A 56,570-nucleotide genomic window follows, 5' to 3' on the forward strand; every position below is an offset into this window, starting at 1 on the left:
GATCGAGGCGTTCATGGGGCTGAAGCAGAACATCATGGTGCAGGAATACATCAAGGAAGCGGGTGGCGCGGACATCCGCTGCTTCGTGGTCGGCGACAAAGTCATCGCGTCGATGAAGCGCCAGGCCAAGCCGGGGGAATTCCGTTCCAATTTGCACCGCGGTGGGGTGGCCAGCCTGATCAAGATCACCCCGGAAGAACGCATGACCGCCATTCGCGCGGCCAAGGTGATGGGCTTGAGCGTGGCGGGTGTGGATATCCTGCGCTCCAACCATGGGCCATTGGTGATGGAGGTGAACTCGTCGCCGGGGCTGGAAGGTATCGAAGTGACCACCGGCAAGAACGTGGCCGGCATGATCATCGAGCACCTGGAGAAGAACGGTGGGCCTAATCAGACCCGGACCAAGGGTAAGGGCTGAGATTTTGGGGCCGCTTTGCGGCCCTGGCAATCACACGGCATTACGCGGCAGCAACAACCCCAAAGGCAACCGTACCCGCGCCTCGATCCCGCCACCAGAGCGATTGCGCAGTTCCACATTCCCGCCATGCTGCGCCGCGATCCGCTTGACGATCGCCAGCCCCAGCCCGGTGCCCTTGCCGCCGCGCGCCCGGTCGCCACGAATGAACGGGTTGAAGATGGTCTCCAGCTCCGACTCGTCGATCCCTGTCCCGCGGTCCAGCACGCTCAGCACCACATACGGCGCACTCTCGTCGCCCGACACATAGGCGGCCACCTCGACCCCCTTGCCGGCGTGGTGCAGGGCGTTGCCGATCAGGTTGCCCAGCATGCGCTTGAGCGAAACCCGGCGCAGCGGGAACGGTGGAATCGGCTCCAGGCACAGCCGCACCCGTTCTTCCGGCTGGTTGTACGGCGCCACCACCTCGCGCACCAGGTCGGCCAGGTCCACCTCCTCCACCGGCTCGTCTCGGCCATCGCGGATAAAGGCCAGGAACTGGTCGAGGATCGCGTCCATGTCCTCGATATCACGGACCATGTCGTCACTCAGTTCACTGTCGCTGTTCAGCAACGACAGCGACAGGCGCAGGCGCGTCAGCGGTGTACGCAGGTCATGGGAAACCCCGGCCAGCATCAGCTCACGCTCACGCCCGGCCTGCTCGACATCCTCGGCCATCTGGTTGAAGGCCTTGTACACCTCGGTCATCTCGCTGGGCGTGTCGCTGATCGGCAGGCGCACGCTGCGCCCCTGGCCCAGCTGGCGGGCGGCGAACACCAGGCGCTTGAGCGGCTGGTTCAGCTGGCGCACGAAGATCCAGGCCGAGGCGGTGGACAACAGGCCGATGGCCAGGAACCAACCCAGCACGTTCCAGATTTTCTGACCACGCAGCGGGTGCGGGTACAGCGGTACCTTCAACCAGCCCGGGCCCAGGCTTGGCGCATTGACCCACAACGCCGGCGGCGCATGAATGCGCAGCCGTACCTCGGTGTCTTCGCCCAGCTCGGCCTGCATCTGCCGTTGGTAGATTTCGCTGTAGGGCCAGTGCTGCTCACCCTCGGGCACCCCCGAGCCGGTGACCCGGATAAGGCCAGCCGCTTCGGCGATCTTGTCGCGGTTTTCTTCGTCGGCCGCCCAATAGGCGCGCAGGGTCAGCGCCACACCGTGGCTGTACTGACGGTCGACCAGCACGTCCTCGTTCATCAACAGGTAGACCAGGGTCAAGGCCTTGGAGAACAGGACGACGATCAACACCAGCCACAGGGTGCGGGCGAAGAAACTTTGCGGAAACCAGAGCGGTGTCTTCATCGACTGCGCGGCATCATTTACCGGCGTTTCCGTCCGGCACGAACACGTAGCCCACGCCCCAGACAGTCTGGATATAACGCGGCTTGGACGGGTCCGGCTCGATCATGCGGCGCAGACGCGAGATCTGCACGTCGATGGAGCGTTCCAGCGCATCCCACTCGCGGCCACGGGCCAGGTTCATCAGCTTGTCGCGGGTCAGCGGCTCGCGTGCATGCATCACCAGTGCCTTGAGCACAGCGAACTCGCCGGTGGTGAGCATGTGCACTTCGTCGCCACGCTTGAGTTCACGGGTGGCCAGCGACAGCTCGTAGTCGCCGAAGGTGACCGACTCGTCTTCGCTACCAGGCGCACCCGGCACGCTCGGTGCCTGACGGCGCAGCACGGCCTTGACCCGGGCCATCAGCTCGTCCGGGTTGAACGGCTTGCCCAGGTAGTCGTCGGCGCCCAGTTCCAGGCCCTTGATACGGCTGAGCTCGTCGCCCTTGGCGGTGAGCATGATGATCGGGATCTGGTTGTTCTGCTGGCGCAGGCGCTTGCACGCCGACAGGCCATCTTCGCCGGGCAGCATCAGGTCGAGCACCACCAGGTTGAACACTTCACGCTGCAGCAGGCGGTCCATCTGCTCGGTGTTGGGCACCGCGCGGGCACGGTAGCCCTTGCTGGTGAAGAAACGTTCCAGCAGGCTGCTCAGCCCCGGGTCGTCGTCGACGATGAGAATCTTGTCACCTTCAGCGGTGTTTGGCGTGCCGGTCATGAATAACTCCTCTGATATCGCCGCGCATTATGGCGTAGCCATTGCTGCACGTTGCGTGAGCATTGTTAGCAGATTTTTCCCCCGGCGCCAGTTCCGGCTGGCCGGGCGCCATCACCGCAAGCCGTTTGCGATGGGTATAATGCGCGGCTTTCATCCAGCGCCGCCGGGCGACAGGCCCACAGGCGACCCCCGTATTCACAAATGTCAGGTGGTTTACATGGACAGCATCAACAGCCGTATCGCCGAGGAACTGGGCGTACGCCCCCAGCAGGTCGAGGCGGCCGTGGGCCTGTTGGACGAAGGCTCGACCGTGCCCTTCATCGCCCGCTACCGCAAGGAAGTGACCGGTAGCCTGGACGACACCCAGCTGCGCCATCTGGAAGAGCGCCTGCGCTACCTGCGCGAACTCGACGAGCGCCGCGCCAGCATCCTGGCCAGCATCGAGGAGCAGGGCAAGCTGACCCCGGAACTGGCCCGCGAGATCAAGCTGGCCGACACCAAGACCCGCCTCGAAGACCTGTACCTGCCGTACAAGCAGAAGCGCCGCACCAAGGGCCAGATCGCCCTGGAAGCCGGCCTCGGCGAACTGGCCGACGGCCTGTTCAACAACCCCGACCTGGCCCCGGAAAGCGAAGCTGCACGCTTCGTCAACGCCGACAAAGGCGTGGCCGACGTCAAGGCCGCGCTGGAAGGCGCCAAGTACATCCTCATGGAGCGCTTCGCCGAAGACGCCGCCCTGCTCGACAAGCTGCGCAGCTTCCTCAAGCAGGAAGCCGTGCTCAGCGCCCGCGTGGTGCCCGGCAAGGAAGAAGAAGGCGCCAAGTTCCGCGATTATTTCGCCCATGACGAACTGCTGCGCAATGCGCCCTCTCACCGTGCCCTGGCGATCTTCCGCGGGCGCAACGAGGGCGTGCTGAGCGCCTCGCTGAAAGTCGGCGAAGAACTGCCCGGCACCCTGCACCCGTGCGAGCTGATGATCGGCAACCACGTCGGTATCGAGAACCGCAACCGCCCGGCCGACAAGTGGCTCGGCGAAGTGGTGCGCTGGACCTGGAAGGTCAAGCTGTACACTCACCTGGAAACCGACCTGTTCGGCGAGCTGCGCGACAACGCCGAAGGCGAGGCGATCAACGTGTTCGCCCACAACCTGCACGACCTGCTGCTGGCCGCCCCGGCCGGCCCGCGCGCCACCCTGGGCTTCGACCCGGGCCTGCGCACCGGCTGCAAGATCGCCGTGGTAGATGCCACCGGCAAGCTGCTGGACCACACCACGGTCTACCCGCACGCGCCGAAGAACGACTGGGACCGCACCATTTCCATCATGGCCGCGCTGTGCGCCAAGCACTCGGTGGAGCTGATCGCCATCGGCAACGGCACCGCCAGCCGCGAAAGCGACAAGCTGGTGGCAGAGCTGGTTAAAAAGTACCCAGCTCTGAAGATCACCAAGGTCATGGTCTCCGAGGCCGGCGCTTCGGTGTATTCCGCATCGGAACTGGCTGCCCGCGAATTCCCGGACCTGGACGTGTCGATCCGTGGCGCCGTGTCGATTGCCCGCCGCCTGCAGGACCCGCTGGCCGAGCTGGTGAAGATCGACCCGAAATCCATCGGTGTCGGCCAATACCAGCACGACGTGTCCCAGCTGAAACTGGCACGCGGCCTGGACGCCGTGGTCGAGGACTGCGTGAACGCCGTGGGCGTGGATGTCAACACCGCCTCGGTGGCGCTGCTGACGCGCATCTCCGGCCTTAACGCCACCCTGGCGCAGAACATCGTCGCCCACCGCGATGCCAACGGCCCGTTCGCCACCCGTGCAGCGCTGAAAAAGGTCAGCCGCCTGGGCGAGAAAACCTTCGAACAGGCCGCCGGCTTCCTGCGCGTGATGAACGGCGACAACCCGCTGGACGCCTCCGCAGTGCACCCCGAGGCATACCCGCTGGTGCAGCGCATTGCCGCCGACACCGACCGCGACATTCGCTCGCTGATCGGCGACAGCAGTTTCCTCAAGCGCCTGGACCCGAAGAAATTCACCGACGAAACCTTCGGCCTGCCGACCGTCACCGACATCCTGCAGGAACTGGACAAGCCTGGCCGCGACCCACGCCCCGAGTTCAAGACCGCCACCTTCCAGGACGGCGTCGAAGACCTCAAGGACCTGGAGCCGGGCATGATCCTCGAAGGCGTGGTGACCAACGTCACCAACTTCGGCGCCTTCGTCGACATCGGCGTGCACCAGGACGGCCTGGTGCACATCTCGGCGCTGTCGGAGAAGTTCGTCAAGGACCCGCGTGAAGCGGTCAAGGCCGGCGACGTGGTCAAGGTCAAGGTCATGGAAGTGGACATCCCGCGCAAGCGCGTGGGCCTGTCCATGCGCATGAGTGACACCCCGGGCGAGAAGGTCGACGGCAACCGCGGTAGTAACCGTGGCAATGGCGGCAACCGCCAACAGCAGGCGCCGCGCCAGCGCGAAACCACCACTGCGGCCCCGGCCAACAACGCCATGGCCGCCCTGTTCGCCAACGCCAAGCAGCTGAAGAAGAAGTGATGGACGTTCCACGCGAATACGTCGAAAGCGCCTTCAGCCAGCTCCTCGGCTGCCGCCTGCAACGCCTGGAAACAGGTGTTGCCGAGGTAGCCCTGGCGCTCGAGCCACACTTGCGCAACCGTGGCCAGAAGCTGCATGGCGGGGCGATCTTCAGCCTGGTGGACATCGCCATGGGCCTGGCCTGCTCGGCCAGCCATGGCTTTGACCAGCAAAGCGTCACCATCGAGTGCAAGATCAACTACATGCGCGCCGTCAGTGACGGCGAGGTGCTGTGCACCGCCCGTGTGCTGCATGCCGGGCGGCGCACCCTGGTAGTCGACGCCGACGTAGTCCAGGGCGACAAGCTGGTGGCGAAAGCGCAAGGAACCTTCGCGGTTCTCTAGCTCACCAAGCAGTATCTGCGGTATTTTCAGCAGTGCGCTGGCACTGCTGGATCCGCGTTAACCAGGCGACAACGCCAGTTCCTTTCTTCCTACCCTTGTAGACCGTTATCTCTACCCCCATATTGGGGCGACTGACGCGTGAAGGAATACATCTTGAGCGACCTCCTCAACCGCCGCCTGAGCCTGCTCGGCGCCAATCTCCCCCTGCTCAAGCAGTGCCTGCACGGTATTGAGCGCGAATGCCTGCGCGTGACCGACGAAGGTCGCCTGGCCCAGACCCCGCATCCGCAAGCCTTGGGATCGGCGCTGACCAACGAGCAGATCACCACCGATTATTCCGAGTCGCTGCTGGAGTTCATCACCCCGGCCCTGCCCGACCCGGCCAAGGTGCTGGAAAGCCTCGAAGAGACCCACCGTTTCGTCTACAGCAAGCTGGGCGACGAATACCTGTGGAGCCCGTCGATGCCCTGCACGCTGCCGGCCGAGGAGGACATCCCGATCGCCGAGTACGGCAGCTCGAACATCGGCAAGCTCAAGCACGTCTACCGCAAGGGCCTGGCCCTGCGCTACGGCCGCACCATGCAGTGCATCGCCGGTATCCATTACAACTTCTCGCTGCCCGAAGCACTGTGGCCACTGCTGCGCGCTGCCGAAGGCGGCAGCGAGAGCGACCGCGACTACCAGTCGTCGGCCTATATCGCGCTGATCCGCAATTTCCGCCGTTACAGCTGGTTGCTGATGTACCTGTTCGGCGCCTCGCCAGCCCTGGACAAAGGCTTCCTGCGTGGCCGCCCGCACCAGCTCGAAGAGCTGGACGCCGAAACCCTGTACCTGCCCTACGCCACCAGCCTGCGCATGAGCGACCTGGGCTACCAGAGCAATGCCCAGGCTGGCCTGACGCCGTGCTACAACAACCTGGCCAGCTACACCGACAGCCTGCGCAAGGCGGTGGGTACGCCCTATCCGCCCTACGTTGAAGTCGGCACGCACGTGGACGGCGAGTGGGTACAGCTGAACACCAACATCCTGCAGATCGAAAACGAGTACTACTCGAACATCCGCCCCAAGCGCGTCACCTACACCGGCGAGCGGCCGATCCAGGCCCTGACCTCGCGCGGCGTGCAGTATGTGGAAGTGCGATGCCTGGACATCAACCCGTTCCTGCCGGTAGGCATCGACCTGACCGAGGCCCGCTTCCTCGACGCGTTCCTGCTGTTCTGCGCGCTGGAAGACAGCCCGCAACTGGACAACGGCGAATGCGGCCAGTGCACCAACAACTTCCTGACCGTGGTCAAGGAAGGCCGTCGCCCGGGCCTGGAACTGCGCCGCAATGGCCAGCCGATCGGCCTTAAGGACTGGGCCAGCGAGCTGATCGAGCGCATCCGGCCACTGGCCGAGCTGCTGGACCAGGCGCAAGGCGGTGCAGAACACGGCAAGGCCCTGGATGCCCAGCAGGCCAAGGTCGACGACGCCTCGCTGACCCCATCGGCCCAGGTGCTGGCACGCATGACCGAGCATGACGAAAGCTTCGTCAAGTTCGCCCTGCGCCAGAGCCGTATTCACGCTGAAACCTTCCGCGAGCAGCCACTGCCCGCCGAACGTCAGCAAGCCTTCGAAACCCTGGCCCGCGAATCACTGGCCGAACAGTCCCGCCTGGAGCAGCAGGAAGTCGGCGACTTCGACCTGTTCGTCGGCGCCTACCAGGCCAGCATCCTGGCGATCAGCAACTGATGACCCGCACTGCCACCCCGCGCAAACCGCGCGCCAGCAGCCAGGCCAGGATCGAGGCGATCCTGGCGGCTGCACGCGAGTTGCTGGCCGAACTGGGGGTGGCGGGCCTGTCGATCTACAGCGTGGCCGAGCGCGCGCAGATTCCACCGTCTTCGGTGTACCACTTCTTCGCCAGCGTGCCGGCGCTGCTGGAGGCGTTGACGGCCGATGTGCACCGGGCCTTCCGTGAAGCGCTGAGCGCGCCGATCGACAGCAATGCGTTCAACACCTGGCACGAACTGTCACGGCTGATCGAGCAGCGCATGCTGGATATCTACAACGAGGATGCCGCAGCGCGGCAGCTGATCCTGGCCCAGCATGGCCTGAGCGAAGTGGTGCAGGCCGATCGGCAGCACGACATGGAGCTGGGCGACTTGATGCACAAGTTGTTTGACCAGCACTTTCATCTGCCGGTAGTGCCGGTGGATGTGGATGTGTTTGCCCTGGCCATGGAATTGAGCGACCGGGTGTATGCGCGGTCGGTGCAGCTGCATGAGGCGATCACTCCGCGCATGGCCGAGGAAGGCAAGCGGGTGTTCGAGGCGTACCTGGGGTTGTATCTACCGCCGTTTCTGGCCAAGCGTTCCGGCTGAGATCATTGGGGCCGCTGTGCGGCCCTTCGCGGGCGTGCCCGCGAAGGGCTGCAAAACAGCCCCATGGCCCACACCCATCACAGCTTGGCAATGGACACTTCAGTCGATTTCACGAAAGCAATCACTTCACTCCCCACCTGCAGCTCCAGCTCACGTACGGAGCGGGTAGTGATGACCGAAGTGACGATGCCCGAGGCAGTCTGCACGTCGATTTCCGACAGTACCGGGCCTTCGAGGATTTCCTTCACGGTGCCTTTGAACTGGTTGCGAACGTTGATGGCTTTGATGGTCATGATTTGATTCCTTCTCTATGGCTTCAGTTTGGTGAGTGAGTCATTCAGTGCGCCCAACGCAACTGCGTGGGCAAAGGGGCTACAGGATCCGGCTCGGGCGCAGCGCCCGGGGCCGACAGAACACGGTTGAGCACTTCGCTTTCCAGCGCGGCCAGGCGGTGCGAACCGCGCGCCCGGGGCCGTGCCAGGTCGACAGTGAGGTCGAGCCCGACCTCGCCGTCCTCGATCAGAATCACCCGGTCAGCCACGGCGACTGCCTCGCTGACATCGTGGGTAACCAGCAACACGGTGAAGCCGTGCTGACGCCACAGGCGTTCGATCAGTTGCTGCATCTCGATACGGGTCAATGCATCCAGCGCCCCGAGCGGCTCGTCCAGCAGCAAAAGGCGCGGCTGGTGGATCAGCGCCCGGGCCAAGGCGACGCGCTGCTTCTGGCCACCCGAGAGTGCCGCCGGCCATTCATTGGCGCGGTCGGCCAGGCCAACCGATTCCAACGCTTCCAGCGCACGCGGGCGCCAGTCGCCAGACAGGCCCAGGCCAACGTTGTCGATCACTTTCTTCCACGGCAGCAGGCGCGCGTCCTGGAACATCAGGCGGGTCTCTTCGCGGGCCTGTTCCAGCGGTGCAGCTCCGGCCAGCAACTGGCCTGCAGTGGGCTGGTCGAGACCAGCCAGCAGGCGCAGCAAGGTGCTCTTGCCGCAGCCACTGCGGCCGACGATGGCGACAAACTGGCCGGCCGGAATGTGCAGCTCGATGCCCTTGAGCACTTCGCGCTGGCCAAAGGTCTTGCGCAGGCCGCTGGACGCCAGCGGGATGCCACGCAGCAGGCGTGGCGGCTGTTCCTTGAGCACGGTCATGCGCCCTCCTTCCTGGCCACTTGATAGGCCGGGTGCCAGCGCAGCCACACACGCTCCAGGCCGCGGGCGGCGAGGTCGGCAAGCTTGCCGAGCACGGCATACAGGACGATGGCCAGCACCACCACGTCGGTCTGCAGGAATTCACGAGCGTTCATTGCCAGGTAACCAATGCCGGCGTTGGCCGAGATGGTTTCGGCAACGATCAGGGTCAGCCACATGAAACCCAGGGCAAAACGCACGCCGACCAGGATCGAAGGCAGTGCCCCGGGCAGGATCACCTGACGGAACAGCCCGAAGCCGGACAGGCCGTAGCTGCGCGCCATTTCCACCAGCGCCGGGTCGACATTGCGGATGCCGTGGTAGGTGTTCAGGTAGATCGGGAACAGCGTGCCCAGCGCGACCAGGAAGATCTTTGCCGACTCGTCGATACCGAACCACAGGATCACCAGCGGGATCAGCGCCAGGTGTGGCACGTTACGGATCATCTGCACCGAGCTGTCGAGCAGGCGTTCACCCCAGTTCGACAGGCCGGTGATGAAGCCCAGCACCAGGCCGATGCTGCCGCCGATGACAAAGCCCAGCCCGGCACGCCAGCCACTGATGGCCAGGTGGGTCCAGATCTCGCCACTGCGCACCAGCTCCACGCCGGCGCTGACCACGGCGCTGGGCGCCGGCAGGATGCGCGTCGACAGCCAACCGGCGCTGACCGCCAGCTGCCAGGCGGCCAGCAGCAGTACCGGCAGCGCCCATGGCGCCAGGCGCTGGCCAAGGTTGTTGGAAGTTGCACGACTCATGGCCTGGCCCTCAGCTCTGCGCGACGGACTTGGGCAGGATGTCGTTGGCCACCATTTCGCCAAACGGGCTCACATACCCGCCGGTCTTGGCTTGCTCCGGGCGTTGCACATCCAGGTGCGGGAACAGCAGCTCGGCCACCCGGTACGACTCTTCAAGGTGCGGGTAACCGGAGAAGATGAAGGTATCGATGCCCAGCTCGGCGTATTCCTTGACCCGTGCTGCCACGGTCGGGCCATCGCCGACCAGTGCGGTGCCGGCACCGCCACGTACCAGGCCGACACCGGCCCACAGGTTGGGGCTGACTTCCAGCTTGTCACGGTTGCCGTTGTGCAGGGCGGCCATGCGTTGCTGGCCGACCGAGTCGAAGCGCGCGAGCGAGGCCTGGGCGCGAGCGATGGTGTCGTCGTCCAGATGCGAGATCAGCTTGTCGGCAGCGGCCCAGGCCTCTTCGTTGGTTTCCCGCACGATCACGTGCAGGCGGATGCCGAAGCGCACTTCGCGGCCCTGGGCAGCGGCTTTCTCACGCACCTGGGCGATTTTTTCGGCGACCGCGCTCGGCGGCTCGCCCCAGGTCAGGTACAGCTCGACCTGCTCGGCGGCAAGGTCCTGTGCGGCTTCGGAGGAACCGCCGAAATACAGTGGCGGGCGTGGTTGCTGGATCGGCGGGTAGAGCAGTTTGGCACCCTTCACCTGGATGTGCTTGCCGTCGTAGTCGACCACCTCGCCTTCCAGCACCTTGCGCCAGATACGGGTGAACTCCACAGAGGCTTCATAACGTTCCTGATGGTTCAGGTGCAGGCCGTCACCGGCCAACTCGTCCGGGTCGCCACCGGTCACCAGGTTGAACAGCGCACGGCCGTTGGACAGGCGATCAAGGGTTGCCGCCTGGCGTGCCGCCACGGTCGGCGAAATGATCCCGGGGCGCAGGGCGACCAGGAACTTCAGGCGCTGGGTCACCGGGATCAGCGATGCCGCGACCAGCCAGGAGTCCTCGCAGGAACGCCCGGTAGGGATCAGCACACCACCAAAGCCGAGCCGGTCGGCTGCCTGGGCGATCTGCTGCAGGTAGCCGTGGTCGACGGCGCGGGCGCCCTCGGAAGTGCCCAGGTACTTGCCGTCACCATGGGTAGGGAGGAACCAGAAAATGTTAAGGCTCATTGGAGTTGTCTCCTCAAGGGGGGCTCAGCCAGGGCGGCGCCCTGGCGTAGGCAAATCAATCAAGGCGCACTGGCGACCTTGGCCGGGGGTGTCCAGATCACGTCCTTGATGCCCAGCGGCTTGGGAATCAGCTTCAGCGCCTGGAACGTGTCGGCAATCTTCTGCTGCGCGGCCACCACGTCGGCGGTGAGCGGCGCGGCACCGTAGCCCTGGCGCTTGACCGAGGTCAGGGTGATGTCGGTGGGCAGGCCGAGCAGCGGCGCGACCTGGTCGGTTACTTCCTGCGGGTTGGCCCGGGACCATTCACCCACGGCGCGCACTTCTTCGATCAGGGTGTTGATCACCGCCGGGTGCTGGGTCGCGTAGTTGCGGGTGGCCAGGTAGAACTGATGGTTGTCGACCAGGCCCTTGCCGTCGCGCAGGGTATGAGCCTGCAGCTGTTTCTCGGCGGCAGCCTGGTACGGGTCCCAGATCACCCAGGCATCCACGCTGCCACGCTCGAAGGCCGCGCGGGCATCGGCCGGGGGCAGGTACACCGGCTGGATGTCGCTGTATTTCAGGCCTGCGTCTTCCAGGGCGCGAACCAGCAGGTAGTGAACGTTGGAGCCTTTGTTGAGGGCGACTTTCTTGCCCTTGAGGTCTTTGACCGACTGGATCGGCGAGCCCTTTGGCACCAGGATCGCCTCGCTGTGCGGCGCTGGCGGTTCGTAGGCGACGTACAGCAGGTCGGCACCGGCGGCCTGGGCGAACACCGGTGGGGTTTCGCCAGTGACACCAAAATCGATGGAGCCGACGTTCAGCCCTTCAAGCAGCTGCGGGCCGCCGGGGAACTCAGTCCATTGCACCTGCACGCCCTGCTCGGCCAGGCGCTTTTCCAGCGTGCCTTTGGCCTTGAGCAGCACCAGGGTGCCGTATTTCTGGTAACCGATACGCAGGCTCTCGGCCTGGGCTTGGGTGATGGCGCCGAAGGACACAGCCGCCGCAAACAGGGCGACCAGACCGCGACGCAAGAAGACTGTGCGCATGGCGCTCTCCTGTGCGAGTGGGTTCGGGTTGCACCTGCTTGCCTCGTTGTCGGGCGAGTAAGGTGGTGAAGCGGGTTGAGCCGGTCAGATGCTCCAGCGAGCGCTGATCAGACGTTCGTTCAATACGCCGGGGGCCACGGGGCGCGGCCGGCGGGCCAAGGCAACGTGGAAGGTTTCCAGCGCGTCGTGCAGGCGTTCTTCCAGCGCTGCTACCAGCTGCGCGGGCCTGGTGCCTTCTGCGTAGGCGACCTGGCTGTCGTCGGCGAAGATCCCTTGCAGGGTCTCCTGCGCCTTGAGTGCCGACAGCACGGGCTTCAGTGCGTAATCCACCGCCAGCATGTGGGCGATGCTGCCGCCGGTGGCGATCGGCAACACGATCTTGTGTGCCAGGGCGCGTTCGGGCAGCAGGTCGAGCAAGGTTTTCAGGGCCCCGGCGAACGAGGCCTTGTACACCGGCGTGGCGACGATCAGGCCATCGGCCTGGGCCACCAGCTGCTGGAAGTGCTGCACCTGCGGGCTGTCGAAACGGGCATGCAGCAGGTCTTCGGCGGGAAAGTCACGTACCTGGAACGTCACCACCTCGACGCCACGGTCCTGCAGCCACTGGCGCGAACGCTCCAGCAGCACGCCGGAGCGTGAACGGGTACTGGGGCTACCACCGATTGAGACGACCAGCATTGCAGCGCTTCCTTGTGTTTTGTTGGAGGTGACATTAACAGCCGACACATATATCTAGAAATCATATTTTTTCATTTGTTTATTCCAATTTAATCAATCTCCCGTGCCGGCCCTTTCGCGGGTGAACCCGCTCCCACAGGGACCGCGCAAGGCCTGAGACTGCGCTATCGCTGTGGGAGCGGGTTTACCCGCGAAGAGGGCCATGCGGGTTTCAGCAGGCATAAAAAAGGGCCGTCGAAACGGCCCGAATATCCCTGCTTGGCTAAGAGCAATGCAACGAGGAATCCTTTAACGATTAGGCTGCGGGGTCAGCCGCAGATAGGGTTTGACCGCCCGGTAACCTTTGGGGAAGCGCTGCCTGATCTCTTCCTCGTCCTTCAGCGAGGGCACGATCACCACGTCGTCACCGTCCTGCCAGTTACCTGGCGTGGCGACCTTGTGGTTGTCGGTCAACTGCAGCGAGTCGATCACCCGCAGGATTTCGTTGAAGTTGCGCCCGGTACTGGCCGGGTAGGTGATGGTCAGGCGCACCTTCTTGTTCGGGTCGATGACAAACAGCGAGCGCACGGTCAGGGTGTCGCTGGCGTTCGGGTGGATCAGGTCGTACAGGTCGGACACCTTGCGGTCGGCGTCGGCAATGATCGGGAAGTTGACCACGGTGTTCTGGGTTTCGTTGATGTCATCGATCCAGCGGTGGTGCGAATCGACCGGGTCCACCGACAGGGCGATGGCCTTGACCCCGCGTTTGGCGAAATCGTCCTTGAGCTTGGCGGTCAGCCCCAGCTCGGTGGTGCACACCGGGGTGAAGTCGGCCGGATGGGAGAACAACACCCCCCAGCTGTTGCCCAGCCACTCGTGGAAGCGGATTTTGCCTTCGCTGGAATCCTGTTCGAAATCGGGGGCGATATCGCCGAGTTTAAGGCTCATGGGCTGCGGCTCCTGTGCTGGGTTCTGTACTGCGTGGGTTCAATGTGCCTGCATTCGATTAAAAATAAAAAGAATAAATACTGATTTATTTATAACCATTGGTCATACTAAATCGCAGGTACAAAAAAGCCTCGCACTAGGCGAGGCTCTTTTGGTAACGCTGGAACTTACATGAAGGCGTAAGTGTAGTTCACGATGAAGCGTGCCTGATCCTGGTCAGAGCTGCTCTCGCCGCTACCACGGTAGACGCCTTGACGCAGGCTGAAGCCCAGGCCTTTGAAGGTGCCTTGCTGAATGGTGTAGTCGACGCGTGCGTCACGTTCCCACTCGTTGTAGGTGCCGTTGCCCGACTTGTTGCGGATATCGTCACCACGCAGGTAGGCCAGCGATGCCTTCAGGCCTGGAACGCCCAGAGCCGCGAAGTCGTAGGAGTACTGACCGAAGGTGGTGTTCTCGCCAGCACGGGCGAACTGGTTGATCATGCTGTCGGTGAACAGGTAGAAGCTGGAACCACCAGCACCTTCCGAAGTACCGCTGTCGTTGACCAGGCTGCCCTGGTTCAGCCATACGAAGCCACCGTCGTCGCCAACCTGCTGGTGACCGAGCATCAGCGCGTGGCCACCCAGGGTATAGGTGAACATGGCGGACCAGGTTTTGTTGTCGATTTCGCCGGTGTTCTTGGCGTAACCACCGTTGTTGTTGAAGTTGTAGGTGCTGTCGTTGCCGTTTTTGCCGTCGCTGCTGCTATCGAAGTAGCGCAGGTCGGTCTTGAACGACTGGTCGTCAGCAATCTTGAAGACGTGGGTAGCACCCAGGAAGTGCTGCTTGTAGAAGTCTTCCAGGTTCGAGTAGTAGTACTGCAGGGTCAGGTCTGGAGTGAGCTTGTAGTCCAGGCCGCCGTAGCGGAACTTGTTGCTTTCAGCGGTAGCGCCCGCTACGGACAGGCCGGTACGGTTGCTCGAGGCACGGCCCATGGCGTGGGTCAGCTGACCGGCGTTGATGGTCAGGTTGTCGATTTCCTTCGAGGTGATGGTGCCACCCTCGAAGGTCTGCGGCAGCAGACGACCATCGTTGGAGACCAGGATCGGCAGGTTCGGCGCGAGCGCGCTACCGAAGTGCGCTTCGGTCTTCGAGAAGCGAGCCTTGGCGTTGGCACCGAAACGAGCCCACTGGGCTGCGGAGCCTTTGCCGTCATCCGGGAAGAAACCACCCTTGTGGTAACCCTCGCCACCATCCAGGTGAATACCCCACAGCGCTTGGGCATCAACACCAAAGCCAACGGTACCTTCAGTGAAGCCGGAGAGGTAGTCGAGCTTGAAGCCCTGGCCGGATTCACGCTGATCTGGACGTTCTGCGCCAGGTTTTGCGTGGTCTTCACGGTTGTCGTTGTTGAAGTACATGGTGCGCGAGCTGAGCGACAGTTTGCTGTCTTCAACGAAACCGGCAGCGCCTGCTTGTTGGGCGAGAACCCCCAGTGCCACGGCCAGGGCCAGGCTGGACTTGTACATATTTTGCTCCTCTACGTTCTAATTCTTGTGTATCTCTGGCGGTGGGATCTGCTGCCCCGCTCACCGTGGATTGGCGATTTAGTCCCAAAGCGTGACCGTTAAGTCAATCGTTTCTAAACGTTTCGCGACTTTGGTCTAAGACGCCACCTGCGCTACAGGATAATGACAATCCTATAAATCCAAAATGACCGTTTTATGAATTGGTAAGATTTTTACGGAATATGTTAGGAACTGTTACTGCCATTCGTTAGCAGCAGCTCGCCTCTAATAACCATTGGTTATTTGCAAACGTTTGCTCATAACCTAATTCCGTATCGTTCTATAGGGACGAAAAAGCCTAGCAGCCGTCTGTGATTTCGCCATTGCGCAAGATCACCTACGTTGCAACCTTTGTGCGGTCGATGTGGGAGCGCATAAAGGCGGCACCGTTAAAGCAATTGGCTCCTAAGCTAATGCAAAAAAGTTATTTATTTTACTTTTCTTAGATCATTTAGCCTTCTCGCCATCCATCACATCGATTGCCTGACGAGAGGTTCACCATGATCCCGCACGCTCCGCTGCGCCTGTTCGCCGCCCTGACCCTCGCCAGCGCCAGCTGGTTGGCCCAGGCTGCCGACCTGACCGTGGCTTACCAGACCACTGTCGACCCGGCCAAGGTGGCACAGGTCGATGGCGACTACGAAAAAGCCAGCAAGGCCAGCATCGACTGGCGCAAATTCGACAACGGCGCCGACGTGATCACTGCCGTAGCCAGCGGCGATGTGCAGATCGGCTACCTGGGCTCCAGCCCGCTGGCCGCCGCCGCTACCCGCAAGCTGCCAGTCGAGACCTTCCTGATCGCCACGCAGATTGGCGCCGGTGAAGCCCTGGTTGCCCGCGACAGTATCAAGACGCCGCAAGACCTGGTCGGCAAGAAAGTCGCCGTGCCGTTCGTCTCCACCGGCCACTACAGCCTGCTGGCCGCGCTGAAAAGCTGGAACATCGACCCGGCCAAGGTGCAGATCCTCAACCTGGCGCCGCCGGCGATCATTGCCGCCTGGAAGCGCGGCGACATCGACGCCACCTATGTCTGGGACCCGGCCCTGGGCGTGGCCAAGGAAAACGGCAAGGTGCTGATCACCTCCGGCGAGCTGGCCAAGAAAGGCGCACCGACCTTCGACGCCTGGATCGTGCGCAAGGACTTCGCCGCCAAGCACCCCGACGTGGTCAAGGCCTTTGCCAAGGTCACCCTCGATGCCTACGCCGACTACCGCAAGAACCCGCAAGCCTGGCTGGCCAACCCCGACAACGTGAGCAAGCTGGCCAAACTGTCGGGCGCCAAGCCTGCCGACATCCCGGTGCTGCTGCAGGGCAACGTCTACCCGCTGGCCGCCGACCAGGCCAACGCACTGGGCGCACCGACCACCCAGGCGCTGACCGACACGGCCACCTTCCTCAAGCAGCAAGGCAAGGTCGACGCGGTGCTGCCGGACTACTCGCCGTACGTCAGCGCCCAGTACCTCCCCAACTAAGCCTGTAGAAACCGACCGGAGCCTGCCATGGCCTTGCTCGAACTGGAGCGCATCAGCGCACAGTACCCCGGTGCCGAAACCCCGGTACTGGCCGATATCAACCTGAGCCTGGGGCCGCGCCAACTGCTGGTGGCCCTGGGGCCTTCCGGCAGCGGCAAGACCTCGCTGCTCAACCTGATCGCTGGCTTCGTCGCCCCCAGCGGCGGGCGCATCACTTTGGACGGCGTACCCGTGCAGGGCCCCGGCGCCGAGCGCGGCGTGGTGTTTCAGGACGATGCGCTGCTGCCTTGGCAGAACGTGCTGGGCAACGTCGCCTTTGGCCTGGAACTGGCCGGTGTGCCACGCGCCGAGCGTGAAGCCAAGGCCCGCGAAATGCTGGCCCTGGTCGACCTCGACGGGTTTGGCGAGCGGCGTATATGGCAATTGTCCGGTGGCCAGAAACAGCGTGTGGGCCTGGCCCGGGCGCTGGCAGCCGACCCACGGGTGCTGCTGATGGACGAGCCGTTTGGCGCACTCGATGCCTTCACCCGCGAGCAGATGCAGGAGTTGTTGCTGCAGGTGTGGCAGCGCACCGCCAAGCCGGTGTTCCTGATTACCCACGACATCGAAGAAGCCGTGTTCCTCGCCAGCGAGCTGGTGCTGCTGGCGCCCAACCCGGGGCGCGTGGTGGAGCGCCTGCAACTGGACTTCGGCCAACGCTATGCAGCCGGCGAATCGGCGCGGGCGATCAAATCCGACCCCGCCTTCATCGAAACCCGCGAGCATGTACTGGCGCGGGTGTTCTCTCAACGTCAAAGCCTGCAGGAGCGCGCATGAGCAGCCTGGACCTGCCGGTCACCGGCAAACGCAACGCCCATCACCGACCAGCCGCCAAGCTGCGCCGCCCCCTGCCCACTCGCTGGATCAGCACCCTGACCCTGGCCAGCCTGCTGTTGGCCTGGTGGCTGGTGACCGCGGCCGGCTGGATCGAACCACTGTTCCTGCCCTCGCCCGCCGATATCCTGAGCAAGGCCGGGACCCTGCTGACCCAGGGCTACATGGATGCCAGCCTGTGGCAGCACCTGGGTGCCAGCCTGGGACGCATCGGCGTAGCCCTGCTGGCCGCCACCCTCACCGCCATCCCGGTGGGCATCGCCATCGGCTACAACCGCGTGGCCCGCGGCATTCTCGACCCGCTGATCGAGTTTTACCGGCCGATCCCACCGCTGGCCTACTTGCCGCTGATCGTCATCTGGTGCGGCATCGGCGAGCTGTCGAAGGTGCTGCTGATCTACCTGGCGATCTTCGCCCCCATCGCCATTGCCACTGCCACCGGCGTGCGCACGGTCGACCCGGCCAAGCTGCGTGCCGCGCAGTCGCTGGGCGCGACCAAGGCCCAGCTGATCCGCCACGTGATCCTGCCCAGCGCCCTGCCCGACATCCTCACCGGCATCCGCATTGGCCTGGGGGTCGGCTGGTCGACCCTGGTGGCCGCCGAGCTGATCGCCGCCACCAGCGGCCTGGGCTTCATGGTGCAGTCGGCGGCGCAGTTCCTGGTTACCGATGTGGTGGTGCTGGGCATTCTGCTGATCGCCCTGATCGCCTTCGCCCTGGAAATGAGCCTGCGTGCCCTGCAACGCAAACTGGTGCCTTGGCACGGGCAGAGCCACTGAATCCTGTTGACCACGCCAGCAGCCTGGCGCCTGATTGAAGAGACCGACATGAGCCTGACCATCACCCCCCTCAGCCCGGCGCTCGGCGCCCAGATCAGCGGCGTGGACATCAGCCGCGATATCACCGCCGAAGAACGTGACGCCATCGAGCAGGCGCTGCTGCAGCACCAGGTGCTGTTCTTCCGCGACCAGCCGATCAACCCGCAGCAGCAGGCGCGTTTTGCCGCCCGCTTCGGCGACCTGCACATCCACCCGATCTACCCCAATGTGCCGGAAACCCCGCAGGTGCTGATCCTCGACACAGCGGTTACCGACGTGCGCGACAACGCCGTATGGCACACCGACGTGACCTTCCTGCCGACCCCGGCCCTGGGCGCGGTGCTCAGCGCCAAGCAGTTGCCGGCCTATGGTGGCGACACCCTGTGGGCCAGCGGCATCGCTGCCTTCGAAGCCTTGTCGGCGCCGCTGCGCGAGATGCTCGACGGGCTGACCGCCACCCATGACTTCACCAAGTCGTTCCCGCTGGAGCGCTTTGGCACCACGCCGGAAGACCTGGCGCGCTGGGAAGCCACCCGGCGCAACAACCCGCCACTGTCGCACCCGGTGGTGCGTACGCATCCGGTGAGCGGGCGCAAGGCGTTGTTCGTCAATGAGGGGTTTACCACGCGCATCAATGAGCTGAGCGAGCTGGAAAGCGAGGCGCTGCTGAAACTGCTGTTCGCCCATGCGACGCGGCCGGAATTCAGTATTCGCTGGCGGTGGCAGGAGAATGACGTGGCCTTCTGGGACAACCGCGTGACCCAGCATTTTGCCGTGGATGACTACCGGCCGAACCGGCGGGTGATGCATCGGGCGACCATCCTCGGGGATGCGCCCTTCTGATAGAGATGCATCAGCAGTGCCGGCCTCTTCGCGGGTAAACCCGCTCCCACAGGTACCGCACCGGTATTGAAGCCAGTGTTATACCTGTGGGAGCGGGTTTACCCGCGAAGAGGCCGGTACAGGTTACTATCTGACCAGATGCAGGAACTGCATGTGCCTTTCGTACTGGTCGAGGATGTCGTTGATGATCTGCTCCTTGCTGTAGCCCACCAGGTCATAGTTCTGGCTGCCTTCGCTCAGGTGCACCTCCGCCCGGTAGTAACGGCGGTTCTTCAACTCCTGCGTACCCAGCCCACCCAGGGCGAACGATGGTGTGAAGTAACCACGCATCTGTACCTGGTAAATGAACGGCTGTTCCTCGCCATGGCCAATCTTCAGGCTGACGTTGTCGTGGCTCGGGTCGTCCTGGGTAATCAGCACCAACCCCTTCTGCTCGAACACCTCACGCACATCGGCAATCGCCGGGCGTACCACGTCGTCCATGAAGCGGTACACCTCATCACGCGACGGGAAGTGCACCGCCTGGCTCAGGCGCTGGCGCCAGCCACCACGGCCGCGGCGTGACTGGGCGAACGGGGCCAGCGAATGCATCTGCGCGATCTGCCGTTGCGACTCCAGGTAGAACGCCTTGTGCAGCCCCCACATCATGCACAGCAAGATCAGCGAGAATGGCAACGAGGTCAGCACCACCGCCGACTTCAGCGAATCGATGCTGCCGGCGAACAACAACGCACTGGTGATCAACGCCGTCATCGCGCCCCAGAAGATGCGCAGCCAGTTCGGCCCGTCCTCGTCGGTGTCACCACCCTTGGCCGACAAGGTCGACAGCACCACGGTGCCCGAGTCGGCCGAGGTGACGAAGAACACGAAACTGATGAACACCGTCACGGCGATCACCGTCTTGCTCCAGGGGTAGGTCTCCAGCAGCAGGTACAGGCTCATCGACGGGTTATCCAGCGCCGACTGGCCCAGCGCGGTCATGCCGTGGTTGATGACCTGGTCCAGGGCGCTGTTGCCGAAGATCGACATCCACGCCAAGGTGAAGCCCAGCGGAATCAACAGCACGCCAAAGACGAACTCGCGGATGGTGCGGCCACGGGAAATGCGGGCGATGAACAGGCCCACGAACGGCGCCCAGGCAATCCACCAGGCCCAGTAGAACACCGTCCAGCCGCCCAGCCAGTCGCGGTTCTCGCCGTAGGCATAGACGTCGAAGCTCTTGCGCGGCAAGGCCCCCAGGTAGTCGCCGAGATTCTGGATCAGCGTGTTGAACAGGTGCTGGGTAGGCCCGGCGAACAACACGAACAGCAACAGCGCGCAGGCCAGGAACAGGTTGATGTCGCTCATCACCCGCACGCCCTTCTCCACCCCGGCGACGGCCACGGCCACCGCCGCGCCCATCATCAGGGTGATGAGCAGTACCTGCACCCACTGGCTGTGGTCGATGCCGAACAGGTAGTCGAGGCCGGCGTTCAGGTGCAGCACGCCAAAGCCCATGTCGGCACCCAGGCCGAACACCGTGGCGATGATGCCGAAGCCGTCCACCGCATAACCGATCGGCCCGTTGATGCGCTTGCCGATCAGCGGGTACAACGCCGAACGCAAGGCCAGCGGCAGGTTGTGCCGGTAGGCGAAGTAGGCCAGCGCCATGCCGACGAAGGCGAACACGCCCCAGCCATGCAGGCCCCAGTGCAGGAACAGGATCTGCATCGCCTGGCGCCCGGCCTCGGCCGTGCCCGCTTCGCCCTGGGGCGGCTGCAGCATGTGGGTCAAGGGTTCGGAAACGCAGAAGAAGAACAAGGTGATGCTGATGCCGGCGGCGAACAGCATGCCGGCCCACGACAGGTAGCTGAACTCGGGCTCGTCGTGGTCGGCACCGAGCTTGATCTTGCCGTAGCCGGACAAGGCGGTGACCACCACGAAGACCAGGTACAGCGTCATCGCCAGCATGTAGTACCAGCCGACCGTGTTGGCCGCCCAGTTCTGCGCCGCCAGCAACCAGTCGCCTGCAGCTTGCGGATAGGAAATGACCACCAGGCCGAAGATGAGGATGAAACTTGCCGCGAAATAGAACACCGGGGGGTTCATGCGGATCTTGCCGTTGGCAAGTGAAGAGGTCGATGCACTCATTGGGGGTGCACCTCGTCGAATGACGTAAGGTTCGGAATGAACGGGTTCAGCAAAGGAATCCTCCTGTTGAACACCGGCAGCGGACCAGCGTTTTTCATTGAACAAGCGTTCAAGTTAAACATGGATCGGATTTCAATGCGAATTGGGGCGCTGATTGGTGCCCTCCTGTTCTGGCCCTTTCGCGGGTAAACCCGCTCCCACAGATACTGCACAAGATTCAAAATCTGTGGGGTTCCTGTGGGAGCGGGCAAGCCCGCGAAGAGGCCAGTACAGGCTAAAGAGATGCTAGATCAGTTCTTGTCCTGGCAATCCAGCTGCAGGTTGGCCTGGGTAATGTTGCTCTCGGCCGGCACACTGCGGGTCAGCCACACATTGCCGCCAATGGTCGAGCCTTTGCCGATGGTAATCCGCCCCAGCACCGTAGCCCCGGCATAGATCACCACATCGTCCTCGACGATCGGGTGGCGTGGCAGGCCCTTGTGCAGCGTGCCCGACTCATCGCTGGGGAAGCGCTTGGCGCCCAGGGTCACCGCCTGGTAGATGCGTACACGTTCGCCGATGATCGCGGTTTCGCCGATCACCACGCCGGTGCCGTGGTCGATGAAGAAGCTCGGGCCGATCTGCGCTCCGGGGTGAATGTCGATCCCCGTGGCCGAATGCGCCAGCTCCGAGCTGATCCGCGCCAGCAACGGCAGGCCGGCCTGGTACAGGTGGTGCGCCAGGCGGTGGTGGATGATCGCCAGTATGCCCGGGTAGCACAGCAGCACTTCATCGACGCTGCGCGCCGCCGGGTCGCCGTGGTAGGCGGCCAGCACGTCGGTGTCGAGCAGCACGCGCAGGCCCGGCAGGGCGGCGGCGAAGCCCTGCACCAGGCTCAGCGCATGGGCATCGACGCCGGCCAGGTCGCCCTTGCTTTGCCGCGCGGCGTAGCGCAGCTCCAGGCGGGCCTGGGCCAGCAAGGCAGTCAGCGCGGCATCCAAGGTATGGCCAACGTAGAAGTCTTCGCTTTCTTCGCGCAGGTCGACCGGGCCAAGGCGCATGGGAAACAGCGCGCCGCACAGTTGTTCCAGAATCTGCCGCATCGCCTCGCGCGAAGGCAGCTCACGCCCGCCCTGCTCGCCAATGCTGCGGCCATTGCGGGTACGCCATTGTTCACGGGCACCGCGCAGGCCGGTGACGATGCTCTGCAACTGCCAGTGCCCGGATGAAGGTTGTTCGCTCACGGTTTTCTCCTGCCTGAAGAGGCCAACTGTTTTTATCGGCAGGTCAGGCCTCTTCGCGGGTAAACCCGCTCCCACAGGTACACCACAAGGCTCAAGATATGTGTAGTCCCTGTGGGGGCGGGTTCACCCGCGCAAGGGCCGGGCCTGCTTACATGTAATCCACTCTACGGCAAATCCGTCTCTTGGAAAAAACAACGCTTTATTCCATCCTGCGCTAAGTCAGGCATAAGCCGCGATGACGGAGCAGGCAACCTCGCCTACCCTCAAAGCAGCCAGCAACTGGCAAAAACCAAAAAGGAAATAACAAAATAATTTTTTAGTATTTCCTGGCCTAAGCAGCCAACTCTATATTCGCCACCCACTACTTCCACAACAAGCGCGGGGCTCTGTCATGTCGAAATTCGCCAAACCGCTACTCAACGCCAGCCTGGCACTCCTGCTGGGTGCCGGCCTGCTCAGCCAGGCCTTCGCCGGCGAGCAATTGAAGACCATCCAGGAAAAAGGCGTGATCAACGTCGGCCTCGAAGGCACCTACCCACCGTTCAGCTTCCAGGACGAAAACGGCAAGCTGACCGGCTTCGAAGTGGAGCTTTCCGAACTGCTGGCCAAAGAGCTGGGGGTAAAGGCCAAGGTACAGCCGACCAAGTGGGACGGCATCCTCGCCGCACTGGAATCCAAGCGCCTGGACGTGGTGATCAACCAGGTGACCATTTCCGAAGAGCGCAAGAAGAAGTACGACTTCTCCGAGCCTTACACCATCTCCGGCATCCAGGCGCTGATCCTGAAGAAGAAGGCCGAGCAGCTGAACATCCACAAGGCCGCCGACCTGGCCGGCAAAAAGGTCGGCGTAGGCCTGGGCACCAACTACGAGCAATGGGTCAAGCAGGACGTGCCGCAAGCCGATGTGCGCACCTATGAAGACGACCCGAGCAAGTTCGCCGACCTGCGCAACGGCCGCATCGACGCCATCCTGATCGACCGCCTTGCTGCGCTGGAATACGCACAGAAAGCCAAGGACACCGAACTGGCCGGCGATGCCTTCTCGCGCCTGGAAAGCGGCGTAGCCCTGCGCAAGGGCGAGCCGGAACTGCTGGCAGCGATCAACAAGGCGCTGGACAAGCTCAAGGCTGACGGCACGCTGGCCAAGCTGTCCGAGAAATACTTCGGTGCCGATGTCACCAAATGATCGCTGAAAGCCTGCAACTCGTTGTCGACTCCACGCCCTTCCTGCTGAAGGGCGCGGGTTATACAGTGCTGCTCAGTGTTGGCGGCATGTTCTTCGGCCTGCTGCTGGGCTTTGCCCTGGCGCTGATGCGTTTGTCGAAGATTCTGCCGCTGAACTGGCTGGCGCGGGTCTACGTGTCGTTCTTCCGCGGCACGCCGCTGCTGGTGCAGCTGTTCGTCATCTACTTCGGCATGCCGCAGATCGGTATCGAGCTCGACCCGATCCCGGCCTCGCTGATCGGCCTGTCGCTGAACATGGCCGCCTATATCTGCGAGATCCTGCGCGCGGCGATTTCCTCGATCGACCGCGGCCAGTGGGAAGCCGCCGCCAGTATCGGCATGACCCGCGTCCAGGCCATGCGCCGGGCGATCCTGCCCCAGGCCTTGCGCACCGCCCTGCCGCCGTTGGGCAACAGCTTCATCTCGCTGGTCAAGGACACCGCCCTGGCGGCGACCATCCAGGTGCCCGAGCTGTTCCGCCAGGCCCAGCTGATTACCGCGCGCACCTTCGAAGTGTTCACCATGTACGTGGCGGTGGCGGTCATCTACTGGGTGCTGTGCAGCATCCTCGCGCACTTCCAGAACCGCATGGAAGCGCGCGTCAACCAGCATGACCAGGAGCATTGAGCATGATTGAAGTCAAAGGCCTGACCAAGCGGTTCAAGGGCCAGACCGTGCTCGACGGTATCGACCTGACCGTGCAGCCCGGCGAAGTGGTGGCCATCATCGGCCCCAGTGGCTCGGGCAAGACTACCTTCCTGCGTTGCCTCAACCTGCTGGAAACACCCGATGCCGGGCAGATCCAGATTGGCGACATCAGCATCGACGCCAACCGCCCGCTGGGTGGCCAGCAAAGTGCGATCCGCCGTTTGCGCCAACAGGCCGGGTTCGTGTTCCAGAACTTCAACCTGTTCCCTCACCGCACCGCTCTGGAAAACGTGATCGAGGGACCAGTGATCGTCAAGAAGACGCCCCGCGAGCAGGCCATCGAACTGGGCCGGCGCCTGCTGGCCAAGGTCGGCCTGGCAGGCAAGGAAGACGCCTACCCGCGGCGCCTGTCCGGTGGCCAGCAGCAACGGGTGGCTATCGCCCGCGCCCTGGCCATGGAGCCGGAGGTGATCCTGTTCGACGAGCCGACCTCGGCGCTGGACCCCGAACTGGTGGGTGAAGTGCTGGCGACCATCCGCGGCCTGGCCGAGGAGAAGCGCACCATGATCATCGTCACCCACGAGATGAGCTTTGCCCGGGATGTGGCGAACCGGGTGATCTTCTTCGACAAGGGCGTGATCGTGGAACAGGGCGAGGCCAAGGCGCTGTTTGCAGCGCCAAAGGAAGAGCGTACCCGGCAGTTCCTGCGCAAGTTCCTGGGGACTGCTGCCTCCGAGTAAACCTGTTGCGGCCTCCTCGCGGGCACGCCCGCTCCCACAGGTGGGGCACCGATTTCAAGATCTGTGCTGTACCTGTGGGAGCGGGCGTGCCCGCGAAGAGGCCGGCACATCCAGAGCAAATACCTCCTTCTATACATATTCCAAAGAGTTAGTTCATAAACTTTTTATAAAGCATTAGGGTATATATACCGGACCACCGGACCAGCACACATCTGCCGCGATCAGCTGTAGCGGCATTACTTTTTTGTGAGGTCAGGAATGGTCAGGATCACAATCACCCCAGTGCGTAACGCCAGGGCATTGAGTGCAGCCAAGGAGCGGTACTGATGTCCAGCCAAGCCAATACCCAGTTCCACAGCGATCTCGACAGCTCGCCCCTGCTGCTGCCGGCCAAGGTACTGCGCAACGACGCCGAAGCCCTGCAAGCGGCCCGCGAACTGGCTGAGGTCGCCCGCGAGCAGGCAGCCCGCCGCGACCAGCAACGCAAGCTGCCATGGGCCGAAATCGAACTGTTCACCCGCAGCGGCCTGGGCAGCATCAGCGTACCGAAGGCCCACGGTGGCCCCGATGTGTCGTTCGAGACCGTGACCGAAGTGTTCCGCCTGATCAGCGCCGCCGACCCGGCCCTGGGGCAAATCCCGCAGAACCAGTTCGGCATGCTGCAACTGCTGCGCCTGACCGCCACCGAGGCACAGCAGGCGGTAATCTTCCGCAGCGTGCTCGACGGCTGGCGCATCGGCAATGCCGGCCCCGAGCGCGGCACCAAGGACACCCTGACTCTCAAGGCCAGGATCACCCGCGTCGGTGACAGCTATCGCATCAGCGGTGAGAAGTTCTATTCCACCGGTGCCCTGTTCGCCCACTGGGTGGCGGTCAAGGCACTGGACGACGAAGGCCGCCAGCGCCTGGCGTTCGTACGCCGGGGCAGCCCGGGGCTGCGCATCGTCGATGACTGGTCGGGGTTCGGCCAGCGCACCACTGCCAGCGGCACCGTACTGCTCGACCAGGTACCGGTGGATGCCGACCTGGTGATCGACAACTGGCGCCAGCGCGACACTCCCAACATCCAGGGCGCGGCCTCGCAGCTGATCCAGGCGGCGATCGATGCCGGCATTGCCGAAGCGGCGATCGAAGATGCCATCAGTTTCGTGCGCGAAAAGGCCCGGCCATGGATCGAGGCCAAGGTCGACCGCGCCAGCGACGACCCCTATGTAATCGCCGACATTGGCCGCCTGAAGCTCGAGCTGCACGCCGCCGAAGCGCTGCTGCGCAAGGCCGCGCGGGTCCTCGACGAGGTCAATGCCGCGCCGATCGATGCAGCAAGCGCGGCGCGGGCCTCGATCGCGGTGGCCGAGGCCAAGGTGCTGACTACCGAGATTGCCCTGCAAGCCAGCGAGAAGTTGTTCGAGCTGGCCGGCAGCCGCGCCACCCTCGCCGAGTTCAACCTCGACCGCCACTGGCGCAATGCCCGGGTGCACACCCTGCATGACCCGGTGCGCTGGAAGTACCACGCGGTCGGCGCTTACCACCTTAACGGCACCTTGCCAGCGCGGCATTCCTGGATCTGACTTGCTGCCTTTGGGGCTGCTGCGCAGCCCTTCGCGGGCTCGCCCGCTCCCACAGGATAACCACCGCCTGAACAGGCATCACTTTACCTGTGGGAGCGGGCGAGCCCGCGAAGGGCCGCGCAGCGGCCCCCGGAGAACACCATGACTACAAGCATCATTACCGACGACACCCAAGCCCTGAACGTTGCCGAAGAAGTCGCCCAACAACTGCGCCGCGACAGCGCCCTGCGCGACCGCGAACGCCGCCTGCCACACACCGAGCTCGAGCTGTTCACCCGCTCCGGCCTGTGGGCCATCAGCGTGCCCAAGGCCTTCGGTGGCGCCGGCGTGTCCAACGTCACCCTGGCCAAGGTCATCGCCCGCATCGCCCAGGCCGACGGCTCCCTCGGGCAGATCCCGCAAAACCATTTCTACGCCCTGGAAGTACTCCGGGTAAACGGCACGCCCGAACAGCAACAGCGCCTGTACGCCGAAGTACTGGCGGGCAAGCGCTTCGGCAACGCCCTGGCCGAACTGGGCACCAAGACCGCCAACGAGCGCACCACCCGCCTGACCCGCGACGGCGATGGCTTTCGCATCAATGGCCGCAAGTTCTACGCCACCGGCGCCATCTACGCCCAGCGCATTCCCACATCGGTGGTCGATGAGCATGGCGTACAGCACCTGGCCTTCGTCCCGGCCGACAGCAAGGGCCTGCAGGTGATCGACGACTGGAGCGGCTTCGGCCAGCGCACCACCGGCAGCGGCTCGGTGGTGTTCGACAACGTATACGTCAGCGCCGCCGACGTGGTGCCCTTCCAGAGCGCCTTCGAACGCCCCACCCCGGTCGGCCCGCTGGCGCAGATCCTTCATGCTGCCATCGACACCGGCATCGCCCGCGCCGCCTTTGATGATGCCCTGCACTTCGTGCGCACCCGCAGCCGCCCCTGGGTCGACTCCGGCCTGGACAAAGCCAGCGATGACCCGCTGACGTTGAAGAGTTTCGGCCACCTGGCGATCCGCCTGCATGCCGCCGAAGCCTTGCTGGAGCGTGCCGGTGAATACCTGGACCGTGCCCGCGACGACAGCACTGCCGACAACGTGGCAGCCGCATCCATCGCGGTGGCCGAGGCCCGCGCCATCAGCACCGAAATTTCCCTCGCAGCCGGCACCACCCTGTTCGAACTGGGCGGTAGCCAGGCCACCCTGGCCGAACACAACCTCGACCGCCACTGGCGCAACGCCCGCGTGCACACCCTGCACGACCCGGTGCGCTGGAAGTACCACGCCATCGGCAACTACTACCTCAACGATGCCAACCCACCACGCCGGGGGACTATCTGATGGCCAGGCAGATCCTGCTCAATGCCTTCAACATGAACTGCGTCGGGCACATCAACCACGGCCTGTGGACCCACCCACGGGACACCTCGACCCAGTACAAGACCCTGGACTACTGGACCAGCCTGGCACGCCTGCTGGAGCGTGGCCTGTTCGACGGGCTGTTCATCGCCGACATCGTCGGCACCTACGACATCTACGGCCAGTCGCTGGACGTCACCCTCAAGGAGTCGATCCAGCTGCCGGTCAACGACCCGCTGCTGCTGGTCTCGGCCATGGCCGCCGTCACCCGCCACCTGGGTTTCGGTCTCACCGCCAACCTCACCTATGAGGCGCCGTACCTGTTCGCCCGGCGCCTTTCCACCCTGGACCACCTGAGCAATGGCCGGGTGGGCTGGAACATCGTCACCGGCTACCTCGACAGCGCCGCCCGGGCCATGGGCCTGGCGCAGCAACCGGAGCATGACCGCCGCTACGACCAGGCCGACGAGTACCTGCAGGTGCTGTACAAGCTGCTGGAAGGCAGCTGGGCCGACGATGCCGTGGTCGCCGACCGCCAGCAGCGCGTCTATGCCAGGCCCGACAAGGTGCGCAAGATCCACCATCAGGGCGAGTTCTACAAGGTCGACGGCTACCACCTGTGCGAACCCTCGCCGCAGCGTACCCCGGTACTGTTCCAGGCCGGCAGCTCGCAGCGTGGTCTGGCCTTCGCCGGCAACCATGCCGAATGCGTGTTCATCAGTGGCCAGGACAAGGCCGCCACCCGTGCCCAGGTCGACAAGGTGCGCGCCGCCGCCCAGGCCGCTGGCCGTGACCCGCAGGCGGTCAAGGTGTTCATGGGCATCACGGTGATCGTCGCCGCCACCGAGCAGCAGGCCCAGGCCAGGCACGCCGAGTACCTGCGCCACGCCAGCGCCGAGGCCGGGGTCGCGCACTTCGCCGCGTCCACCGGCATCGACTTCGCCGCCTACGCGCTGGACGAGCCGATTGCCTTCAGCCAGGGCAACGCCATCCAGTCCGCCACGCGCCAGTTGCAGGACAACGCCTGGACCCGCCGGCGCCTGCTGCAGCAGCACGCCCTGGGTGGCCGCTACGTGACCCTGGTCGGCGCGCCCGAACAGGTGGCCGAGCAGCTGATCGCCTGGATCGATGAAACCGGTCTGGACGGTTTCAACCTGACCCGCACCGTTACCCCGGAAAGCTTCGAGGACTTCATCGACCTGGTCATCCCGCAGTTGCAACAGCGTGGCCGCTACAAGACCGCCTACGCCGAAGGCACCCTGCGCGAAAAACTGTTCCAGGCCGACCACCCGCACCTGCCTGCCGACCACCCTGGCTCGGCTTACCGCTATACCTCTACCCCGACTGGAGCCCTGCACCATGCTTGATAAACTGTTCCGGCCCGTCGCGGCCATTGCCCTCACCCTCGGCCTGTCCGCCAGCGCCCTGGCTGCCGAACCGCTGAAGATCGGCACCACCGCCGCATTTGCCATCCCGCTGGAAGCCGCAGTGGAAGAAGCGCACAAGCAAGGCCTGGAAGTGAAGCTGGTCGAGTTCAGCGACTGGATCGCGCCCAATGTCAGCCTCAACAGCGGCGACATCGACGTGAACTACTTCCAGCACATCCCGTTCCTGGAAAACGCCAAGGCGGCGGCGGGCTTCAACCTGGTGCCCTACGCCCCGGGCATCATCAACAACGTCGGCCTGTACTCGAAAAAGTACAAAAGCTTCGCCGACCTGCCCGAAGGCGCCAGCGTGGCCATCGCCAACGACCCGATCAACAGCGGCCGTGGCCTGCAGTTGCTGGCCAAGGCCGGGCTGATCACCCTCAAGCCGGGGGTCGGCTACAAGGCCACCGAGGACGACATCGTCGCCAACCCGAAAAAGCTGAAAATTCTTCAGGTGGAGGCCGTGCAGCTGGTACGTGCCTATGACGACGCCGACCTGGTGCAGGGCTACCCGGCCTACATCCGCCTGGCCAACAGCTTCGACGCAGGCTCGGCCCTGCTGTTCGACGGCCTGGAGAACAAGGAGTACGTGATCCAGTTCGTCATTCGCCCGCAAAGCAAGGACGATCCGCGCCTGGCCAGGTTCGTCGACATCTACCAGCACTCGCCAGCGGTGCGCGCAGCCCTGGACAAAGCCCACGGCAAGCTTTACCAGGCCGGTTGGGAGGGCTGACATGAGCCAGGCCAGCGCGCTCCGGGCGCCCACCTTACAACCACTGCCGTTAACGGCCAGGGAGCAGGCCCTGCGCCCGGAGGTCAATGAAGCCCACGTGCGCTTCATCGGCCTGGGCAAGACCTACCCGGGCCAGGCGCAACCGGCCTTGCAAGGCATCGACCTGAACATCCGCCGTGGCGAGATCTTCGGCATCATCGGCCGCAGCGGCGCCGGCAAGTCATCATTGCTGCGCACCATCAACCGCCTGGAACAACCCAGCCAGGGCCGGGTGCTGATCGACCAGGTGGACATCGCACCCTTTGACGAGGACCACCTGGTGGCCCTGCGCCGGCGCATCGGCATGATCTTCCAGCACTTCAACCTGATGTCGGCCAAGACCGTATGGCAGAACGTCGAGCTGCCCCTGAAGGTGGCCGGCGTGGCCAAGGCCGAACGCCAGCGCAAGGTACGCCAACTGCTGGAACTGGTCGGCCTGCAGGAAAAGCACCACGTTTACCCGGCGCAGCTGTCCGGCGGGCAGAAGCAGCGCGTGGGCATTGCCCGGGCGCTGGTGCATGACCCCGAGATTCTGCTGTGCGACGAGGCCACCTCGGCGCTGGACCCGGAAACCACCGCTTCCATTCTCGAACTGCTGCGCGACATCAACCAGCGCCTGGGCCTGACCATTGTGCTGATCACCCACGAGATGGCGGTAATCCGCGATATCTGCCACCGGGTGGTGGTGCTGGAACGCGGAGAAGTGGTCGAGCAGGGCGAGGTCTGGCGGGTGTTTGGCTCACCACGCCACGAGGTCACCCGCACCTTGCTCGCGCCGTTGCAAGCCAGGTTGCCAGCCGCGCTGCAAGCCAGCCTGCGGGCCAGCCCGGCGAGCCGCGACAGTGCCGTGGTGCTGAGGCTGACCCTGCTCGGCGAGCCCGAACTGTCTGCCCTGTTCAACGACCTTGGTGGCCGCGTGCGCCTGCTGCAGGGCGGTGTGGAAACCATTGGTGAGCATGCCCTCGGGCAGCTGATCCTGTCGGTGCAGCACTCGCCGCACGACCCCCATCAATTGCTGGAACGCGCCCGCCGCTGGGCCGAGGACGTGGAGGTACTGGGCCATGTGGTTTGATCGCCTGCTGGAAGGTTTGCTCGATACCCTGCTGATGGTCGGCGTGTCGTCGCTGATCGCCCTGCTGGTGGGGGTACCGATGGCGGTGCTGCTGGTCACCAGCGACAAGGGTGGGATCTTCGAGGCACCGCTGCTGAACCGGGTGCTGGGCGCCTTCGTCAACCTGTTCCGCTCGATCCCGTTCCTGATCCTGATGGTCGCGCTGATCCCCTTTACCCGCCTGGTGGTGGGCACCACCTACGGCGTGTGGGCGGCGGTGGTACCGCTGACCATTGCCGCCACGCCGTTCTTCGCGCGGATTGCCGAGGTCAGCCTGCGTGAAGTCGACCACGGCCTGGTGGAAGCTGCGCAAGCCATGGGCTGCCGGCGCTGGCACATCGTCTGGCATGTGCTGCTGCCCGAGGCGCTGCCAGGGATCGTGGGGGGCTTCACCATTACCCTGGTGACCCTGATCAATTCCTCGGCCATGGCCGGAGCGATCGGTGCCGGGGGCCTGGGGGATATCGCCTACCGCTATGGCTACCAGCGCTTCGACAGCCAGATCATGCTGACCGTGATTGCCATGCTGGTGGCGTTGGTGGCGTTGATCCAGCTCGGTGGCGACCGGTTGGCGAAAGGCCTGAACAAGCGTTGAATTCTTCGCGGGCACGCCCGCTCCCACAGGTACTGCACAAGGTTTGAATACAACGATATCCCTGTGGGAGCGGGCATCCCGCGAAGGGGCCTTCAACCCCAGCGAAGATCCCCGGCAGGCACCGGTCGCCCGAACCAGTAGCCCTGCCCCAGCTGACACAGCTCCTGCAGCAGGAAGCTGGCCTGCTCTGCCTGCTCGATGCCCTCGGCATGCACCTGCATGCCCATGCTGCGGGCCAGGGCGATGATCACCCGGACGATCGCGATGTCGTCCTCATCCAGCGGCAACCCGGCAACGAAGCCCTGGTCGATCTTCAGCTTCTGCACCGGCAAGCGCTTTAGACGCAACAACGATGAATACCCGGTGCCGAAGTCGTCGATGGCCAGGGTCACCCCCAGTTCACGCAGGCGATGCAACTGCTCCAGCGCCACGTCCGGGTCTTCCATCACCGCGCTCTCTGTCACCTCCAGCTCCAGCAAGGCCGGGGCCAGGCCGGTGTCGTGCAGCGCTTCAGCCACCTGCTGGTACAACTCGTGCTGGCCAAACAGGCGGCTGGAAATGTTCACCGCCACAAAGGCCAGCTGCCGGCCTTCGCCCTGCCATTGCACCATCTGCCGACACGCCTGGCGCAATACCCAGGTGTCGATCTCGGCAATAAGCCCGGTGCGCTCGGCAATCGGGATGAATTCACCTGGCGGTACCAGGCCGCGCTGGGGGTGCTGCCAACGCACCAAGGCCTCGACGCCGACCTGGCGGCCGGTCGCCAGGTCGTGCACCGGCTGGTAGAACACTCGCAGCTCGTCCTGCTCCAGGGCCCGGCGCAGCTCGCCGGCAGTTTCGACCCGGTGCTGGGCGTGGGCAGTCAGCTCTTCGGTGTACAACGCATAGCAGGCTCGCCCGCTGCTCTTGGCCTTGTACAAAGCCGAGTCGGCGTTGCGCAGCAACTGCTCGGCACTCAAGGCATCGCTTGGGAACAGGCTGATGCCTGCGCTGACACTGATGAACAGGCGGTTGCCGTCGAACAGAAATGGCTCGCGCATGCGCTCGATGATGCCCTGCGCCAGCTTGCCCGCCTGGCCGACCTCCTGGCAGTTCTCCGCCAGCACGCCATATTCGTCGCCCCCCAGACGCGCCAGAGTCACGCCGCTGCCCAGCACTTCACCCAGGCGCTCGCCGACCAGCTTCAGCAACTGGTCGCCGATGGTGTGGCCAAGGCCGTCGTTGATACTCTGAAAGTGGTCCAGGTCCAGTAACAGCAGGGCACAACCGCGCTTGTTGGCCTGGGCTGCGGCCAGGGCCTGCTCGACCCGGTCCGTGAACAGCAGGCGGTTGGGCAGACCGGTCAGCGGGTCGTGGTGGGCCAGGTAGGCCAGTTCCTGTTCCGAATGCTTGATCGCGCTGATGTCGCTGAACACTGCCACGTAATGGCTGAGCTCACCTTCGTCGTCGTGAATGGCACAAATGGTCTGCCACTGTGGGTAGATTTCGCCGCTCTTGCGCCGGTTCCAGATTTCACCGCTCCACTCGCCGCTTTCCGCCAGGGTGGCGAAGATCTGCTGATAGAACGCCAGGCCATGGCGGCCCGATTTGAACTTGCTCGGGCGCTGGCCGATGACCTCGTCCTGCTGATAGCCGGTAATACGCATGAAGGCACGGTTGACGTGCACGATCAGGCCCTGGCGGTCGGTCACCAGCACGCCCTCGAGGGTGCTGTCGAACACGGCGGCAGCCATACGCAGCCGTTCGCGGTCTTCGCAACGCAAACGCGCGCCACGGCCGATGAAATTGAGCAGGCGCACCCGCGACACATAGATCAGCAAGGCACTGAACAGCACCCAGACCACCACGTTGATCTGCCGGCCCACATTCAGAGCCAGAGGGTCGTCAGTCATGCCGCGCAGCACCACCTCGGCCAGCGTCAGCCAGAGGATCGAGAGCACCACATACAGCGCAGCCATGCGCAAGGCGTCGCGAACGGAAACAGACATGTCGGGTGCAATTGCCCATAGAAAGTGATGGGGCATTATAAAGGCTGAAACATGTCGTGACCTCCTATCTGAACGGGTGACTGTATTTATTTCCCGCCCAAGGGATAATCAGCCCCTCCTCCTGCATTCCGAGGGTATTTACACCTATGTGGTACAACGGCCTGCTCGACTTGTCGGCCTGGCAACTGGTCGGCATCACCCTGTTGATGACCCACGTGACCATCGTCAGCGTCACGGTCTACCTGCACCGCTACTCCGCGCACCGGGCCCTGGAACTCAATGGCGCGCTCAAGCACTTCTTCCGTTTCTGGCTGTGGCTGACCACGGCACAGAACACCCGCGAATGGACCGCCGTGCACCGCAAGCACCATGCCAAATGCGAAACCCCCGATGATCCGCACAGCCCGCTGTACAAGGGCCTGGGCACGGTGCTGCGCAAAGGCGCCGAGCTTTACCGGGAAGAGGCACGCAACCCCGAAACCCTGCGCATCTACGGCAAGAACTGCCCGGACGACTGGATCGAGCGCAACCTCTACTCGCGCTACAAGCTGGGCGGCATCGCACTGATGGCGGTGATCGACCTGCTGCTGTTCGGCACCATCGGCATCACTATCTGGGCGGTGCAGATGATGTGGATTCCGTTCTGGGCCGCCGGCGTGGTCAACGGCCTGGGCCACGCCCTCGGCTACCGCAACTTCGAGTGCCGCGACGCCGCCACCAACCTGGTGCCGTGGGGCATCGTCATCGGTGGTGAAGAGCTGCACAACAACCACCACACCTACCCCAACTCGGCCAAACTGTCGGTCAAGCGCTGGGAGTTCGACATGGGTTGGGCGTGGATCCGCCTGTTCTGCCTGCTGCGCCTGGCCAAGGTGCAGCGCGTGGCCCCCATCGCCCACCGGGTGGCCGGCAAGGCAAGCCTGGACATGGACACTGCCATGGCGATCCTCAACAACCGCTTCCAGATCATGGCCCAGTACCGCAAGCTGGTGATCGGGCCGCTGGTCAAGCAGGAGCTGGCCCGCGTCGATGCCTCGCTGCGCCACCACTTCCGCCGCGCCAAGCGCCTGTTGTCACGCGAGACCAGCCTGCTGGAAGACCGTCATCATGTGCGCATCGAGTCGATGCTCGCCCACAGCCAGGCGCTGAAGACCATCTACGAAAAACGCCTGGCCCTGCAGCAGATCTGGGCGCGCACCAGCGCCAACGGCCACGACATGCTGGCCGCCATGAAGGACTGGGTACACGAGGCCGAAACCAGCGGCATCCAAGCCCTGCGCGACTTCGCGGCACAACTGAAGACCTACTCCCTGCGCCCGACCGCCGCCTGACCGCCGTTGATCGGCACGCCCCCTTGGCGGGGCGTGCCGCCCGGAACTTCGCCCCTTCGTTTACACTCAAACTCGGCACATCGCCCGCGTGGCGGGCCAGATGCTGGCCGCACGCTTACACGCCGAGACCCGCTCCGTGCACATGGCCAAGAACATTCCAACGACACTGCCTGGCACCCCCCCTCCGGAGGCCGCCCAGACCTTGCTTGCGCTGCTCCACGCCCAGGGCGAGGTTGCCCGCCTGAGCGAGCGCGAGCAGCTGTTCAGCTCCCTGCTCGACAGCGTCAACGCTGTGCTGTGGGCCTTCGACTGGGAAACCCGCCAGGTGCTGTACGTCAGCCCCGCCTACGAGCGCATCTTCGGTCGCCCGGCCAGCCTGGTACTGGCTGACTACAACGAGTGGCGCGACAGCATTTACCCAGACGACCTGGAGTTCGCCGAGCGCAGCCTGGCCCAGGTACTGCTGAAGGGTTCGGTGGAAGACCGCGAGTACCGCATCCTCAATGCCGACGGCCAGCTGCGCTGGCTGAGCGACAAGTGCTACATCAACCAGCAACGCGATGGTGACCGGGTGATCATCGTCGGTATCGCCGAAGACATCACCGAGAAGAAGCAGCTCGAAGGCGAACTGCAGCGCCTGGCCACCACCGACGTGCTGACCCAGAGCAGCAACCGCCGTCACTTCTTCGAGTGCGCCCAGCAAGCCTTCGACAGCGCCCGCGAAGACGGTACGCCACTGGCCTTCCTGCTGCTGGACATCGACGACTTCAAGCGCATCAACGACAGCTACGGTCACCAGGAAGGCGACCAGGTGTTGCAGCAAATCGCCGATAGCGGCAAGGCCGTGCTACGGCGTGGTGACCTGTTCGGGCGCATTGGTGGCGAGGAGTTCGCGGCTGTGTTCCCGGGCTGCACTGCCCAGGTGGCGGAACAGATTGCCGAGCGCTTGCAACGGCAGATCCAGCGGCTGAGCTTCAGCCATGGGGAGCAGACTTACGGAGTGACGGTGAGCCAAGGGGTGACCGGCCTGACTGACGAGGATGTGGCGCTGGACACCCTGTATGCCCGGGCCGATGCGGCGATGTACCAGGCCAAGCGACAGGGCAAGAACCAGATCGTCCGCGGCTGACTGCCTTACACAGTACTTGCTGGCCTGTACGGTCCCTGTGGGAGCGGCCTTGTGGCGCGAAAGGGCTGCAAAGCAGCCCCTGGATCTCAGCTGGAAACCTCGGCCTCGGCTAGCGGCGGCTCTTCCTGCGGCTTCACCTCCGGGTTCTCCACCTTACGCAACCGGCTCAGCTCCGGCAGGCCAAGCTTGAGCAGGCGCGCGGTCTTGCTGCTGGCCACCTTCTCCAGCCCCTGCCCAGCCGGCAGCCGCGACAGCTGCCCGGCCAGGTTCATGGCCAGGATCTCCCGCGAGTAAACCCCGCCGCCCAACTGGTAGATCGCCGCGATCAACTCGCGCAATCCCAGCGGTAGCCGCCAACGCGTACGCAACGCCGAGCCAAACGCAGCGCCAAACTCGTTGAGCGACAGCTGAACCTGGTCCTCATCCAGTTCGCCCCCGGCCAGTCGCCATTCCTGCAAGCAGCGCAGCACCGCCAGGTCGCCCAGGCAATGCAGCAGTCCTGCGCAGTAGCAACGCCCCTCATCCAGTTCAAGCATGCGCGCCAAGGTCCGCCCATATTCGGCAGCGTGCAGCGAAAGGTCCCAGTAACGGGCCGCATGCTCGGCCAGCAGCGGGTCGCTGAGGCGTGCGCTGCGCTTGAGGGTCATGCCCAGGATCAGGTTCATGCTCTGGGTGCTGCCAAGCTTGTTCAGGGCCTGCAACAACGTCTGCACCGGTACTTCGCGGTGCAGCGCTGCGCTGTTGGCCGCAGCGATCAGGACGGCGGTGATCTGCGGGTCCTCCTGCACTTCCTCTTCGAGCACCCTCAGGTTCAGGCCGTGGGGGTTGAGCGCGCGCTTGATCGCCACCTGCACATCGGCCAGCAGCGGCCCACCATCGGCGCTGGCTCGGCGCTGTTCCAGATAGGCCGGCAGGCTGGCACCTGGTTGCAAGGCCGGTGCCGGGCAAGCGATCTCTTCGCCAACCGCCAGCAGCAGCTCTTCCAGACGCTTGCGCAGGTTATCCAGGTCAAGCGGCTTGCTCAGGTAGGCCGTGGGGTGCAGGGGCAGCGCCTCGCGCACACTGGCGCTGTCACTGCGGTTGCTCATGAGGATGAACGGCAAACCCGAGCCTTTGGCGCGCACCTTGCGCAGCAGGTCGAGGCCATCGACGCCGGGCAGCTCGCGGGCGGCGATGATCAGGTCGGGTTTGCTGGACAAGGCACTGAGCGCCTGCGAACCGTCGGCGCAGACCTGCAGGCGGGCATCACAGCGCACGCTGAGCAGCATTTCGCTGAGCATGTCACGTACCCAGGGGTCGCCTTCGACAATCAGCACGCTTGGTGGGGTGGGGTTTGCAGCGCTCATCGCCAACTCCTGAAATTCCCTGACACGCAGTCCGTCGCAGCTTCCTAAGCGAGTCCTGCCACAACGATAGCGCCAGGTGGGATGTCTGGGCACAAAAAAAACCCGCCGAAGCGGGTTTTTTCTGAAGCACATCACATCAGGCGATTTCAGCGAAGCACTCTTCGATGATAGCCAGGCCTTTGTCCAGCAGTGCGTCTTCAGCGGTCAGCGGAACCAGAATACGCAGGACGTTGCCGTAGGTGCCGCAGGACAGCAGGATCAGGCCCTTCTCGCGAGCCTTGGCGACAACCTGGCCAACAGCAGCAGCGTTCGGGGTGTGAGTGCCTTTCTCGAAGACTTCGACAGCGACCATCGAGCCCAGACCACGGACGTCACCGATGATCGGGTACTTCTTCTGGATTTCGCGCAGGCCAGTGGTCAGGCGCTCACCCACAGCTTTGCTGCGGTCCAGCAGTTTCTCTTCTTCGAACACTTCGATCACGGCCAGGGCCGCGGCGCAAGCGATCGGCGAACCGGCGTAGGTGCCGCCCAGGCCGCCCGGAGCGATGGCGTCCATGTACTCGGCCTTGCCGCACACACCGGCCAGCGGGAAGCCGCCAGCGATGGATTTGGCGAAGGTGGTCAGGTCAGGCGCAACGCCCATCTGTTCCATGGCGAAGAAGGTGCCAGTACGGCCAGCGCCGGTCTGTACTTCGTCGGCGATCAGCAGGATGCCGTGCTGGTCGCAGAGGGCGCGCAGGCGCTGCATCAGCTCTTTCGGCGCTGGCAGGAAGCCGCCTTCGCCTTGTACCGGCTCGAGGATGATCGCGGCGATGTCGCGCGGCTCGGCGTCGTTCTTGAAGATGCGCTCGACCGAGGCGATGGCGTCGTCAACGCTGATGCCGTGCAGTTCGCTCGGGAACAGGGCGCGGAAGATGCCACCTGGCATCAGGCCCATGCCAGCGGAGTACGGCACGACCTTGCCGGTCAGGCCCAGGGTCATCATGGTACGGCCGTGGTAGCCGCCGGTGAAGGCGATGACGCCAGCGCGGCCAGTGGCGGCACGGGCGATCTTGACGGCGTTTTCAACGGCTTCGGAGCCGGTGGTGACCAGCAGGGTCTTCTTGTCGAAGTTGCCAGGGACCAGCTTGTTGATCTTTTCGCACAGCTCTACATAGGGTTCGTAGGCCAGCACCTGGAAGCAGGTGTGGCTGACCTTGGTCAGCTGCTCTTGCACGGCCGCAACCACTTTCGGGTGCAGGTGGCCGGTGTTCAGTACTGCGATGCCGCCGGCGAAGTCGATCAGTTCGCGGCCTTCAACGTCGATCACGGTCGAGTTCTTCGCGGTATCGACGAAGATCGGGTGGATCTGGCCAACGCCACGTGGGACGGCGGCGACACGACGTTGCATCAAGGATTCGTTGGTCTTGCTCATAATGCCCTCATTGCGCCGGTCTGGAGTGGCGCTTTTATTCGGGGGTGGCTGGGAGTGCTCGCGAACAGTATTCGTTGATCGACTGCCGTGAACGCCCTGGCCACCAGGTACTGCGATGTAAAAAAGGCCAGCGAGACGTCGCTCTCGCGCCCCGCTGGCAGAGGTAAAGCCGTTACCGTGCGATCAGACGCTGATGCACAGGTATTTGATTTCGAGGTAGTCCTCGATACCGTACTTGGAACCTTCGCGGCCCAGGCCCGAAGCCTTGATGCCACCGAACGGTGCTACTTCGTTGGAAATCAGGCCGGTGTTGATACCCACCATGCCGTATTCCAGGGCTTCGGCAACACGGAACACACGGCTCATGTCGCGGGCGTAGAAGTACGAGGCCAGGCCGAACTCGGTGTCGTTGGACATGGCGATGACTTCGGCCTCGTCCTTGAAGCGGAACAGCGGCGCCAGCGGGCCGAAGGTCTCTTCCTTGGCGACGGCAGCGGTCTTCGGTACGTCGACCAGAATGGTCGGCTCGAAGAAGTTGCCTTCGATGATCTTGCCACCGGACAGGACCTTGGCGCCTTTGCCAACGGCGTCTTCGATGTGCTCCTGGACCTTGGCGACAGCCTTGCCGTCGATCAGCGGGCCAGTGGTGGTGCCTTCTTCCAGGCCGTTACCGATCTTCAGCTTGGCAACCGCGGCAGCCAGCTTCTGGGCGAACGCGTCGTAGACGCCGTCCTGCACGTAGATACGGTTGGCGCAGACGCAGGTCTGACCGTTGTTGCGGTACTTGGAGATGATCGCGCCCTCGACCGCCTTGTCCAGATCGGCGTCGTCGAACACGATGAACGGGGCGTTGCCACCCAGCTCCAGGGAAACCTTCTTGATGTCCTTGGCGCATTCTTCCATCAGCTGGCGACCGATTTCGGTCGAGCCGGTGAAGGACAGCTTGCGAACCAGGGAGTTGCCGGTCAGTTCACCGCCAACTTCGCCAGCGCTGCCGGTAACCACGCTCAGCACGCCAGCCGGGATGCCGGCACGGTGGGCCAGTTCGACCAGGGCCAGGGCGGAGTATGGGGTCTGCGAGGCAGGCTTGAGCACCATGGTGCAGCCAGCGGCCAGGGCCGGGCCGGCTTTACGGGTGATCATGGCGGCCGGGAAGTTCCACGGGGTGATGGCCGCGGTAACGCCGATTGGCTGCTTGATGACGATCAGGCGCTTGTCTGGCTGGTGGCCCGGGATGGTGTCACCGTAGACGCGCTTGGCTTCTTCGGCGAACCACTCGATGAACGAAGCGGCGTAGGCGATTTCGCCCTTGGCTTCGGCCAGCGGCTTGCCTTGTTCGGTGGTCATCAGGCGAGCCAGGTCGTCCTGGTTCTCGATCATCAGTTCGAACCAGCGACGCAGCTTGGCCGAACGCTCCTTGGCGGTCAGGGCACGCCAGGCCGGCAGGGCCTTGTCGGCGGCTTCGATGGCGCGGCGGGTTTCCGCGGTGCCCATCTTCGGCACGGTACCGATGACTTCACCAGTGGCCGGGTTGGTGACCTTGATGGTCTGGCCGTTGTCCGCATCCAGCCACTCACCATTGATGTAGGCTTGCTGGCGGAACAACTGAGCGTCTTTGAGCTGCATGTCGGCTTCCCGAATTGTTGATTGTTGAAAAGCGCCCAAGGCAGGGCATCGAGCGTTTGAAATCTCAAACGAATGCTAAGCGGCTGCTGGGGTGTTGGACAATAGGCTGTTCGAAAAAAAGAACGAATGGTTGAACACCCTGGCGGAAATTTCATCATTTGCATAATGGCAACGGGCCTCTTCGCGGGCACGCCCGCTCCCACAAGTACCCCACCGGTTTCGAACTCGGTGCAGTACCTGTGGGAGCGGGCGTGCCTGCGAAGAGGCCAGTACAGGTTAGACGAACGCGCTGAAGGAAATGTGATGGGAGGACCGACGGCCCTCCCGGAAGGGGCGGATCAGAAGGCCTTGGCCAGGTCGATCACCAAGGCGCGGTAACCCACACTGCCCGGCTGTCGGCTGTGCACCTTCAGCTCCACCAGCACCTCCTGGGTCCCGCGCCGCACCTCGTTGAGCACGGTGGTGGTCAGTTTCTCCGGGGTCAGGAAGTTCACCGACGCCGAGTAGATGAACTGGGTGTCGGTCTCCGGCCGGTAGGCCACCACCGAGGTCACCGGGCTGTACCACTCGTCGCCGCGCTCCTTGCCGTATTCCCATACCTGCTCGACCGTGCCCTTGGCCTCGTCGATACGGTACTCCACCGCCCTGCTGTAGTTGCCGGTCAGCCTGGTTGGCGCAAAGTCGCGACCCCAGCCGTTGTCGAACACGGTCAGCGTGCCTTTGCCGGTCAGCCAGGCGGTATGCTGGGTCCACGACCAGTCGAAGCTTTCGCTCGCCACCGGCGTCAGTACTTTCTTGCGCAGACGCTCAGGCCAACCTTGGGGCGAGGCGAGAATCCACTTCACCTGCTTGTCGCGGCCTATCTTCACCACGCCCTGATGCCGTGCTGAAACGATGATGCTGTCGTCATCAGCGTCGTAGTCGATGGCATTGACGTGTGCCCAGTTACGCCCGGTGCCCACCCCCGGAGTGTCACCAAAGGGCAAGTCGCCCTCGGCCAGTTCGTTGGCCAGCCGTTCGTCCTGTTTCTGCACCCCGGGCGGCAACTGGATGGCTGCCTTGCCCAAGGTTTCCAGCAGGTCGCCACGGTACGGGTCGAGGATCTGGTTGAGGTCCCAGAAGTCCAGCACATCACCGGCCTCGTTGACCTCGATGATGTGGTCGCGGATCGAGCGCACGCGCTTGCCGTCGGGCCGGCGATAGTCGCTGGTGCCCACCCGCAGCAGGTAGGTGCCATTGGCGGTCTCGCGGATTTCATGGGAGAAATCGGCAAACTTGTCGGGCAGCGTGCGTTGCCAGATGCGCCGGCCCAGCAGGTCGTACTTGGAATAGGTCTGGCCCTGCCCCCAGATCAGCTTGCCGTCGCGGGTCTGCTGGAAGCCCATGGTGCCACCCAGGCCATCACGGCGGTTGGAGTCGTGGATCTGCTCGATGTCCAGGTACCAGCGCACGTCGCCATTGCTGTCGGCGATCCAGTTGTTGCCCACCTGGTCCCATTCCGCCGCACCGCCCTGGGCATTCCACTTGAAGGCACGACCGCCCGGGATGTCCCCCTGCAGGTGGTTGAACAGGTACAGGCGCTTTTCAAAACCTGGCGCTACCTTGACTGGCTGCACCTCAGGCAAGGCGGCGGTCTGCCTGGCCACCACCGGCAGGCGCACCGCTGGTGCGTAGATCTGGTACTGCTCGCGGATACGCTCGCCGTCGAACTTGTAGGTCACTTCCACCTGGTTGACGTGATCCGGGTACAGGCCGAATACCGGGATACCGCCGTAGGTCCACAACGAGCGGTCGGACACCTCGTAGGCAATATCCACACCGCGCTCGCCCCGCCCCAGCACGCGTACGTGCGCGGCACTCAGGCTGCGCCCACCGTCGCGAATGATCGCGGTCAGCGGCGCCAGGCGATACGGGTTGACTACCACGTCGCCGAGCAGCGCCTCGTCACGCTCGGGGACCTTGGCGGTCAGGCAGGCGCCTTCAGGCAATGCAGGGGTTTCGGTCTTGGCATTCATGGCAAAGCTCCTTGTGCTCAGAAGTCGTAACGGGCGGTGGCGCCGAAAGTGCGCGGGGTGCCAAGCACGCCGGCATAGCCACCGTTGGCGGAGTTCCACAGGCTGGTGAAGTAGGTCTTGTCACCGGCGTTCTTCACCCACAGCGACAGGTCGACCACGCCGTCGCCCTGGTCCAGGCGCACACCGGCGGAAAGGTTGACCAGCGCGTAGCTGGGGATCTGGCCGAAATCGGAATCGTCGATGGTGCCCACCGCCTTCGAGCGGAAGGCGTAGCTGGCGGTGACATAGGGTTCGATGTGCTCGCTGGCCTGCCACTTGTACTGGGTGTTCAGGTTGGCGATGTACTTGGAGGCACCGACCACCTGGTGGCCGGACAGGTCGCAGGTGGCAGTGGCATTGGCCAGGCTCACTTCAGGCGGGCACGGGGCGTCCTTGTAGTCTGTGTAACGCACGTCGTTCCACGAGCCGTTGAAGTTGACCGTGAGGCCGCGCACCGGCAGCGCCGTGGCTTCGAACTCCAGGCCACGCGAGCGCACGCTGCCGGCGTTGGCCAGGTACTGCACGCGGTTGATCTGGTCGTAGACGTTGGCCTGGTAGCCATGCACTTCGGCCCAGAACAGGTTGGTATTGAGTTGCAGGCGGTCGTCGAACAGCGAGCTTTTCAAGCCGACTTCGGCGTTGTTGACCCGCTCGGTGCCGACCAGCAGCGAGTCGGTGCCCAGCCGTGGCGCAGCGCCAACGGTAAGGTTGATACCGCCAGACTTCTCGCCGTGGGTCAGGGTGGCGTAGCCCAGCAACTGCTCGTTGAAGCGGTAGCTCAGGCCCAGCAGGCCGGAGGGGCTGAAGCTGTACTGGTTGAGATCACCTGAGTCGTAGGCCCCTACCCGGCCCTGGCGCGCTGCTGCGGCGGCCCCGGTTACTGCTGCGCCACCGGTTGGTGCATCGCGGGTCACCCAGGCGCTCTTTTCTTCGTAGGTGCCGCGAATGCCGGCGGTGAAGTCCAGACGGTCGGTGAGGTGCCAGGTACCCTGGGCAAACAGGGCATAGCTGTCGGTATCGATATGGCCGTTGCCGATGGTGTCGACGTTGGCCAGGGCACCGGCCGGGGTGAGGTTCCAGATGTCCGCCTGCGGCCCGTAGAACGTGAAGGATTTGTTGTCCAGGTCCTGCTTGAAGTAGTACGCGCCCAGCACGTAGTCGAAGGCACCACCGGTGGGTGAGGCCAAACGGATCTCCTGGGAATACTGCTTGTCGCGCACCGATACCCCGGCGCTGTAGAACACCGGCACGTTGAGGCCGTCATCGTTGCGCGGGGTGAAGTCCCACCAGCGGTAGGCGGTGATCGAGGTCAGGGTGAAGTCGTTGGGCAAGGTCCAGTTGGCCTCCACCGAGGTACCGCCCTGGAACACCGTCACTTGCTGGTCGGCGTCGAAGTTGACCTTGCGGTGCTTGCCCGACACCAGCGTCGCGCCAGCCTGGGCGGCCAGGCTTTCGTAGCGGTTGACGCCATTGATGGTCGGCCCGGTGCTGTACAGGCTGAGGATGCCATTGTCGGAATCTTCTTCGTTGTATTCGCCGATCCAGCGCAGGTTGAAGGTTTCGCTCGGCTTGAACAGCAGCTGGGTACGAAAGCCCTGGCGCTTGCCGCCGTTGAGGTCGTCGCCGTTGTGGACGTTCTTCACATAGCCGTCGTCCTCGGTGCGATAAGCGCTGATGCGCCCGGCCAGCGTGTCGCTGATCGGCCCCGAGAAGCTGCCTTGGGTTTGCAGGTAGCCGTCTTCACCAATCGACTGCTGGATGCTGCCCTCGCGGTGGAAGGTGGGCTTGCGCGTGGTGATGTTGAGCACGCCGGCGGTGGTGTTCTTGCCGAACAGCGTGCCTTGCGGGCCGCGCAGCACTTCCAGTTGCTCCACATCCAGCAGGTCGAACACCGCCATGCCGGGGCGGCCGAGGTAGACGTTGTCCAGGTAGATGCCGACGCTGCCTTCCAGGCCATCGCTGGCCGGGTTGTTGCCCAGACCACGGATCGAGATGCTCGACTGGCGGGCATGAACGTAAGCGACGTTGGTGCTGGGCACCAGTTGCTGCAGGTCCTGCACGCGGTAGATGCGCTGGCTTTCCAGGGTTTCGCTGTCGAGCACGCTGATCGGCGTGGGCACGCTTTGCGCGGTTTCTTCGCGGCGGCGGGCGTTGACCGTGACAGTGCCGAGCTTGGCTTCCTGCTCCACCGCCGGGGTGGCACTGACCGGCTCTTCGGCGAAGCTGGCAGAGGACGCCGCCAGCAGTACGCCGGCAGCCAAGGGTTGCAAGGTGAAACGCGACGCGCGCGCAGGCCAACGGGAAACTCCGGACATGCAAATGCTCCTTGAGGCATGGGCCCTGGCGAGCATTTCCGTTGGCGGAACCGAATCGCGGTCAGTCGGGCTTATATTCTTTTAGGCGATATAAATATTTGTAATTCATATTTTGTGGAATAAGTGACTCCCTTTATAAGGGGGCTAACCCTTGTCAGCAATTGCATTCGACCGAAAGTTTCAATGTAAAAAATGCATATCGATCTCCGTCAGCTGCGCCACTACATTGCCCTTGTCGAGCACCGCAGCTTCGTTGCTGCGGCGGCGGCGGTGAACCTGTCGCAATCAGCGTTCAGCCGCAGCATCCAGACCCTCGAGCACAACATCGGCTGCCGCCTGGTGGACCGCGCCAGCAAGGAGCTGGCGCCAACCCGCCAGGGCTTGCTGGTGCTGGAGCATTCGCGGCGGCTGGTGCATGGCGCGCACAACCTGGTCAACGAGATTCACCAGTTCAATGGCGCCACCACCGGCGTGGTGCGCTTCGGTTCCGGGCCGGCGCCGGCCGGGGGGCTGGTACCGCGGGCGGTGGCACGCTTCGTCGCCGAATACCCCGCGGCGCGTACCTGCTTCCAGGTGGATAACTGGCAGGCGCTGAACCGCAAGCTGGTTGCCGAGGAGATCGAGTTCTTCGTCGCAGACACCCGTCAGTTCGAGTCCGACCCGGACTACCAGGTGCACAAGCTGGCGCCGCAGCGCTGGCATTTCTGCTGCCGCGTCGGGCACCCGTTGACCGAGCGCGAAAGCGTGCGGGCGCGTGACTTGTTCGACTACCCCCTGGCCACTACCTTCCGCCCGCCGAACATCCGCAAGATTCTCAGCGACCTCAGCGGGCGGCAGGATTTTCTGCCGACGGTGGAGTGCGAGCATGGCTATGCATTGCTGAATGTGGTGATGCATTCGGACACCATCGGCATTGCCTGCAATGCCAATTTGCGGCCGTATCAGCGTGACGGGGGATTGGTGGCATTGCAGCTGGCCGACCTGACGGTGGAGCAGGAGGAAGCGTTCTACACCCGCTATGGGGTGGTGAGCCGGGTGGGGTATGGGCTATCGCCGTTGGCTCAGGGGCTGGTCAGGCAGTTGATTGCCTGCGATACCGAGGTGTGACCGACGGGGCACCCCTGTGGGAGCGGGTTTACCCGCGAATACGATGGCGAATTCATTGACGCATTCGCGGGTAAACCCGCTCCCACAGGGTCTTCTACATCCCTCAACCTTTGCGGGTTGTCCGGCTCAACTGGCCATCCACCCCGACCGGCACTTCACCAGCCAGGGTCACCCGCCGCACCACACGTGGCTGGGTGCCGTAATCATCCACCGCATAATGCTGCGTCGCGCGGTTATCCCAGATTGCCACGTCCCCCGCCTGCCAGCGCCAGCGAACCGTGTTCTCCAACCGCGTCACATGCCCTTGCAGCACCGCGAACAGGTGTTGTGAATCCGCCAGCGAATAACCTTTGATGCGCTTCACGAAGTGCCCCAGCTGCAGCACCCGCTCGCCACTGATCGGGTGCACGCGCACCACCGGGTGCTCGGTCTCGTACACCGTGGAGGTGAACACTTTGCGATAGCGCTCCAGCTTGGCCGCGTCCACGTCGGGCTTCGCGCTGGCGTAATCGTATTCGTTGCTGTGCACCGCCCACAGTTTGTCGGCCAGCTCGCGCAGCGGCTCGGGCAGCTCCTGGTACGCCGTGGCGGTGTTGGCCCACACAGTGTCGCCACCGGATGCCGGCGCCACCACGCTGCGCAGGATCGAGGCCTTGGGGTAGGCATCGACGAAGGTCACGTCGGTGTGCCAGGAGTTGGCCCGCTGGCCTTCGGCGCCATCGAGCTGCAACAGGTAACTGGTGCCGTCGACCACCGGCACGGTGGGGTGGGCGACCGGCTCGCCGAGCAGCTTGGCGAAGGCTTCCTGGCTTTGGTCATCCAGATGGGTCTGGCCACGGAAGAAGATCACCTTGTGCTTCACCAGCGCGGCCTGGATGGCATCGAGGGTGGCGGCATCAAGGTCGGCGGACAATTGCACCCCGCGAATTTCGGCGCCGATACGGCCGGCAACAGGGTGAATGTCGAGTTCGAGGTTTTGTGGCGCGGAGGCCAGGGCAGCGTTGCTCATGGTCGTGTCCTTGCGGTCATTGTCGGGGCTTTGGGATTCAGCGGGCGGCCTGCACGGCCTGATTCTGTTGCAGGGCGGCATCGAGGAAGCGGGGTTCGATCCAGTCGGCCACCTGGAAGCCACGGCGGATCAGGCGCTCCTTGGCGGCCAGGTCCACGCCCTGTTGCAACTGGCCGACGAATTCGGCGTCCAGCCGTGGATCGAAGTAATGGGCCAGGTCTTCCGTGGCCAGGTCGTCGCTGAGGATGCTGCGCGGCCAGTTGGCATTACTGGCCACCAGCTCGACGTAGGCCTCGCGGTTGTGTTCGTCGCGCAGCCAGGCGCTGGCCTGTTGCTGGGCATTGACCAGGCGCTGTACCAGCTCGGGGTATTTGCGGATGAAATCGCCAGTACCCAACAGCACCGCCTGGGTACTGCCGGCACCTGCCAGGTCACGTGAGTTGACCGGCAGCTCTACCAGCCCGCGCTCGCGTAGCGACAGCAGGTTGGACAGACCCCAGGTGGCGTCGATCTGCTTGGCGGCCAGTGCGGCATTGGCGGCGTTGAAGTCCAGGTTGATCACCTTCAGCTCGCGCTCGCTAAGCCCCTGGCTGGCCAGGGCGCTGGCGAACGACAGCTGGTTGGCGGTGCCACGGAACACCGCCACGCGCTTGCCCTTGAGGTCGTGCAGGGTCTTGATGCCGGAACCGGGCACCACGCCCAGGTAGCTCTTCACCCCACGTACGCCCGCCGACAGCACGCGGGTGTCCAGGCCGTTGGCCTTGCCGACGATGGCGGCCAGGTCGCCGAGGTAGGCGAAATCGGCCTGGCCGTTGGCCAACGCTTCGTTCACCACCGGCCCGGCGCCCTTGAAGAAGTGCCAGTCGATGCGAATGCCGTCCTTGGCGAACTCCTTCTCCAGCAGTTGCTGGTCACGCAGCACGTCGACCACGCCACCGGCGCTGGGCTTGCTGCCCGCGCTGAGGTCGGGCACGGCGATGCGGATGCTTGCGGGCTTGGCCGGTTCAGCCGCGTGGGCGCTGAGGGTGAAGGCCAGCCCGAGGGCGGTGATCAGGTGGCGCAGCGGGGTTTTCATGGCAAGGCTCCTTGGCAGGCTGCCACCGGCGATGGCCGGCGCTTTGGCCAGAAGCTAGGCAGGTCTGGTTAGAACCTACAAAGATCAAAACTTCATTCTTCAGTAACTGGAAAGCATAAATCAGGCGGCATGCGGGCCTGCGGCTGGCTTGCGGAAAATGCATGGAAAATATGAGGAAAACGCAACGGCGAGAGGCTTCCGTATGCATGAAGCGCATGCTCTTATCTCTTGAAAGTCATTTTTTGGAATTTTTAATTCCCTAAATGAATAATCTAACAACGCTTCGAGAGATGGCCGATGAATGGAATTCTGAGCAGAGGTCGGGGATGGCTCCGGGGGTCGCTACGCGACCCTTTCGCGACGCAAGGCCGCTCCCACAAGGATCGCGCCCGCTTGTTGCCCTGGGTCTTGCCTGTGCTGGTTGCGCTGCTGTGGGTAGTGGCCAGCCGGGAGCACTGGATGAGCGAGCAGATTCTGCCGGCGCCAGCATTGGTATGGCAGAGCGCGGTGGAGTTTGGTTCCGGCGAGCTGTGGGGGCACCTGTGGATAAGCTTGCAGCGGTTGTTCTGGGGGCTGGCGGTCGGCATCGGCAGCGGGTTGCTGCTGGGGGTCTGGCTGGGTGCTTCGCGGCGGGCGCAGACGTTGGTGCTGCCGACCTTCGTGGCACTGGCACAGATTCCTACCCTGGCCTGGATCCCGTTGTTCATGCTGTTCTTCGGGATCGGCGAGTTGCTCAAGCTGGTGGTGCTGGTGAAAGCCGTGGTGGTCCCCGTTACCTTGCACACGCTGGTCGGTGTACGGGATGCCCAGCCCAAGCTGCGAGAGGCCGCTGCGGTGCTGCGCCTGCCTCGCCATCTACTGTTCCTGCGCCTGCTGCTGCCGGCTGCCCTGCCCGCCTTCCTCACCGGCGTACGCCTGGCCCTGGCCACCGGCTGGACCTCACTACTGGCGGTCGAACTGCTGGCCTCCAGCGAAGGGATTGGCTACCTGATGGTCTGGGGACGACAGCTGTTCATGCTCGACCTGGTGCTGCTGTGCATCCTGGTGATCGGCCTGGTCGGCGCACTGCTGGAGCACGGCTTCTCGGCCCTGGAAAAGCGCCTGCTGTACTGGCCGCAAGCGGCCACAGGGGAGCAGCACCGTGGCCCCGTGCCGCGGGGTTGGCAAAGCCTGCTGCTGCCACTGGCACTGTTGGCCCTGTGGCAGGCCAGCAGCAGCTTTGGCTGGGTCGACAGCAACATCCTGACCTCGCCACTTGAAGTGTTGCGTACTCTGCTGACCGGCCTGGCCGATGGTTCGCTGCCGCAAGCCTTGCTGCTGAGCCTGCAGCGCACTTTGGCCGGCTTGCTGCTGGGCGGTAGCGCTGGCCTGCTGGTCGGTTTGCTGTTGGGGCTTTCGGCCAATGCCGAACGTATCTTCGGGCCCAGCCTGTCGGCATTGCGTCAGGTGGCGCTGTTTGCCTGGGTGCCGCTGCTCACGGCCTGGTTCGGCCTTGGGGAAGGGGCCAAGCAGGTATTCGTCGGCATGGCTGCGTTCTTCCCCTTGCTGATCGCCACCCAGCGCGGCATCGCCAGCCTCTCGCCGCAGCTGGGTGAAGCCGCGCGCACCCTGCGCCTGAACCTGTGGCAACGCCTGCGCCTGCTGGTGCTGCCCGGCGCAGCCCCGGCCATTTTTGCGGGCCTGCGCCTGTCGCTGATCTACGCCTGGCTGGGCACCATCGGCGCCGAATACTTCATGCCCTCGGACGGCGGCATCGCCAGCCTGATGATCGGCGCCCAGCAACTGTTCCGCATGGACCAGGTAATGGCCGCCATGCTGTTGATCGGCCTGGTCGGCGCCCTGCTCGGCACCCTTGGACAACGCCTCGAATCACGCGCCACGCGCTGGAGAACCGCATGAACGCCTTCAACACCTCGCACCTGCACGCGGCCAACCAGCCCGATGCCACCCCACCCCTGGTCAGCTTCGAGGGGGTCGGCAAAGTGTTCAGCGTCGATGGCCAGCCGCTGGAAGCCATCCGCAACTTCAACCTGTCGATCAACCAAGGCGAATTCATCGCCATCGTCGGCGCTTCCGGCTGTGGCAAGTCCACCCTGTTGCGCCTGCTGGTAGGGCTGGATACCGACTACAGCGGCAACATCCGTGTCGACGGCCACACTGTCAGCGGCATTGGTAGCGAACGCGGCATCGTGTTTCAGGAACACCGGCTATTCCCCTGGCTGAGCGTGGAACAGAACATTGCCCTGGGCCTGGTCAACGAACCGCTAACCCAGGGTGAACGCGCGCGGCGGGTACACGAGTTCGTGCAACTCGTGGGGCTGGTCGGCTTCGAGTCGGCCTACCCACACCAGCTGTCCGGCGGCATGGCCCAGCGCGTGGCGATTGCCCGAGGCCTGGTAGCCAGCCCGCGGATCCTGCTGCTCGACGAGCCGTTCGGCGCGCTGGATGCACTGACCCGCCAGCAACTGCAGGACGAGCTGCTGGCCATTCGCGAACGGGCAGGTATCACAACGTTGCTGGTGACCCACGATGCCGAGGAGGCGACATATCTGGCTGATCGGGTTGTGGTGCTGGAGCCACGTCCTGGCAGGATCAAGTCGGTCATCGAGATCGATCTGCCACACCCACGGTTGCGTACGGGCGTGGCACTGCACGGGCTGCGCGAGAAGGTGCTGCACCAGATTACCGGCGACGGGGGCTACCTGCCGTTGCCAGCGCGCCGGGTGGAAGGCCTGCGGCCAGAGCTGATCGCACTTTGAACCGAACGGCATGGCCAACTCGGTCGGCAGGTAAAAACGGCTACAGATCAAGGCGATGGACGCCATCGGATCAGATGGGTATCATGCGTGCGCGTTGCACTCGTAGCTCAGCTGGATAGAGTACTGCCCTCCGAAGGCAGGGGTCGTGGGTTCGAATCCCGCCGAGTGCGCCATATCAAAAAGCCCTGGGCCTGTGCCCGGGGCTTTTTCGTTTGTGCGACATGTCGCGTTTCTGGCACTCCCGTACCACCGGTCATTGGTGTTAGCGTGGGCGTCTTCCCGTTTCCCGACGGGTAACCCACAACAATGATTGGCGAAGGAATGCGCACAACCATGCACCTGAAAAAACTTACAGCCACAACCCTGCTGCTGGCCAGCATCGGCCTGTTCACCCAGCCGGCACAGGCCAACCTTACCCAGCAGCAGTCCGCAGCCATCGTAAAAGCCTTCGACGGCAGCGACCCAAGCGACTTCAAGCAGTTCCTCGGCAAGCTCAAAGGCAGCGACCTGGCCAAGGCCGACAACCTCGCGGCAACCCTGGATGCCTACCTGGCCGGCAAGCCATTGGCCGCCGAGCAGCAGAACGAGATCAACCGCCTGCTCGGCCTGTATACACGCATCAAGTACGGCAAGGCTGCCAGCGAAACCCTGCGTGAACTGGTGGCCATCCCCACCTTCAACGTCGAAGGCACGCCGCAGCACGAGAACCCCGAATTCCTCAGGATCGCCGACAAGATCAAGGCCCTGGCCGACAGCTTCGGCCTGGCTTTCCGCAATATCGACAACCGGGTCTACGAGATTTCACTGGGCAGCGGCAAGGAAGTGGTCGGCATCCATGCCCACGCCGACGTGGTGCCGGTCAACCCGGACAACTGGAAGCTGGCCGATGGCACGCGCCTGGACCCGTTCAAGGTCACCTTGGTCGGCGACCGCATGTACGGCCGTGGCACCGAAGACGACAAGAACGGCATCGTCGTGGCGATGTACGCACTGAAAGTGGCCAAGGACGAGAACCTGCCGCTGGCCCGCCAGTTCAAGCTGCTGATCGACACCACTGAAGAAACCAGCGGTGATGCCATCCCCTACTACTTCGAGCGCAACCCCACGCCCGACTACAACCTGGCCCTCGATGGCGGCTACCCGGTGGTCATCGCCGAGAAAGGCTACGGCACGATCATGGCGAGTTTCAGCAAGCGCCAGGCCAGTGGCAAGGGCGCCGAGATCGTCAACCTGACCGGCGGCCTGGCCACCAACCAGATCCCGACCACCTCGGTCGCGACCCTGGTCACCGACAACCCGGCGAAGCTGGCCAGCCAGCTGGAAAAGGCCGGCGCCGATTACGTGAAGCGCAATGGCGGTGACTTCAGCATCGCTGCCAAGGCCGAGGGCAAACAGGTGTTGCTCACCGTGACCGGCGTTTCCGCCCACTCTTCGGAGCCGGAGTCGGGGGTCAACCCGGTGGCGCGCATGCTCGGTTTCATCAACGGCCTGGGTCAGCAGGTGCCGCTCAAGCACAACCACTTCACCGACGCCGCCCGCTACGCCGCCGACAACTGGGGCCTGGACTACCTGGGCAACAAGCTCGGCGTGGCCTTCAAGGACCCGTTCATGGGCCCGCTGACCGCTTCGCTGACCTTTGTCGGAGTGGATGAGAAAGGCCTGAAACTGGCGGTGAACCTGCGCATTCCGAAAGGCAAGCCGATTGCCACGATCAAGGACGAACTGGCCGACAAGCTGGGCAAATGGACCCGGCAAAGCCACACCTCGGTGGCCTTCGACTACAGCCTGGACGAGCCGATGTACCGCAACCCCGAGGGCGAATGGGTCAAGGCCTTGCTTGACGTGGCGACCGAGAACCTGGGCATGAAGCACGAGTTCGGTACCTCGGCGGGTGCGACCTCGGTACATGACCTGCCCAACGGCGTGCAGTTCGGCCTGGCCATGCCGGATGTGAAGTACACCGGGCACAACGACAACGAGTTCAAGACCGTGGAACAGTTCATGCTGGACTTGCAGGTGGTGAGCGAAATGGTGGCGCGGATCGGGCAGATGCCGAAGCTCTGATTGGCTGTACCGGCCTCTTCGCGGCTAAAGCCGCTCCCACAGGGATCGCACAGGTTTCGATGTGGGAGCGGCTTTAGCCGCGAAGAGGCCGGCACAGGCGATCACTCATGACGTTTTTCAATCGACTCGATGCCGTTTCCTGCATTGCCGTGCAGAGCGCCGTGCCGGATGCTTTATTTACTCCGAGACATCGCTTTTTCCATCCGCAGAGGCCCGTATGAAGACCGTCGAACAGATCCTCAAGACCAAGTCCCAGCACCAGACCGTGTACACCATCGGCCCGGATGACTCGGTACTCGACGCCCTGAAGCTGCTGGCGGAGAAAAACGTCGGTGCGCTGCCCGTGGTCGAGGGCAACCAGGTGGTGGGTATCGTCAGTGAACGGGACTATGCGCGCAAACTGGTGCTCAAGGGGCGCTCATCCGCCGCTACCCCCGTGCGCGAAATCATGAGTGCGCCGGTGGTCACCGTGGAACCAAAGCAGAACCTCGAGTACTGCATGAACCTGATGACCAATCGCCATCTGCGCCACCTGCCGGTGGTCAGCAATGGCGAGCTGCTCGGCCTGCTGTCGATCGGCGACCTGGTCAAGGAAACCATCGCCGAACAGGCCAGCCTGATCCTGCAACTGGAGCAATACATCCGCGGTGAATGAAACGCCTCAATGGTAGGCGCGCTCCAGCTCGTCCAGCTGATGGTCGAAACTGCGCAGGCGCGCCGACCAGGTATACACCAGCACTTCCAGGTCCCGGTTGAGCACGGCGGTATTGCCATGGCCGCTGCGGGTTGGCTCGCCCAGATCCAGTTGGTAGCGTTCACGGGCCATAGCCTGGGCAACGCTGGACAGGTCGCGGGCATTGGCCAGCCAATGGTGATGGTGGTCATGAATTTCGCGGTCGAGCAAGCGGCACTGGCGTTTCAGGGCATCCAGGCTCTGCTCCAGCGGCGTGCCCTTGAGCTCGCCCATGACCTCTTCGAAGGTACGCCCCGAATGCCAGTAGCTGCCCCAGAAATAGCGGTCGAACACCGTCTCGACGCGGCGCAGCGCGACTTTGGTGTTCCAGATGGTCAGCAACGTTCGCCCCTGCACCACTTCGCGCTTGTTCAGGTGCAGCTGCTGCCAGGCGATCCAGGCCAGCGCCACCAGTGCAACCGCCACAGTGACAGCGGCAGCGGCATACAGGAAATGCACCGCCTGGGTCATCTGTTGCGTCTGCCTGATGCCATAGAAATAACTGGCCGTCAGGGTGCCCAGGATCGTCACGGAGCACCAGAACCCTGGTGCGTAGGGATCTTTCATCGCGCTATCCCCTCTTGTTTTCCTGAGCATAGCAACGGCCAATCACTCGTCAGGTGCCACTCGGCGCTTTATTTTCGAGGGCGACGCAACGCTTCGTTGAGTTGATCGAACGGCTCCGCCCAGTCGGCGTCCTCGTTGATGCTGTCCTTGAGAAACTCGCGCTGGGAAGCGCTCCAGAACGGCGCATCCACCAGCTTGATGTCGTTCTTCAGTGGCGAGTGGCTGGCGATGAACTGATCGATGCTTACCGCATCGTCAGGCAGGCCCAGTTGTTTGAACAGCTCGGCAAACGGATGGATCGGCGCTTCCATGGTTCCTCCTGAGAGCCAGGCAAGCCGTCCACGACGCCCGCCCGGCATTGGTGTGAAAACATCAGCACAGCTCGCGCACTTCGGCGTGCGGCACCAGTTTCATGTACTGCTCCATGCTCATGTGGATCAGGTGATCGTGGTCACCCGCTTCCAGGTAGACATCGCCCTGACGGGTCAGGCTCGGGTCGACCAGCATTTTTATCTGGTAGGCATCGCCAAGGGCCGGTACGGCACCGCGCTCGCAGTCGCCGAACAGGCTCGGCAGGCCGCTTTCACGGGTCAGTTGCCAGGCCCCGGACATGCGCACCTTGGTCATGTCCAGATGCCGGTTGGCCGGTAGCACGGCCATGATGTAGTTGCCATGACGGTCATCGAGCATCACCGACTTGGCGACCCGCTCGGCGGGTACGCCGGCCGTACGGGCCGACTCCAGGCTGGTGGCCGAATGTGGATGGGGAATGATGTCGTAGTCGCAGTTGGCCTTGTCCAGGCGATCCTGCAGGGTCTTTGCCATACGCATGATGCACCTCCGGTTTCGCCCCCCAATTTCCAATTTTAGGCCGGGTACCAGCAGGCAGGGCTAAACTTGTGCAATAGAGGCAAACGAGGTGACGACAGGTGATCGCCCGCTGCTGGCGCTGGCTGTTGCTGGTGTTGCTGCTTGGCATTACGCCAGGCGGCCTGGCAGCGCCCGGTGCAGTCTGGGTGCTGGGCATCGATGACGCCATCGGCCCGGCCAGCGCCGACTACCTGGTACGCAGCCTCGGCCAGGCACAGGCACAGGGCGCACAACTGGTGGTTATCCGCATGGACACCCCGGGCGGGCTGGACAGCGCCATGCGCCAGATGATCAAGGCGATTCTCGCCAGCCCCGTGCCGGTCGCCACCTTCGTCGCCCCCAGCGGGGCCCGCGCCGCCAGCGCCGGCACTTATATCCTCTACGCCAGCCATATTGCAGCCATGGCACCCGGTACCAACCTGGGTGCCGCCACGCCCGTGCAGATCGGCGCCCCGCCAGGCACGCCCAAGGACGACAAGGCCAAAGGCAGCGATAACGAAACCCTCGCGCGCAAGCAGGTCAACGATGCGGCGGCCTACATTCGTGGCCTGGCGCAGCTGCGCGGGCGCAATGCCGACTGGGCGGAAAAGGCCGTGCGCGAGGCGGTCAGCCTGTCCGCCAGCGAGGCCCTGCGGCTTGACGTGATCGACCAGGTGGCCGACGACCTGCCCGACCTGCTGCGCAAGCTCGATGGCAAAACGCTCACTGTCGCTGGCCAGCCCCAACAGCTGCAGACCGCCGGCGCCATCCTGGTCGAGCACCTGCCGGACTGGCGCACGCGCGTGCTGGCGGTCATCACCAACCCCAGCGTGGCGCTGATCCTGATCATGATCGGCGTGTACGGCCTGCTGTTCGAGTTCATGAACCCCGGCTCGACGGTAGGGGGTGTGGTGGGCGGCATCTGTCTGTTACTGGCGCTGTATGCCCTGCAGTTGTTGCCGGTGAGTTTCGCCGGGGTGGCGCTGATATTGCTCGGCATCGCCTTCATGATCGCCGAAGCCTTCCTGCCCAGTTTCGGTGTGGTCGGTTTCGGCGGTATCGTCGCCTTCGTGGTCGGCGCGCTGATCCTGATCGATACCGATGCCCCCGGTTTCGGCATCCCGCTGGCCCTGATCGGCACCCTCGCGGTGTTCTCGGCGCTGCTGATCGGCGGTGTGCTGGGCATGGCCCTCAAGGCCCGTCGACGGGCGCTGGTCAGCGGTGACGCCGGTCTGGTCGGCAGCCTGGTCACCGTCACCCAGGTCATGGCGGGCAACCCGTTCTGTGGCTTTGTGCTGGCCCAGGGCGAGCAATGGCAGGCGCAGTGTGCAACGC

49 protein-coding genes and 1 tRNA gene (2 of these 50 only partly in view) are annotated in these 56,570 nt (G+C 63.8%); 27 read left to right on the forward strand and 23 right to left on the reverse strand.

Features of this window, described 5'->3' with window-relative positions:
* Positions 1 to 418, forward strand: the end of a protein-coding gene (rimK, locus tag M2S36_RS10540) for a 30S ribosomal protein S6--L-glutamate ligase (RefSeq protein ID WP_015268602.1). Its footprint begins 488 nt before the window's first position; 418 of the gene's 906 nt are visible here — the last part of the coding sequence; its start codon lies off the left edge, out of view; it ends in the stop codon at positions 416 to 418.
* Between the two features lie 30 nt (positions 419 to 448).
* Here rimK and M2S36_RS10545 read toward each other — a convergent pair whose 3' ends face one another.
* Entirely contained in the window at positions 449 to 1,762 is a 1,314-nt protein-coding gene (locus M2S36_RS10545) for an ATP-binding protein (protein ID WP_063914459.1), read from the reverse strand.
* A gap of 13 nt (positions 1,763 to 1,775) precedes the next feature.
* Positions 1,776 to 2,516 (reverse strand): osmolarity response regulator transcription factor OmpR, encoded by a 741-nt coding sequence (gene ompR / locus M2S36_RS10550; RefSeq protein WP_012270052.1) that lies wholly within the window; start codon positions 2,514 to 2,516, stop codon positions 1,776 to 1,778.
* Between the two features lie 217 nt (positions 2,517 to 2,733).
* On the opposite strand from ompR, the gene M2S36_RS10555 reads away from it, so the two are divergent.
* From M2S36_RS10555 to M2S36_RS10570, 4 genes are all read left to right on the forward strand, one after another.
* On the forward strand, positions 2,734 to 5,058 hold the full coding sequence (locus M2S36_RS10555; protein ID WP_207833124.1) for a Tex family protein: 2,325 nt from the start codon (positions 2,734 to 2,736) through the stop codon (positions 5,056 to 5,058).
* Entirely contained in the window at positions 5,058 to 5,441 is a 384-nt protein-coding gene (locus tag M2S36_RS10560) for a PaaI family thioesterase (protein WP_003257433.1), read from the forward strand. The genes M2S36_RS10555 and M2S36_RS10560 overlap by 1 nt, the downstream gene beginning before the upstream one ends.
* A 153-nt stretch (positions 5,442 to 5,594) precedes the next feature.
* Positions 5,595 to 7,172, forward strand: coding sequence for a glutamate--cysteine ligase (gene gshA, locus M2S36_RS10565; protein WP_233688058.1), 1,578 nt, complete (start codon positions 5,595 to 5,597; stop codon positions 7,170 to 7,172).
* Positions 7,172 to 7,804 (forward strand): TetR/AcrR family transcriptional regulator, encoded by a 633-nt coding sequence (locus M2S36_RS10570; RefSeq protein WP_207833122.1) that lies wholly within the window; start codon positions 7,172 to 7,174, stop codon positions 7,802 to 7,804. Before gshA ends, M2S36_RS10570 begins: the two co-directional genes overlap by 1 nt.
* A 77-nt stretch (positions 7,805 to 7,881) precedes the next feature.
* Here M2S36_RS10570 and M2S36_RS10575 read toward each other — a convergent pair whose 3' ends face one another.
* The 8 genes from M2S36_RS10575 to M2S36_RS10610 form a co-directional block, all read right to left on the reverse strand.
* Positions 7,882 to 8,097 carry a TOBE domain-containing protein gene (locus tag M2S36_RS10575; protein ID WP_003255829.1) on the reverse strand — a complete coding sequence of 72 codons (216 nt, stop codon included), beginning with the start codon at positions 8,095 to 8,097 and terminating at the stop codon, positions 7,882 to 7,884.
* Positions 8,098 to 8,141: 44 nt separating this feature from the next.
* Positions 8,142 to 8,954 carry an aliphatic sulfonates ABC transporter ATP-binding protein gene (ssuB, locus tag M2S36_RS10580; RefSeq protein WP_013970450.1) on the reverse strand — a complete coding sequence of 271 codons (813 nt, stop codon included), beginning with the start codon at positions 8,952 to 8,954 and terminating at the stop codon, positions 8,142 to 8,144.
* Positions 8,951 to 9,748: an aliphatic sulfonate ABC transporter permease SsuC gene (ssuC, locus tag M2S36_RS10585; protein ID WP_207833120.1), complete on the reverse strand. Its 798-nt coding sequence runs from the start codon at positions 9,746 to 9,748 to the stop codon at positions 8,951 to 8,953. The genes ssuB and ssuC overlap by 4 nt, the downstream gene beginning before the upstream one ends.
* Before the next feature lie 10 nt (positions 9,749 to 9,758).
* Positions 9,759 to 10,907: an FMNH2-dependent alkanesulfonate monooxygenase gene (gene ssuD / locus M2S36_RS10590; protein ID WP_063914454.1), complete on the reverse strand. Its 1,149-nt coding sequence runs from the start codon at positions 10,905 to 10,907 to the stop codon at positions 9,759 to 9,761.
* Positions 10,908 to 10,966: 59 nt separating this feature from the next.
* Entirely contained in the window at positions 10,967 to 11,932 is a 966-nt protein-coding gene (locus M2S36_RS10595) for a sulfonate ABC transporter substrate-binding protein (RefSeq protein ID WP_333957145.1), read from the reverse strand.
* An 84-nt stretch (positions 11,933 to 12,016) separates the two neighbouring features.
* Positions 12,017 to 12,610, reverse strand: coding sequence for an NADPH-dependent FMN reductase (gene ssuE / locus M2S36_RS10600; protein ID WP_207833118.1), 594 nt, complete (start codon positions 12,608 to 12,610; stop codon positions 12,017 to 12,019).
* A 288-nt stretch (positions 12,611 to 12,898) separates the two neighbouring features.
* Positions 12,899 to 13,537: a peroxiredoxin gene (locus M2S36_RS10605; protein ID WP_015268594.1), complete on the reverse strand. Its 639-nt coding sequence runs from the start codon at positions 13,535 to 13,537 to the stop codon at positions 12,899 to 12,901.
* Between the two features lie 167 nt (positions 13,538 to 13,704).
* Positions 13,705 to 15,045, reverse strand: a complete 1,341-nt coding sequence (locus tag M2S36_RS10610) for an OprD family porin (RefSeq protein ID WP_063914451.1) — start codon at positions 15,043 to 15,045, stop codon at positions 13,705 to 13,707.
* A 539-nt stretch (positions 15,046 to 15,584) separates the two neighbouring features.
* Between M2S36_RS10610 and tauA the strand changes: the two genes are divergently transcribed.
* Genes tauA through tauD form a run of 4 tightly spaced genes read left to right on the forward strand, consistent with a single transcriptional unit; the run spans position 15,585 to position 19,090 of the window.
* Positions 15,585 to 16,556, forward strand: a complete 972-nt coding sequence (gene tauA / locus M2S36_RS10615; RefSeq protein ID WP_063914450.1) for a taurine ABC transporter substrate-binding protein — start codon at positions 15,585 to 15,587, stop codon at positions 16,554 to 16,556.
* A 27-nt stretch (positions 16,557 to 16,583) separates the two neighbouring features.
* Positions 16,584 to 17,372, forward strand: coding sequence for a taurine ABC transporter ATP-binding subunit (gene tauB, locus M2S36_RS10620; RefSeq protein ID WP_023660883.1), 789 nt, complete (start codon positions 16,584 to 16,586; stop codon positions 17,370 to 17,372).
* A complete protein-coding gene (gene tauC / locus M2S36_RS10625; RefSeq protein ID WP_233688056.1) occupies positions 17,369 to 18,208 on the forward strand; it encodes a taurine ABC transporter permease TauC in 840 nt (279 codons plus the stop codon). The genes tauB and tauC overlap by 4 nt, the downstream gene beginning before the upstream one ends.
* A gap of 48 nt (positions 18,209 to 18,256) precedes the next feature.
* Complete coding sequence (gene tauD, locus M2S36_RS10630) at positions 18,257 to 19,090, forward strand: taurine dioxygenase (RefSeq protein WP_207833112.1); 834 nt, start codon at positions 18,257 to 18,259, stop codon at positions 19,088 to 19,090.
* Positions 19,091 to 19,216: 126 nt separating this feature from the next.
* Here tauD and betT read toward each other — a convergent pair whose 3' ends face one another.
* Together betT and epsC are read right to left on the reverse strand one after the other, a co-directional pair.
* Positions 19,217 to 21,178: a choline transporter BetT gene (betT, locus tag M2S36_RS10635; RefSeq protein WP_207833172.1), complete on the reverse strand. Its 1,962-nt coding sequence runs from the start codon at positions 21,176 to 21,178 to the stop codon at positions 19,217 to 19,219.
* 332 nt (positions 21,179 to 21,510) lie between these two features.
* Complete coding sequence (gene epsC, locus M2S36_RS10640; RefSeq protein WP_207833108.1) at positions 21,511 to 22,443, reverse strand: serine O-acetyltransferase EpsC; 933 nt, start codon at positions 22,441 to 22,443, stop codon at positions 21,511 to 21,513.
* 391 nt (positions 22,444 to 22,834) lie between these two features.
* On the opposite strand from epsC, the gene tcyJ reads away from it, so the two are divergent.
* From tcyJ to M2S36_RS10685, 9 genes are all read left to right on the forward strand, one after another.
* Complete coding sequence (tcyJ, locus tag M2S36_RS10645) at positions 22,835 to 23,629, forward strand: cystine ABC transporter substrate-binding protein (protein ID WP_063914446.1); 795 nt, start codon at positions 22,835 to 22,837, stop codon at positions 23,627 to 23,629.
* A complete protein-coding gene (tcyL, locus tag M2S36_RS10650; RefSeq protein WP_063914445.1) occupies positions 23,626 to 24,294 on the forward strand; it encodes a cystine ABC transporter permease in 669 nt (222 codons plus the stop codon). The genes tcyJ and tcyL overlap by 4 nt, the downstream gene beginning before the upstream one ends.
* Positions 24,295 to 24,296: 2 nt before the next feature.
* Positions 24,297 to 25,055, forward strand: coding sequence for an L-cystine ABC transporter ATP-binding protein TcyN (gene tcyN, locus M2S36_RS10655; protein ID WP_063914444.1), 759 nt, complete (start codon positions 24,297 to 24,299; stop codon positions 25,053 to 25,055).
* A gap of 326 nt (positions 25,056 to 25,381) precedes the next feature.
* On the forward strand, positions 25,382 to 26,623 hold the full coding sequence (locus M2S36_RS10660; protein ID WP_333957147.1) for an SfnB family sulfur acquisition oxidoreductase: 1,242 nt from the start codon (positions 25,382 to 25,384) through the stop codon (positions 26,621 to 26,623).
* 141 nt (positions 26,624 to 26,764) lie between these two features.
* Positions 26,765 to 27,946 carry an SfnB family sulfur acquisition oxidoreductase gene (locus M2S36_RS10665; RefSeq protein WP_207833104.1) on the forward strand — a complete coding sequence of 394 codons (1,182 nt, stop codon included), beginning with the start codon at positions 26,765 to 26,767 and terminating at the stop codon, positions 27,944 to 27,946.
* The gene (locus M2S36_RS10670) at positions 27,946 to 29,331 is read left to right on the forward strand and encodes an LLM class flavin-dependent oxidoreductase (RefSeq protein ID WP_207833102.1); all 1,386 of its coding nucleotides are present in this window, start codon (positions 27,946 to 27,948) and stop codon (positions 29,329 to 29,331) included. Before M2S36_RS10665 ends, M2S36_RS10670 begins: the two co-directional genes overlap by 1 nt.
* Entirely contained in the window at positions 29,324 to 30,124 is an 801-nt protein-coding gene (locus tag M2S36_RS10675) for a MetQ/NlpA family ABC transporter substrate-binding protein (RefSeq protein ID WP_063914440.1), read from the forward strand. Before M2S36_RS10670 ends, M2S36_RS10675 begins: the two co-directional genes overlap by 8 nt.
* A gap of 1 nt (position 30,125) precedes the next feature.
* Positions 30,126 to 31,235 carry a methionine ABC transporter ATP-binding protein gene (locus M2S36_RS10680; protein WP_333957148.1) on the forward strand — a complete coding sequence of 370 codons (1,110 nt, stop codon included), beginning with the start codon at positions 30,126 to 30,128 and terminating at the stop codon, positions 31,233 to 31,235.
* Positions 31,225 to 31,869 carry a methionine ABC transporter permease gene (locus M2S36_RS10685; protein ID WP_008096606.1) on the forward strand — a complete coding sequence of 215 codons (645 nt, stop codon included), beginning with the start codon at positions 31,225 to 31,227 and terminating at the stop codon, positions 31,867 to 31,869. The genes M2S36_RS10680 and M2S36_RS10685 overlap by 11 nt, the downstream gene beginning before the upstream one ends.
* A gap of 92 nt (positions 31,870 to 31,961) precedes the next feature.
* On the opposite strand, the gene dibA is transcribed toward M2S36_RS10685, so the two are convergent.
* The gene (gene dibA / locus M2S36_RS10690; protein ID WP_233688053.1) at positions 31,962 to 33,857 is read right to left on the reverse strand and encodes a phosphodiesterase DibA; all 1,896 of its coding nucleotides are present in this window, start codon (positions 33,855 to 33,857) and stop codon (positions 31,962 to 31,964) included.
* Positions 33,858 to 34,003: 146 nt separating this feature from the next.
* Here dibA and desA point away from each other — a divergent pair, with 146 nt between their 5' ends.
* Entirely contained in the window at positions 34,004 to 35,188 is a 1,185-nt protein-coding gene (gene desA, locus M2S36_RS10695) for a delta-9 fatty acid desaturase DesA (RefSeq protein ID WP_207833094.1), read from the forward strand.
* Positions 35,189 to 35,288: 100 nt separating this feature from the next.
* Complete coding sequence (locus M2S36_RS10700; RefSeq protein ID WP_233688051.1) at positions 35,289 to 36,317, forward strand: GGDEF domain-containing protein; 1,029 nt, start codon at positions 35,289 to 35,291, stop codon at positions 36,315 to 36,317.
* An 86-nt stretch (positions 36,318 to 36,403) separates the two neighbouring features.
* Here M2S36_RS10700 and M2S36_RS10705 read toward each other — a convergent pair whose 3' ends face one another.
* From M2S36_RS10705 to M2S36_RS10725, 5 genes are all read right to left on the reverse strand, one after another.
* Positions 36,404 to 37,663 (reverse strand): response regulator, encoded by a 1,260-nt coding sequence (locus M2S36_RS10705; RefSeq protein WP_233688050.1) that lies wholly within the window; start codon positions 37,661 to 37,663, stop codon positions 36,404 to 36,406.
* A 136-nt stretch (positions 37,664 to 37,799) separates the two neighbouring features.
* Positions 37,800 to 39,077, reverse strand: coding sequence for a 4-aminobutyrate--2-oxoglutarate transaminase (gene gabT, locus M2S36_RS10710; protein WP_063914434.1), 1,278 nt, complete (start codon positions 39,075 to 39,077; stop codon positions 37,800 to 37,802).
* 183 nt (positions 39,078 to 39,260) lie between these two features.
* A complete protein-coding gene (gene gabD, locus M2S36_RS10715; RefSeq protein ID WP_015268576.1) occupies positions 39,261 to 40,703 on the reverse strand; it encodes an NADP-dependent succinate-semialdehyde dehydrogenase in 1,443 nt (480 codons plus the stop codon).
* Between the two features lie 338 nt (positions 40,704 to 41,041).
* On the reverse strand, positions 41,042 to 42,718 hold the full coding sequence (locus M2S36_RS10720) for an aryl-sulfate sulfotransferase (protein ID WP_241106156.1): 1,677 nt from the start codon (positions 42,716 to 42,718) through the stop codon (positions 41,042 to 41,044).
* A gap of 17 nt (positions 42,719 to 42,735) precedes the next feature.
* On the reverse strand, positions 42,736 to 45,108 hold the full coding sequence (locus M2S36_RS10725) for a TonB-dependent receptor (RefSeq protein ID WP_442964549.1): 2,373 nt from the start codon (positions 45,106 to 45,108) through the stop codon (positions 42,736 to 42,738).
* A 156-nt stretch (positions 45,109 to 45,264) separates the two neighbouring features.
* Between M2S36_RS10725 and M2S36_RS10730 the strand changes: the two genes are divergently transcribed.
* Positions 45,265 to 46,179 (forward strand): LysR family transcriptional regulator, encoded by a 915-nt coding sequence (locus M2S36_RS10730; protein ID WP_196183392.1) that lies wholly within the window; start codon positions 45,265 to 45,267, stop codon positions 46,177 to 46,179.
* 103 nt (positions 46,180 to 46,282) lie between these two features.
* Here the strand turns inward: M2S36_RS10730 and M2S36_RS10735 are convergent, their stop codons facing one another.
* Both M2S36_RS10735 and M2S36_RS10740 read right to left on the reverse strand, forming a co-directional pair.
* Complete coding sequence (locus M2S36_RS10735; RefSeq protein ID WP_333957149.1) at positions 46,283 to 47,188, reverse strand: TauD/TfdA dioxygenase family protein; 906 nt, start codon at positions 47,186 to 47,188, stop codon at positions 46,283 to 46,285.
* Between the two features lie 37 nt (positions 47,189 to 47,225).
* A complete protein-coding gene (locus tag M2S36_RS10740; protein ID WP_207833082.1) occupies positions 47,226 to 48,263 on the reverse strand; it encodes an ABC transporter substrate-binding protein in 1,038 nt (345 codons plus the stop codon).
* Positions 48,264 to 48,560: 297 nt separating this feature from the next.
* Here M2S36_RS10740 and M2S36_RS10745 point away from each other — a divergent pair, with 297 nt between their 5' ends.
* The 5 genes from M2S36_RS10745 (at position 48,561) to M2S36_RS10765 (ending at position 53,741) form a co-directional block, all read left to right on the forward strand.
* Positions 48,561 to 50,162 (forward strand): ABC transporter permease, encoded by a 1,602-nt coding sequence (locus M2S36_RS10745; RefSeq protein ID WP_272493163.1) that lies wholly within the window; start codon positions 48,561 to 48,563, stop codon positions 50,160 to 50,162.
* A complete protein-coding gene (locus M2S36_RS10750; RefSeq protein ID WP_207833080.1) occupies positions 50,159 to 51,022 on the forward strand; it encodes an ABC transporter ATP-binding protein in 864 nt (287 codons plus the stop codon). The genes M2S36_RS10745 and M2S36_RS10750 overlap by 4 nt, the downstream gene beginning before the upstream one ends.
* 96 nt (positions 51,023 to 51,118) lie before the next feature.
* Positions 51,119 to 51,195: transfer RNA gene (locus M2S36_RS10755), tRNA-Arg, on the forward strand.
* Between the two features lie 160 nt (positions 51,196 to 51,355).
* Positions 51,356 to 53,086, forward strand: coding sequence for a dipeptidase (locus M2S36_RS10760; RefSeq protein WP_207833078.1), 1,731 nt, complete (start codon positions 51,356 to 51,358; stop codon positions 53,084 to 53,086).
* Between the two features lie 217 nt (positions 53,087 to 53,303).
* The gene (locus M2S36_RS10765; RefSeq protein ID WP_063914407.1) at positions 53,304 to 53,741 is read left to right on the forward strand and encodes a CBS domain-containing protein; all 438 of its coding nucleotides are present in this window, start codon (positions 53,304 to 53,306) and stop codon (positions 53,739 to 53,741) included.
* 6 nt (positions 53,742 to 53,747) lie between these two features.
* Here the strand turns inward: M2S36_RS10765 and M2S36_RS10770 are convergent, their stop codons facing one another.
* The 3 genes from M2S36_RS10770 to M2S36_RS10780 all read right to left on the reverse strand — a co-directional run bounded on the left by M2S36_RS10770 (position 53,748) and on the right by M2S36_RS10780 (position 55,217).
* On the reverse strand, positions 53,748 to 54,386 hold the full coding sequence (locus tag M2S36_RS10770; RefSeq protein WP_207833076.1) for an NADH:ubiquinone oxidoreductase subunit N: 639 nt from the start codon (positions 54,384 to 54,386) through the stop codon (positions 53,748 to 53,750).
* Positions 54,387 to 54,454: 68 nt separating this feature from the next.
* On the reverse strand, positions 54,455 to 54,697 hold the full coding sequence (locus M2S36_RS10775; protein WP_333957152.1) for a DUF2789 domain-containing protein: 243 nt from the start codon (positions 54,695 to 54,697) through the stop codon (positions 54,455 to 54,457).
* A gap of 61 nt (positions 54,698 to 54,758) precedes the next feature.
* Complete coding sequence (locus M2S36_RS10780; RefSeq protein WP_015268554.1) at positions 54,759 to 55,217, reverse strand: aminoacyl-tRNA deacylase; 459 nt, start codon at positions 55,215 to 55,217, stop codon at positions 54,759 to 54,761.
* A 98-nt stretch (positions 55,218 to 55,315) separates the two neighbouring features.
* On the opposite strand from M2S36_RS10780, the gene M2S36_RS10785 reads away from it, so the two are divergent.
* Positions 55,316 to 56,570 carry the 5' portion of an NfeD family protein gene (locus M2S36_RS10785; protein ID WP_207833074.1) on the forward strand. 92 nt of this gene lie beyond the right edge of the window, so 1,255 of the gene's 1,347 nt are visible here — the first part of the coding sequence; the start codon lies at positions 55,316 to 55,318; the stop codon falls past the right edge of the window.

Origin of the sequence: Pseudomonas sp. SF2 (genome assembly GCF_036858055.1) — a bacterium.
Taxonomy (GTDB): domain Bacteria; phylum Pseudomonadota; class Gammaproteobacteria; order Pseudomonadales; family Pseudomonadaceae; genus Aquipseudomonas.

What these genes read in the sequence shown, in the direction of transcription:
- M2S36_RS10545 (WP_063914459.1), bottom strand. Translation starts at nt 1,762, where the DNA reads ATGAAGACACCGCTCTGGTTTCCGCAAAGTTTCTTCGCCCGCACCCTG.
- ompR (WP_012270052.1), bottom strand. Translation starts at nt 2,516, where the DNA reads ATGACCGGCACGCCAAACACCGCTGAAGGTGACAAGATTCTCATCGTC.
- M2S36_RS10555 (WP_207833124.1), top strand. Translation starts at nt 2,734, where the DNA reads ATGGACAGCATCAACAGCCGTATCGCCGAGGAACTGGGCGTACGCCCC.
- M2S36_RS10560 (WP_003257433.1), top strand. Translation starts at nt 5,058, where the DNA reads ATGGACGTTCCACGCGAATACGTCGAAAGCGCCTTCAGCCAGCTCCTC.
- M2S36_RS10570 (WP_207833122.1), top strand. Translation starts at nt 7,172, where the DNA reads ATGACCCGCACTGCCACCCCGCGCAAACCGCGCGCCAGCAGCCAGGCC.
- M2S36_RS10575 (WP_003255829.1), bottom strand. Translation starts at nt 8,097, where the DNA reads ATGACCATCAAAGCCATCAACGTTCGCAACCAGTTCAAAGGCACCGTG.
- ssuB (WP_013970450.1), bottom strand. Translation starts at nt 8,954, where the DNA reads ATGACCGTGCTCAAGGAACAGCCGCCACGCCTGCTGCGTGGCATCCCG.
- ssuC (WP_207833120.1), bottom strand. Translation starts at nt 9,748, where the DNA reads ATGAGTCGTGCAACTTCCAACAACCTTGGCCAGCGCCTGGCGCCATGG.
- ssuD (WP_063914454.1), bottom strand. Translation starts at nt 10,907, where the DNA reads ATGAGCCTTAACATTTTCTGGTTCCTCCCTACCCATGGTGACGGCAAG.
- M2S36_RS10595 (WP_333957145.1), bottom strand. Translation starts at nt 11,932, where the DNA reads ATGCGCACAGTCTTCTTGCGTCGCGGTCTGGTCGCCCTGTTTGCGGCG.
- ssuE (WP_207833118.1), bottom strand. Translation starts at nt 12,610, where the DNA reads ATGCTGGTCGTCTCAATCGGTGGTAGCCCCAGTACCCGTTCACGCTCC.
- M2S36_RS10605 (WP_015268594.1), bottom strand. Translation starts at nt 13,537, where the DNA reads ATGAGCCTTAAACTCGGCGATATCGCCCCCGATTTCGAACAGGATTCC.
- M2S36_RS10610 (WP_063914451.1), bottom strand. Translation starts at nt 15,045, where the DNA reads ATGTACAAGTCCAGCCTGGCCCTGGCCGTGGCACTGGGGGTTCTCGCC.
- tauA (WP_063914450.1), top strand. Translation starts at nt 15,585, where the DNA reads ATGATCCCGCACGCTCCGCTGCGCCTGTTCGCCGCCCTGACCCTCGCC.
- tauB (WP_023660883.1), top strand. Translation starts at nt 16,584, where the DNA reads ATGGCCTTGCTCGAACTGGAGCGCATCAGCGCACAGTACCCCGGTGCC.
- tauC (WP_233688056.1), top strand. Translation starts at nt 17,369, where the DNA reads ATGAGCAGCCTGGACCTGCCGGTCACCGGCAAACGCAACGCCCATCAC.
- tauD (WP_207833112.1), top strand. Translation starts at nt 18,257, where the DNA reads ATGAGCCTGACCATCACCCCCCTCAGCCCGGCGCTCGGCGCCCAGATC.
- betT (WP_207833172.1), bottom strand. Translation starts at nt 21,178, where the DNA reads ATGAACCCCCCGGTGTTCTATTTCGCGGCAAGTTTCATCCTCATCTTC.
- tcyJ (WP_063914446.1), top strand. Translation starts at nt 22,835, where the DNA reads ATGTCGAAATTCGCCAAACCGCTACTCAACGCCAGCCTGGCACTCCTG.
- tcyL (WP_063914445.1), top strand. Translation starts at nt 23,626, where the DNA reads ATGATCGCTGAAAGCCTGCAACTCGTTGTCGACTCCACGCCCTTCCTG.
- tcyN (WP_063914444.1), top strand. Translation starts at nt 24,297, where the DNA reads ATGATTGAAGTCAAAGGCCTGACCAAGCGGTTCAAGGGCCAGACCGTG.
- M2S36_RS10660 (WP_333957147.1), top strand. Translation starts at nt 25,382, where the DNA reads ATGTCCAGCCAAGCCAATACCCAGTTCCACAGCGATCTCGACAGCTCG.
- M2S36_RS10665 (WP_207833104.1), top strand. Translation starts at nt 26,765, where the DNA reads ATGACTACAAGCATCATTACCGACGACACCCAAGCCCTGAACGTTGCC.
- M2S36_RS10670 (WP_207833102.1), top strand. Translation starts at nt 27,946, where the DNA reads ATGGCCAGGCAGATCCTGCTCAATGCCTTCAACATGAACTGCGTCGGG.
- M2S36_RS10675 (WP_063914440.1), top strand. Translation starts at nt 29,324, where the DNA reads ATGCTTGATAAACTGTTCCGGCCCGTCGCGGCCATTGCCCTCACCCTC.
- M2S36_RS10680 (WP_333957148.1), top strand. Translation starts at nt 30,126, where the DNA reads ATGAGCCAGGCCAGCGCGCTCCGGGCGCCCACCTTACAACCACTGCCG.
- M2S36_RS10685 (WP_008096606.1), top strand. Translation starts at nt 31,225, where the DNA reads ATGTGGTTTGATCGCCTGCTGGAAGGTTTGCTCGATACCCTGCTGATG.
- dibA (WP_233688053.1), bottom strand. Translation starts at nt 33,857, where the DNA reads ATGTCTGTTTCCGTTCGCGACGCCTTGCGCATGGCTGCGCTGTATGTG.
- desA (WP_207833094.1), top strand. Translation starts at nt 34,004, where the DNA reads ATGTGGTACAACGGCCTGCTCGACTTGTCGGCCTGGCAACTGGTCGGC.
- M2S36_RS10700 (WP_233688051.1), top strand. Translation starts at nt 35,289, where the DNA reads ATGCTGGCCGCACGCTTACACGCCGAGACCCGCTCCGTGCACATGGCC.
- M2S36_RS10705 (WP_233688050.1), bottom strand. Translation starts at nt 37,663, where the DNA reads ATGAGCGCTGCAAACCCCACCCCACCAAGCGTGCTGATTGTCGAAGGC.
- gabT (WP_063914434.1), bottom strand. Translation starts at nt 39,077, where the DNA reads ATGAGCAAGACCAACGAATCCTTGATGCAACGTCGTGTCGCCGCCGTC.
- gabD (WP_015268576.1), bottom strand. Translation starts at nt 40,703, where the DNA reads ATGCAGCTCAAAGACGCTCAGTTGTTCCGCCAGCAAGCCTACATCAAT.
- M2S36_RS10720 (WP_241106156.1), bottom strand. Translation starts at nt 42,718, where the DNA reads ATGAATGCCAAGACCGAAACCCCTGCATTGCCTGAAGGCGCCTGCCTG.
- M2S36_RS10725 (WP_442964549.1), bottom strand. Translation starts at nt 45,108, where the DNA reads ATGCTCGCCAGGGCCCATGCCTCAAGGAGCATTTGCATGTCCGGAGTT.
- M2S36_RS10730 (WP_196183392.1), top strand. Translation starts at nt 45,265, where the DNA reads ATGCATATCGATCTCCGTCAGCTGCGCCACTACATTGCCCTTGTCGAG.
- M2S36_RS10735 (WP_333957149.1), bottom strand. Translation starts at nt 47,188, where the DNA reads ATGAGCAACGCTGCCCTGGCCTCCGCGCCACAAAACCTCGAACTCGAC.
- M2S36_RS10740 (WP_207833082.1), bottom strand. Translation starts at nt 48,263, where the DNA reads ATGAAAACCCCGCTGCGCCACCTGATCACCGCCCTCGGGCTGGCCTTC.
- M2S36_RS10745 (WP_272493163.1), top strand. Translation starts at nt 48,561, where the DNA reads ATGAATGGAATTCTGAGCAGAGGTCGGGGATGGCTCCGGGGGTCGCTA.
- M2S36_RS10750 (WP_207833080.1), top strand. Translation starts at nt 50,159, where the DNA reads ATGAACGCCTTCAACACCTCGCACCTGCACGCGGCCAACCAGCCCGAT.
- M2S36_RS10760 (WP_207833078.1), top strand. Translation starts at nt 51,356, where the DNA reads ATGCACCTGAAAAAACTTACAGCCACAACCCTGCTGCTGGCCAGCATC.
- M2S36_RS10765 (WP_063914407.1), top strand. Translation starts at nt 53,304, where the DNA reads ATGAAGACCGTCGAACAGATCCTCAAGACCAAGTCCCAGCACCAGACC.
- M2S36_RS10770 (WP_207833076.1), bottom strand. Translation starts at nt 54,386, where the DNA reads ATGAAAGATCCCTACGCACCAGGGTTCTGGTGCTCCGTGACGATCCTG.
- M2S36_RS10775 (WP_333957152.1), bottom strand. Translation starts at nt 54,697, where the DNA reads ATGGAAGCGCCGATCCATCCGTTTGCCGAGCTGTTCAAACAACTGGGC.
- M2S36_RS10780 (WP_015268554.1), bottom strand. Translation starts at nt 55,217, where the DNA reads ATGCGTATGGCAAAGACCCTGCAGGATCGCCTGGACAAGGCCAACTGC.